This is a genomic window from Holdemania sp. (assembly GCF_986127675.1).
The window spans coordinates 1-45,306 of sequence record NZ_CFQZWI010000013.1; the positions used below are offsets into that span (position 1 = coordinate 1).

Below are 45,306 nucleotides of genomic sequence, written 5' to 3' on the forward strand. Positions count from 1 at the left end.
GCGATCGTCCGGGTCAGCTGTTCGTGCTGGTCGATCAGAATCGCCAGCGAGCTGTGCGTGGATATCTGCCGGCGGTTATGCGCGACAGAATATTCCATCAAACTGCCGACGCTGTCCAGCGCGATTTTCAGCAGGGTGTTGCCGCTGTTGTGCACCAGCGCCTTGTGGAATTGCAGATCCAGCTGCGCCGCCTGCGCTTCATCCTCGCACCTTCGCATCGCCGCCACCAGCTCCATCAGTCCTTCATCCGCCCCTTTTTCAGCCGCCAGCTGCGCCGCTTTGATCTCAACGGCTAAGCGAAACTGGGCGATGTCCTGTTCGCAGCCCATCTGTGCGAACAACAGCGGGGAAATCCGCTGGATGAACGGTTCGATTTGAAAGGCCTGGACGCGCGTCTTTTCCTTCGGGCGGATCCGCACGATGCCTAACAGCGCCAGCACCTGCATCGCTTCCCGCACGCAGCTGCGGCTGACGTGATAGAGCTGCGTCATCTCCCGCTCCGAGGGCAGAGCTTCGCCGATTTTCAGCCGTCCGCTGCCGATCTGACCGATCACATCGTCGACGATCATCTGCGAATTCTTTTCCTGATTTTCCATAGTTCACCCCTAACTGGTCAGACCAAGTTAATTCCATTATAGAAGAAGCGGAACAAAAATGAAAGCCCTTACAGTTAATTAATTCTTTCACGACTGATTTCCCTGCCGCATCCCCGATACGCTGTCAGTTTCCCGTAGCCTCTCAAACGCTATAAGAACATCCGTAATTGCAGTCCTGCCCCCTCATAAAAGAAAATCCAAGGATTTCTCCTGGCTGTCATCCGCCGGTCGGGATCACGCGTTGAAACATTGAAACATTATTTCATTCAATGTTTAACTTTTACGAATAAAATCTTCAAAAGCTCTTTTCACCCGATGAAAATCACGGTATGATAACTGACAGAGGAGAGTACAAAAACAATTATGGAAAATGTAAAAATGTTGATTCTGGACATCGACGGCACCCTGATCGCCCGCGGCTCGGAAACGATCCGGCCTGCGGTCGTTGAAGCGCTGCATCAGGCGCAGCGTCAGGGGATCAAGCTGTTGATCGCCACCGGCCGGGCTTATTACTTCATTCAGCAGGACGTCCACGACACGCTGAAACCGGATTATTACGTCACGATCAACGGCCAGTGTCTGATTGAAACCGGCAAGGGAACTATTGAAAAGCATGAAATTCAGGAGGACACAATGATCCGCCTGAACAAGCTGTGCGATGAGCTGGAATTGGGCGTCGGCTATAAGTTTGACGAATCGGTCGTCTGCCAGTCGCACTTCCATCAATTTCACTGGGGTTATCTGAAAGGAAAGGACGTCGGCAAGCTGTTGATCGATGATACCGCTGAACAGAATTATCAGAAGACGCACGGCCTGCCAATGGGTCTGTTCATCATCGGCGATGAAGCGAAGGTCGAATCGATTACCGATCAGTTCCCGGAGCTGACCTTCACCTGGAGTTATCCGCAGGGCTATGATATTTACAGCACCGGCAACGATAAGACGACCACAATCGAATCCGTTCTGAAGCGCCTGGGCATTTCCTGGGCGGAAACCATGGCCTTTGGCGATGGGGAAAACGATATCCCGATGTTGGTCAAGGCCGGCGTCGGCGTCGCGGTAGCCAACGCGAAGGATAACGTCAAAGCGGCGGCGGATTACATCGCGCCTTCCGTTGATGAAGACGGTGTGGCCAAAGCCTTGCGGCATTTCGGCGTCATCGCCTAGCGTGCGGCTATGCAGTGGGAATTTAAGATTCTGGTCTTTGATGATTTAGACAAAGCGGAAGAAGAATTGAACCAATGGGGACGAAAAGGCTGGCAGGTGGCTGCCGCCGGTTACAGCAGCGATCTGTTTCAGCGTGGCTATCTTGTCACGCGGCAGCGGCCGCTGGATCCGGATCGGTACCCGCTGCCGCGTTAATCTGAAAGACAAAGAATTCTGTATGCAAAGATTTTAAAAGCAGGGAAGCTCCCGGACGGATTGTCCTGCGGAGCTGCCGAACGCTCTAACGAAGAAAAGGATAAACGCATTGCGAAAGCAAGGTTTATCTTTTTTTTCATATTCGTCAGACTGCGTCTTCATCTTTTTCAAATAAACAGAAAAACTGGAAGAAGAACAATATACAGAATAAAAGAACAATATCGGCGAAGAAAGAACAATTCTTTATTCTTTGATAACGATCTTTTATTCTTTCAAGCTCCCATTTTATTCCGTGATTTTAGATTGAAGTCAGAAGATAAGCGGCAACAATCCACGATCGTCGATCAATTCTGCGCGTCAGGAAAACAAAGTCATAGAAGTCGGATCGACGGTGCTTAGTTATTCCGCGGCCTCTCCTTACCGCAACAGGATAATTGGATTTTGAATTTCGGAACATTTTTTCGCTGCTTGACGAAAACACTTGACAAGAAATTGAAATGATATCAAAACGATATCATCAAGAGGAGGTCGTGAAAGATGGAAGAAAAAATTTTAAACGCCAAAAAAGGGTTAATGCCGCTGATGCTTCTGGTCGCTGCGTTTGCCGTATCGGTCGTCGCCTTGATCGTTGGCATCAGCCTGGTTGAAAACAATACGCTGGGCGGCATACTGATCGCCATTTCCATGGTCTGGCTGACTTTAGGCTGGATTCCGTGCATGGGCGTTAAAGTGCTGAAGCCGCAGGAAGCGTTGGTGCTGACGCTGTTTGGCAAGTATGTCGGAACGTTGAAAGAAGAAGGAATTTACTATGTGAATCCGTTTGTATCCGCGGTGAACCCGGCCAGCCGGACAACACTGCGGCAGAGCGGCGACGTCAATTCCTCAGAACGGGCGATCACGACGAATAACGGCACGCAGAATCAGGTTGTGCCGACAAAGAAAATCTCGCTGAAAGTGATGACGTTAAATAACAACAAGCAGAAAATCAACGACTGCCTGGGCAATCCGGTGGAAATCGGAATCGCCGTCATCTGGCGCGTCAACGATACGGCCAAAGCGGTCTTCGCGGTAGATAACTATAAGGAATTCCTGTCGCTGCAGTGCGACGCCGCGCTGCGTGATATCGTGCGGCTGTATCCTTACGACGTCGCTCAGAATGTCGATACGACGGGCGATGGTGAACCGGATGAAGGCTCGCTGCGCGGTTCCAGTGAAATCGTAGCCAGCCGAATCCGCAAGGAAATTCAAAACCGGGTTCAGGACGCGGGCTTGGAAATTCTGGAAGCCCGGATCACCTATCTGGCCTACGCTCCGGAAATCGCCGCCGTTATGCTTCAGCGGCAGCAGGCTTCCGCGATTATCGACGCCCGCAAGATGATCGTCGACGGCGCCGTCGGCATGGTGGAAATGGCGCTGAACAAACTAAACGAAGGGGGCATGGTCGAGCTGGATGAAGAACGAAAAGCCGCCATGGTATCCAATCTGCTCGTCGTCCTGTGCGGCAATAAAGACGCTCAGCCGATCGTCAATTCAGGAAGCTTATATTAGTGGCAGATCAGGAAAAGAAGCAGGTTCCGCTGCGGATTTCCAGTAAGCTCTATGCACAGATCGCAGCCTGGGCCGAAGATGATTTTCGATCTTTAAACGGACAGATTGAATATCTGTTGACGGAATGCGTCAAACAGAGAAAGAAAAACGGCTCCCCCCGGCCGGAAAACCTGGATGAAGGGATCAAACTGGATCTCTGAGAAAAGACCGCAAAGCTGCGGTCTTTTCTTAATCCTTATATTATGCTAAAAGAAACAAGGTCTTTGCCCTAGCTTCAAAATTCAGCTTGTCTTAAAAATCGTTTCAACAAAAACGCACAGAAATAAGGAAAGCTGTAAATTTGATCGCTGACCCCGATGTTTCCAGCACTAAGCTTTAAACCATAGCGGATATCAGGATACCGGTCAGAGCTGATCAGCGTCCGTAATGATTTCGCTGTTCCGTGCTTTGCCTTGACTTCTAATGGAAGCAAACTATGCTGCGTGCGGACAAAGAAATCCTGTTCTAATGTAGAGTCTTCCCGACGATAATAATAAAGGGGAATCGAACATTTGGTCAGTGCTTCCGCAACAATATTCTCATAAAGTGCGCCTTTATATACACCTAAATTCTTATTCACCCGCAAATCTTCCTGGGATTCATCGTCCAGCATGCCGATTAACAGTCCAGTATCCGCAAAATAAAGCTTAAATTTACTATCGTCGCTATTCCCCTTTAATGGAAGTTCAGGAAATTGCAGACAGGTACAACAATTAACGATTCCTGAATCACAAAGCCATTCAATGCATCCACGGTAGTCTTTAAACCGGGCGCCTCGTTCAACTTTAGATAATTGAAATTTTTTATTTTCTTTTGCCAATTGGGAAGGAATATGGTTGAAAACATTTAATATTCGCGTCTGGTCCAGACCGACGGCATATTTCCGAATGTCTTCCTTATAGTCTTCAATGAGCTGCCGCTGAAGATCCAGTGTTCCTTCAAACGTTCCTCTTTCAACATAAGTCCGCACTACCGCAGGCATTCCGCCTAAAATGCAAAAGTCAAGGAACAAGCTGCTATACGTTTCCATTTCAATTAAATTAAATGGTTTTTGATTGATAAGGTGGTTCAGCAATTCCTCTGCGATGGATTCAGAATATCCTTTAGCCCATAAAAATTCTTCAAAATCCAATGAAAATAAGGTGTAATCCGTTTTATATCCTACACTGTTGCTTTCAATTTGCTTATAGTTAATTCCCAATAAAGAACCGCTGCAGATAACGTCGAAACGCCCGTCAATCTTAAAAAATTTTAATGCAGTAGCAATATCAGGATGCGCTTGCAGCTCATCAAAAAAAATCAAAGTTTTCCCAGGAATAAAACGTTTTGACGGATCCATTCTCGAAATATTCTTAATAATCTCTGATGGTTTATATCCATCCTCTGTGATTAAGCGATATTTAGGTTCCTCAACAAAATTAATGACTACAACACTTTCATACGCTGCCTTGGCAAACCGCAGAATGGACTCCGTCTTTCCCACTTGCCGCGGTCCTTTTACAATCAGTGGTTTATGATCAGCCTCTTCTTTCCATGCTATCAGATAGTCGTCGATTTTCCTCTTTAAATAAAGCATAGCGCACCTCCCTTATTAAGATTATACATAATTTCGAGGGATTTATCCATGGCTTGAAACACAAAATATAGCGATTTTCTCATTCATAATCACATAAAAATTAGCGAATTTTATATATAAATTAACACAAAAATGAGGGAATTGATGTTTTTTTCTTTTTCTTTCCCAGACAAGTGGTTGTTCCCCACTTTTTTTCTCAGCAAAAAAGAATCAGGTTCAGCTTGCAAAGCAGAAATCCTGATTCTTTTCCTTTTTCCGATTCAGCTTACAATTCTTCGCCGAGGATCGTCTTCACGGCAACCCGGCCCTGCGTCATCGTGCGGCCGACCGCAACGCCGACGAAGTATTCCGGATAATTGCCCGCAAAGAAGCTGCCTGAACAATCGCCGATTGAATACAAGCCTTCAATGATTTGATGGTTCGTATCATAAACCTGACACTTGCGGTTGATTCGCAGGCCATCGCAAGTGGTCAGCAGACTGCCGCCCAGGAAGCAGCCGTAATACGGCGCGGCCGCGATCGGCCGCATCCGGTACGCCTCTTTGCCAAAATCCTCATCGACGCCCTTCGCGCACAATTCATTGTACCGCTCGACTGTCGCTTTCAGATTATCCGCCGGAATTCCCAGCTTCTCCGCCAGTTCCTCAATCGTATCCGCTTTGAAGATCAAGCCTTGTTCGACATAGCTTTCGATCATCGGTACAATTCCGTCGTTCTTTGCGATATTGACGGAGATCTGAGCGCAGCCGTATTGATCATAGGCCAGGATTGCGTCGGTGATATTGGCGTCCATAATCGCCGCATATACACCGTCGGTTTGTAAAGACGCCGCGTAATTCAGAAAATCATACGGGCAGGATTCATTTGCGAATCGGAAGCCTTCTTTATTGACCTTTAAATGCGGCTGCGTGCCTGGATTAAACTGATAGACCGTGCCTGGGAAAGCGAGGTTGCCCTGCTCATCATCGACATAACCGGCCTTGACGCCCGGCGCGACCAAACCACGGTCAAAGATCATCGGCGCATCGGTCGTGTCCATCTTCGCGCCAGCCCAGATCCCGGCGCGGATGCCCATGCCGGTATCCGGACCATAGTAGCTGTTGGCGGTGACGCATTCGTTGACGATCGGCGCCAGCGCTTTCACCATTTTGGGATTGCCCGGATATCCGCCGGTCGCCAGAATGACGTTTTCAGCATTGATTTTTACATAGGCCCCCTTCGCGTCGGTGAAGATCGCACCGGTAACTTTGCCGCTTTCATTCTGATTCAGCCGTACCAGTGTCATCGAATAATTTACCTGATAGCCTAAATCCTGAATATGCTTCTCCAGGAAGCGATTGCGCTCACAGCCCATCGCTCCTGCGAATTCGCTGCCCTCCGGCGCGCTGACGGTATGCCAGATCGACGGTACATAGTATTCCATATGGTTGCCGCCGACATGATTCTCATGCGCGATGTTGACCGACGCACTTAACCCCAGGCTTTCCAGATAACGGATCATCTCTGCGCTGTTGTTCATCCACATTTTGATGACATCCATATCGCACTTATAGGAAGCGTAGCGGGCGATTTCATTCAACAGCCGATCTTTCTGCACCGTGACCCCGGCCTTTTTCATCGCTTCGGTGTCCAGCGCGCCGATCCAGTGCCGCGTATCGCCGAGCGTTTCATTCTGTTCGCACAGGATGAAATCCATCTTGGCGTCCGCCGCGGTCGCCGCGGCCATCATCCCGCCGTTGCCCGCGCCGATGATCAACAGACTGGTATCCAATGTGGAAGTAATCTGCGAATCCGCGATCTCCGGAGCTTCGCCCAGCCAGTCTTCGGAATCGGCATCTGTGTTTTCATTCAAAGCAGCTGCCAGCCCCTGAGCCTGGGCGATACAGTTGCCAACCGCTTTCTTAATCGCCGGAATAGTGATATCCGCCGTCGCGGCTGTTTCCACATCCACGGATTGTTTCTCGACGATCAGTTTTGCCAGCTCGTCCGCGGCCGCTTTTCCGATTGATTCCGTTTCTCCGTCAGCGGCGATAGTACAATCGGTAATCTTATCCGCTGTGAATGTCATCTCAACCTGAATATAGCTGGAATACCCTTTGACGACTGCGGAATACGTCCCCGGCGTATAGATTCCCTTGCTTGCGCCCGAGGCGTCGTTAACGGCACATCCGCTCAGGCTGACAGCCGCCAGTCCCAGCGCGCCGGCCGCGGCGCCTTTCAGGAAATCCCGGCGGGTTATGTTCTTAGAGCTCATGTTTTTTTCCTCCCTTTTCTCTCGTTGTGTTCATTATTTCACATAACAGGTTGCAAAAGAAGTCTGAATTCCTTATGATGGTTTGTAGGAAAACCTTATAACAAGATCAAAAGATTTCGATACTGAAACGGGAGGAATCAAGGATGCTTAATCATCAGCTGGCAACGTTTATTCAGGTTGCCGAAAACGGCAGTTTTTCCAAAGCAGCCGAGAAGCTCTACATCACGCCCAGCGCCGTGATTCAGCAGATCAACAATCTGGAACAGGAGCTTCAGGTGACTTTGTTCAAGCGGACACGCCACGGAACTCAGCTCACCCCGGCCGGCGACTATCTTTTTCAACAAGCCGGGCCGCTGATTCAGACCTGCCGGGAAATTGAGGAAAATCTGATCCTGATTCATCGCCAGGATCAGCAGAAAATTACGATCGGCACAAGTCTGTTGATGAAATGCCGTGTTTTTTATCCGCTGTGGACGCGGTTTCAAAAGGAAGTATCCGATCAGATCCCCGTTGAACTTCTTGACCTTGCGTTGAATACGGAAGCATACAAAGCCGATCTTATAGAAGGAATTGATGACGGCGAGCCCTGGCAGCACAGCCGCAGCTTCCTGAGTTTGTTCCGGGTCCCGATCGCCGTTGCGGTCGCGCGGGATCATCCGTTAGCGTCCAAAACGTGTTTAACACTTGCGGACATGCGGCCTTATACACTGGTCACGATCCGTTCCAACATGTCTGATGAACTGGATCGTCTGCAGCAGGAAGCCAAAGCGCTCGGCGTTCACGTCGTCGAGGTGCCGCGCTATGATCTCTCTGTTTTCAGCCGCTGCATTGTCCGGCAGGATTGCTTGCAGACGCCGTTGTGCTGGAAGGATATCCATCCTGATCTGGTGACGATTCCCTGCGACTGGGATTATTCATTAGCTTATGGTTTCCATTATGCCAAGAATCCCAGTCCGGCCGTCCAGGAATTTTTACGCTTTGTCCGGCAGGTTGCCGAAACAGAAGTGCTTCACCTTTAAACGTTTTTATAAAACTTCCTATCCAAAAGAAAACCGCGTTGATCAGACTTTTCAATCCGATCAGCGCGGCTGTTTTTATTATCCAAGACAGCACCGTTTTCAGCCTTTCAGCTTTTCACCCGTTTTATAAACAGTGCGGACCTTGCGGACACAGGAAATATCCTGCAGCGGATCGCCTTCTATCGCGATGATATCCGCGACTTTTCCTGCTTCAATCGTGCCGTAGTCCTTCAGCACGCCGATGCAGTCGGCCCCGTTGCGCGTAGAAGCCACGATCGCATCCATCGGCTTCATCCCGTTGGCCACCATCAGTTCCAGCTCAAACGCCGAATTGTTATGGAAGTTATAAGGCGTGCCGGCATCCGTGCCCATCGCGATCTTCACACCACGCTGATAGGCTTTCTTAAAGCTTTCAATATGCGCGTCGACAACCAGATTCGCTTTGCGCAAAACATAATCCTTCATGCCTTTTTCCACACCGGCGTCCAGAATGCAGCGCGGCGCGGCTAACGTTGGAACCAGGTATGTTCCATGTTCGACCATCCAGTCGATGCATTCATCATCCAGGAAAATGCCATGCTCGATGGAGTCGATGCCGGCGTGCAGGGCGTTCTTGATTCCCTGGGTGCCCTGGGCATGCGTCGCGGTTTTGCGGTCGGCCTTGTGCGCCTCGTCAATCGCCGCCTTCATTTCTTCCATCGTCAGCTGCGCACTGCCCGGTTCCACACCCGGGGTCATTACGCCGCCGGTCGCCATGATCTTGATCAGATCCACGCCGTGCTTCAACAGCTCGCGGGCATGCTTGCGGCATTCGTCTGCGCCGTCGGATTCCAGTCCGCTTTTCCAGCCATGGCCGCCGGTCATCGTAATCACCCGGCCGGCACAGAACATGTGCGGTCCAACGACTTTTCCTTCCTCAATGCATTTTTTCATTTCCAGATCATAATATTGCTCCGAGCCCAGCGAACGAACGAACGTCACGCCGCTGTCGATATAATCGTGCGCGTTCTTCATCCCCCACCAAGCTTTTTCCATCGTGGTCAGCGCGTTTTCTTCCTCATCGCTGATGCCCACTGGAGACAAAGAGTGAACATGACAGTTGATCATGCCCGGCATGACGGTCATTTCGCTTAAATCCACCCATTCTTCCTCGTTCTTCCCGTGGAAATCTTCGATCGCGGCAACCCGTCCGTTTTCAACGCAGATGGCCTGGTTCTTTTTTGGTTCAGCGCCAGTGCCGTCGATCAGCGTTCCGGCATGAATCCAGAATTTTTTCATTGATTACTCCCCCTCATTTGTTTTCTTATCTTTCATTATAGCGCATTTTTATTTTCAGACAACTTGAAAATAGTTTCATCAGATCAAACTTCTTTAAGCAATCCCATTTCCTGCTTCCTCGCTAAAGGCTTCAGTCTGAACCTTGAATAAAAAGCTCCCCGGAAGAATTCCAGAGAGCTTCATGGGAGAAAAAAGTTACTGAGCCTTGCCCGCGTTCTGACCGGCAATCATACCGAAGGTGAAGATATCGGCGATCGCGTTGCCGCCCAGACGGTTGCCCGCATGGATACCGCCAGTGACTTCGCCGGCTGCCCATAAGCCTTCGATCGGCTGGCCTTCCGCGTTCAAGACTTCCGCCGAGGTGTTGATGACCACGCCGCCCATCGTGTGGTGCAGCGAAGCCTTCCGCGGCGAGATGACGATACCAACGTTCGGATCGTTCTCGATCGCTTCCAGATCGATCGCGCCGGCCAGGACTTCCTTGCCGAAATCCGGATCGCTCTGATTTTCAACATAGCTGTTGTATTTTTCAATGACCGTGCGCAGCTGTTCTTCCGTAAATGCCGGAGTCGCGCCGCCCGCTGCGGTCTTGGACGCTTCCGCCAGTTCCGCTAAGGTCGAACCATACCAGACATGACCGTTGTCGACCATCGACTGAACAGTCGTGCCGAACAGCCCTTCTTCCAGTGAAGCACCCTTGCACAGACCGTCGGCTTCCTTCAGGCCGCTGCCGGCATAAATGATGTAGAAGATGCCGTTATCCAGCGTCAGCGAAGCCTTCGCCAGAACGTCACGTTCCGCGTATTCGTCGACAAAGCGTTCACCCTGACCGTTGATCCAGATCTGTTCTGAAGCGTCAGCCCAGATGCCGTCGGTCATTGTGCCCTTGATCGGGGAAGAGGAAGGCATCAGCTGGGAAACACCCAGACCCGTCGTATCCGCGCCGATTTCCATCGCCATGACGATGCCGTCGCCGGTGTTGGTGCCGACATTGGTCGTCAAAGTGCGGTCGGTCAGATCATCGCCCCAGTATTCGTCATACTGCTTGACCATCGCCGGATTTGCGCAGTAGCCGCCGCTGGCCAGCACAACGCCGTGTCCAGCTTCTAATGTGACTTCCGTACCGTCGGCTTTTTCAGCCTTAACACCGGTAACGCGGCCGTTGTCATCGACGATCAACGACTTCGCCGCAGTTTCCGTATAAATCGTTACGCCTTCTTTTTCCGCCGCGCTCTGCAGTACCTGAATTAACGGCAGACCTGCGGTGTAAGCATGCGTTCTTGGCCACATGGCGCCTAAAACGGTATACAGCGAATCCCCGGCGCCCGCATGAGAAGCTGTGCCAACGCCGATTGAACCCGCCCAGTCATAAGAATTCAGCGCGCTTTCAGCCAAGGTGCGGGCCAGATCAATGTTCGAAGCGATCCAGCGGCCGTCATTCATCTGGCGCAGTCCGCCCGTATAAATATGCCACATGTGCAAAGAAATCGAATCGAAGCCCGGCATGTCCTTGCCTGCCGTCTTGCCGGCATTCGCCTTATAGAAAGCCTGAATATCGCTCTGCAGCGTGGTCAGGACTTCCGCCCATTCCGGGAATTGATCCAGATGCAGATCTGCGTCGGTTGTCGACAGCGCCAGATAGGAATCCAGCGTATTTTTCTGTGCTTCCGATAAAACGCGTTCCGCCTGCGCTTCCGGGTCAACCGCGTTGAACGCGCCGCCGGCCATCATTGTATCGCCGCCCAGGAAAGAACTTTTTTCAATCAAGATGACCTTTGAGCCTTCCTGCGCTGCCGCGATCGAAGCACTCAGTCCCGCTCCGCCGCCGCCGACAACGACGACGTCCGCAGATAATGTTTCCGCCTCGCCCGCTGCCGCGTGATAAGCGTTTGCCTTCAACGCGCTGAGATCCATGCCGGCGTTGGTCGCCGCCTCTTCAGCCGCCCGCATCAATGCATTGCTGCAAAGCGTCGCACCGGTAACGGTGTCTAAATCAAAGGTCTGATGTTCGACGATCTGTGATGGAATGCGTTCCAGCGCCACATCGGACAGACCTGCGGTTTCATGACATTCAGTCACTTCGGCCTTGGTGATCTTTCCTTCTTCCACTGTCAGCTGGACGCTGACCGGTCCCTGCATGCCCGTTGATGTGCCTGTGAACACTCCGGACATCGTGTCCCCGGTTTTCGCCGGTTCCTGTTTTGGTGTCTGTGAACAGCCGGTCAGACTCATCGTCATCGCCAGAGCCAGAATCACAGAAAGACAAAATTTCTTCATGACTTTCCCTCCTGTTATGAATCGTAAACATTGTAAACCTGTTAGCCGCTTACAGGTCAACAAGTTTGTGAACGAACAAACAGAACAAATGAAAACGGATCCCTCGTAAGATCCGTTTACCGGCAAAATAATCTGGTTTTCAGGTTTATCCCGGCGACTTTTCGGCATATATACAGTCTTCTTCGTCAAGGTTCTCGAAGACGTTTGACGTTGGGAAAGATGACCTCATCTTTCTCCGCTTATATTTCACCCGCCAAACCGATTCCATGAACAAAAACGCCGTTTCTCATGTAACTTAAATAAATCCGGCCGATTATATCCGTACAGATCGGTTTCCCGCGCCGCCGACATTCGTCCAGCAGCGGTTTTAAATCCTGGCAGGTGAGCTGAAACGGATCGGAAACCTCCAACATGTACTGCAGAATCTCGCCGCCTTCTTTTCGTTCCACTTCGGCAGGCAGTTTCAGATTCAGCTTCTTTTTATTGCGTTCCAGAATACCCAGGCCGATACTGACGTCCAGCGGCCGACGCTCCTCGATCACGCTATGCACGCCGATTTTGATCGCAATGTAGGAGAAGGGCATATTCTCAGACAGAATCTCAACCGCCTTCTGCACATCCGGAGTCCTGACGGCCCCAGTTCCAAAATTCCAGACATTATAGCTGTTGTCACGAAACAGTGGAGCCACGCGTTCCCGTCCCTCTTTGATCATCTGAAAATAGGCCTGCATTTCCTTTAACCGCAGCAGTTTAATTTCCTGCCAGCGGATTTGTTCTTCCAGCGACTCAGCATGTGCGCCGACCCATTGATCAATCGCTTCCAACTCCTCATTTTTCGCGTTCAGCGATTCCTGAATGCTCATGTCAAAGCTGCGCAGCATCTGCGCATGATAAATATTCAGGGCGTCCTGCGGTGTAAAATTCCGGTAATTGTTATCCTGCCGTTCTCCCTGAATCAAGCCCATCCGGTCATAATAACGAACCTTACTGCTGACAATCCCCAGCTGATGGGCAAACTCATTGACCTTCATGTATGCCACCTGCAATCTTTCCTCTTTTTAATTTTGTTGATTTCATTATAAAGCATAAACGTAATAAAAATGCTGAAAATCGCATTGATTCCAGCATTTCTGAATTTTTTAAGATTGTAAAATAAGCAGGACAGAATTACCAAAATTCATTTTCAGGCTCATCTGTGATTTCCACCCGCCGGCCGCTGACAAGATCGCTCCAGCCACATTTCCACGCGTGCAGCTTCATCCGGCCCTGAACCGGCCGTGGATTATACAGCGGGTCATTGACGATCGGCCGCTGGATTGACGCCAGATGGACGCGGATTTGATGTGTGCGTCCAGTTTCCAGCTGACAGCGGACCAGCGTCTGTTTCTCCTTCTGCCGGCAGCGCAGCACTTCAACATGGGTCACCGCCGGCTTACCGGTCGGGGAAATTCGATAGGCTTTCGCGTTATGCCGGTCGCGGCCGATCGGTTTATCAAGCGTCAGTCTGTCCTTCGGCTTCATGACGCCGCTGACCACCGCCAGGTACGTTCGGCTGATCTGCTTCTGTGCCAAAGCCTGATCCAGCTTCGGCTGAAAAAACGGACACTTGCTGAAAAGCACGATCCCGCTGGTGCCTTCGTCCAGCCGGTGAATCGGTCGGACCGTGCAATGCTGGCCGGTTCGCAGATAATACGCCGCCACCGCGTTGGCCAGTGTACCGGTCTTCCCTTTCTCATCGGGATGGACGATCATGCCGGCCGGCTTGGACACCGCCAAGATCAGCTCGTCTTCATACAAAATCCTGATCGGGATTGTCCACGGAACAAAATCCGGCTCCTCCTGCTGAAACACCTTCAGCGCCAGCTCGTCGCCGACCTTTACCTTCGCACGCTGTCGAACCGGCTGACCATTCAGCGTAATTTTTCGTTCAATTTCCAGCTTGTAGCGCGCAGCCTTGGAACATCCCCACGGCGCAAGCAATTCCGCGATCGTCTGGCCTTCGGCTTGTGCCGGGATGGAAAACCGCAGCCAGGGGACATCAATCCGCAAGGGCATCATTCCCGGCCTTCCGGAAACAGATAGCCCGCCTGCTCAAACAGCGTATCCAGATCGAGCGGGTTCGGCTTCCATGCCTGCGGCCGCGCTTGCTTTAAGAACGCCTCGGCGCAGGCCGCATGCGCGGCTGCCCCTTTCCACAGCACGCTTTCGTCCAGATCATGCCGGCTGGTATGCACGTCGGCGATGATGCCTTTTTCCTCATTGCGCATGCCTAAGAAGGCGTAAACTCCCGGCATCCGCTGCAAATACAGCGGGAAGCTGTCCGTCCCCATCCACGGCTCAGCCTGAATTACCGCTTCTTTCCCCAACATTTCACGACAGACCTCGGCCGCGGTTTTCGCATAGTCCGCGTCATTGTTCAGCGGGAAACCGGGCGCGTTCAGCTTATCGAAACTTGCCGTGCAGTCGTAGGCTTCGGCGATGTGTTCGACAACATGGCGCAGCTTGGCCTGAAACGCCAGTCCCACTTCCCGGTTATAAAACCGCACCGTGCCCTTAAATACGCAGGTATCCGGCAGAATGTTGGATTTCGTTCCGGATTGAACCAGACCCGTGGAAATCGTCAGCGGCTCAAACGGACTGACCGTGCGCATCCGCAGCGCGTTCAGCGCCTGACCGATCGCCGCATAACAATCAATCGGATTGACGCACAAATCCGGGCGGGAGCCATGCCCGCCGCGTCCCTGCAGCCGCACATGGAAGGAAAACATCCCCGCCATCAGCGGCCCGGCCTGAATTTGCAGCGTCCCGGCCGGAGTATGCGGGGAAACATGCAGACCAAACACGCTGTCCGGTTCGATGCCCGCTTTTTCCAACGCCTTCATGAGATGATAAATATTCATCGTCGCTTCTTCGCCGCGTTCAAAACACAACAGTACCGTGCCTTCCAGAGCCTCCCGGTGGGTCTGAAGCAGCTTGGCCGCCGTCAATAACATCGCGGTATGACCGTCGTGGCCGCAGGCATGCTGGACGCCGGGAATCTCGCTGACGCACGCTTTCTGCGATCCGCCGCCGTTGGTCTTTTCTTCCTGAATCGGCAGCGCGTCGATATCCGCCCTTAACATGACGGTCCGGCCCGGCTTGCCACCCTCGATCCAACCCAGCACCCCACCGTGCTCGACAATCTGCGTGCGGATGCCCTGCGCTTGTAAGAACTGATCAATCAGTGCGACCGTCTGTTCCTCGTGCGAGCTTAATTCCGGATGGCGGTGCAGCTGACGGCGCAGATCGATGCAAAGCTCGCTTAAGCGCTGCGCTTCTTCATTCCATTGAATCGTCATGATCTTCTCCTCGCTTTTTACTATTGCTTTCACTCAGCGACTTCCTGACAGGCCGAAGCTTTATGCAATGATCAGGAAGTCTTTGCTTTTTCTTTGATCGCAAGCGTTCGCTTTAACTTAGCGGACGCAGTCGGCATAGAAATCAAACACTTGCTGCTCAGTCGGGAACCGGGCGATCAGAACTTCGTCGCCCATCGCTTCCGCCAGCGCCGGATCCATCGCGATCCGCTGGATGATTGCGCCTTGATACCGTTCGATGATCCATTCCATTGAATGCTGATACGATTGTTCCTTGCGCCGTCCGACAAACACGCTGGAATACGGGCGTTCCGGGTTGTAGCAAGGCTCGTGATCGATCAGGGTATCGGCCCAGATCTGATAGATGTCGATATCGTTGGCATAGTCGATCATGTCCGGCAGAAATCCTCCCGGCGGACGCATGTTAACCTCTAAGCCGATGATGTCGCCCTGCCGTCCCAGCCCTTCCTGATCGCAGTCCAGACGGAAGAATTCCAGATGGAAAAACCGGTCGCGCACGCCGAAAGCCTGCAATGTCCGCTCGCCTGCGCTGCGCAGATCGTCCGGCACCGTTTTCAGCGAATAACAGCCGATCGGCTGCTTCTCGTTGACCGAATCCATGACTGAACCGAGGTAGACATGACTGGTCGCAAAGACGACCTTGCCCTGGTTGTTGATAATCCCATCGAACGTGCAGACCGTGCCGTGGACAAATTCCTCGACGATCATTCCGGAGTGCATCGTTTTTAACATCTGCTCGAGCTCCTCCGCGTTGTGGATCCGCATCGTGTCGCTCGCCCCCACGCCGCGGTCCGGCTTGGCGACTAAGGAATAGTTCACCTTTTTGGCAAACTCGCGGATCTCGGCTTTATCTTCGCTGATCAGCCAGCGCGCGGCCGGCACGCCCGCTTCGGCGTATTTTGCCTTCATCAGCGATTTGTGCTGACAGACGTGAAGCTGCTTGGGAAACATGCCGGTCGTGACGTGAAACAGCTCGCGCAGCTCGGCGTCCAGATTCAGCCAGTATTCGTTATTCGATTCGATCCAGTCGATCTTGCCGTACTTCCATGTGAAATAACCGCAGGCCCGGATCATCGCATCCCGATCGGTCATCGAGTAGACGCAGACCACATCGTCCAGCACTGCCCGCAGTGTTTCCGGCAAGGATTCCACCGGCGTGTCGACAATCCCCAGCACGCGCACGCCGCGATTTTTCAAAGCCCGCGCAAACAGCCAGTAATTGGATGGGAAATGCGGTGAGATCAATACGAAATTTATCATTCTGTTTCCTCCCAACACCGCTGCAGGATGCCTAATTCTTCCATCCAGACCGGTGTTTCTTCTTCCCAGCACGCCTCGCAATGCGTCCCTTCCGGGTAGCAATGCAGATAAACCGACGCTTTGTCCTCCAGAATCCGCTGGATCGTCAGGTTGTCGGCCGTGACCTGCGCCAGTTCTTCCTGGGTGCCGGTTTCCATACCGCCCCAGCTGATATAAAACTGCGTGTCTTCCTCGATCCAGGCTTCGTCAAGATCCTCGCACAATGGCTCCATGACCAGTCCCAGATACGGCGACAGACAGGCAGCCCGGCTGTAAACCGAGCTGTAACGGCCGCCGGCGTACAAGGCCATCAGACCGCCCATCGAGCTGCCGCCGATAAACGTATGTTCCCGATCCGTCAGCACCGGCAGGTTCTCGTCCACCCATTCTTTTAACTCGCCGCTCATCCAGTCCAGCAGCAGCTCGCCCTGTCCCTGTACCTCGCCCCAGACGGGATCGGCGAAATCGTAAGGGGAAAACTCCCACAGACGGCGGTTGCCCTCATGGTTGCATTCGAGGCCGACGACGATCAACGGCAGTCCGGTTTGATCAAGGTAGTCCTTCAATCCCCAGCTTTTGCCATAGGTCGCATCCTCGTCGACAAACAGATTGTGGCCGTCAAACATATACAGCACCGGCACCTTTTGGCCCGGCGTCAGTCCGTCGGGAATATACAGATGGAGCGTCCGCGCTTCGTCCAGCGGCGTAATCCATGTTTCCTGTTGAATAAGCATCTCTGTGATCCTCTTTTCTAGCCGGGAAGTCCCGGCCTGACGTTTTCATTGTAGTGAATTTTTAATCGGAGCGCAAGCCTGAAAACCGCGGGAAAGAATCAGAAACCGCCGGAACACAGCCCGGCGGTCAGATTCAGAATATTAACAAAGACGGCTGATGAAATACGGGAATTGTCTGCGCCACCATGGCCAGTCGTGAACCGCGTCGCTGCCCCAGTAATCGATCCAGGCCGGGATATTTTTATAGCCTAACAGTTCCTGCATCCGGCGGGTGTCCTGCTGGGCTTCCTGTTCCCAATCGCCCTGACCGCAGCACAGCACGATGTCGCAATGCCGGTATTTTTCCACATACGGATGATCAGCCGGCATCTGATCGAGATAGTCGATCGTGGAGTTGTTGTAAACCAGATCGTCCATGTAGCCGCCGAAGTACCACTTACTGGAATAAATGCCGCTTAAGCCGATCGTGCCGTTGAACAGATCCGGCCAGCGGAACATGAAATTCACAGCGTGAAGCGCCCCCAGACTGCAGCCGGTCGTCAGAATCCCGCCGGCCCGCCGGCCGTCGTTGGACCACTGATTGATCTCAAGGATCCGCGGCGCCAGCTCTTCCACGATGTAGCGGGCATAAGCCTCGTGGCGCTCGATCCGGCCGCGGCATTCGCGGTCGAAGGCCGCCCAGGTCTCCCAGTCGATGCTGTCGCAGGTAAACAGCTGCAGCCGGCCCTGTTCAAGCAGATCCTGCACAGCCCCGACCATCCCGAAATTTTCAAAATCATAGAACCGGCCGCTCTGCGCCGGAAATACCAGACAGGGCCGCCCGGCATGACCGTAAACCTTGAATTCCATCATCCGGTCAAGATGATAGCTGTATTCGTTATAATACGCTGTATGCATGTTTTCTACTCCTTGGTCATGGTAAAGCTGACGAATTCCATCATGTCGTCAACATCCGCGAAACGGGCGGTGATCATGTCGTTGCCCATCGCCGGGGCTAAGACCTCCGGCATCGTTTCCGCCATCACGATCGCGTCGTGGTAACGTTCATGCACCTCGGCGAGAGTATGCCGGTAAGCCAGACGGTGACGGCGGCCTGTATAAACGCAATAATACGGCCGGTGCGAAGGATCGAAATACCCATGATCATACGCAACCATGTTCGCCCAGATTTTATAGACGTCGATATCGTTGGCATAGTTCATCATGTCCGGGGTATAGCCTCCCGGCGGACGCATGTTGACTTCCAGGCCGATCAGATCGCCCCGCTTGCCCAGTCCTTCCTTATCTTCAGTCAGGCGGAAAAACTCGCAGTGGAAAAAACGGCTCTGGGTCGGGAAGGCGGCGATCACGCGCCGTCCGGCATCCTTGAGATCTTCCGGGATTTGACGCACGGAATAATAATAGATGTCCTCCTCATGATTGACGATTTCCATGATCGGCCGCGGGAACACATGCGACGTCTCAAAGATCGGCTCGCGCTCGCGGTTGGCGATGCCGTCGTAGGATTCAATCGAGCCCGGCACGTATTCTTCCATGATGTACTGCGTTTCCGGCAGATGATCGTAGAATTCATGCAGCTGCGCTTGGTTTTCCAGCTTGTAGGTCGCGTTGGCGCCCACGCCGTTGTCCGGTTTGACGACAACCGGATAGCCCGTCTGCGCGACAAATGCCAGTCCGGCTTCCCGCTCGGACACCAGATGCCAGCGTGCCGTGCGGACTCCGGCTTTTTCATACAGCGCCTTCATCTGGCTCTTGTATTTAATGAAGGAAATCGCCTCGTTGCGCACGCCGCTGGTCACGTTGAAATCCGTGCGCAGCCGGGCGTCCTGCATCAGCCAGTATTCGTTGTTGGATTCGATCCAGTCGATCTTGCCATAGCGGAACGCAAAAAAAGCGCAGGCTTTATACACCTCTTCATAGTTTTCCAGACTTGAAACTTTGTAGTATTCCTGTAAGTTCTGCTTGAGGTTGTCTTCAAGCTGCTCGTATGGAGCATCCCCGATTCCCAGCACACGGACGCCGTTCTGTTTCAGACAACGGCAAAAGTTCCAATACGTCTTGGGAAAGTTCGGCGATATAAAAATAAAATTCATGGATATTCCCCACCTTTGTTCAAGTTTCATTGTAGCAGAATCGAACGTTTTTTTAAATTGATTAAGCGGCAAAAATACCAGAATTCTGAAATAACTTGCTGAAAGAAATGAAAGAAGATGAAATCATCAAGGATACTGAAAACCCATCGTACTGTTCAAAGCGGGAAATGAAGCCATCGTCACAGGATAAAACAAGAAACGATCCGCGTTTTTTTAGCGGATCGCCCGTTCTCCAGGGAATCGTCTGATTCTCATGTCTCTGATTTTTGTTGATTTCAGCAAGTTTCTTCCTTTTATTTTCCCTTCAACCAGCTTACCCCAGATTGGCCGCCGTCAGGCGTTTGCGCATTAAATCCGGATCCGTACAGGCCAATAGCGCGGTCTCCTTTGTGATCCGGCCGGCCTTCAGCAAATTCAACAGACTGGCGTCCATCGTGATCATGCCCTCCCGGGCGTTAGCCTGAATCGTGTTGTCGATCTGATGGATCTTATTCTCGCGAATCTGCGTCTGGACGGCATTGTTGACCTTCATGATCTCAAAGGCCGGTATCAAGCCGCCCCCAACCGCCGGAATCAGCTGCTGGGAGACGATCGCCTGCAGCACCATCGACAGCTGCACGCGGATCTGTTGCTGCTTCTCGGCCGGGAACACGTCAATAATCCGGTTGATCGTATTCGCCGCGCCGGTTGTGTGCAGCGAGGAAAAGACCAGATGCCCTGTTTCCGCCGCTGACAACACTGTCTGCATCGTTTCCAGTTCGCGCATTTCCCCGACCAGAATCACATCCGGCGCTTCCCGCAGCGCCGCGGTCAGAGCGTGGATATAATCGGGCGTATCCTGACCAATTTCACGCTGGCTGACAATGCTTTTCTGATGCCGGTGGAGCACTTCAATCGGATCCTCAATCGTGATGATATGCCCGCTGCGGCTATGGTTGATCGCGTCGATCAGACAGGCCAGCGTCGTGGACTTGCCGCTGCCGGCCGCCCCGGTGATCAGCACCAGCCCCTTTTTCAATTCGGAAAACGCCAGGATTTCCGGTCCGATATGCAGCTCATTCGCATCCGGCAAAACGAACCGCACGACCCGTAGCACCGCCGCTAACGATCCGCGCTGACGATAAACATTGACGCGGAAGCGCCCCATCTGAGAAAGCGAAAAGGAAAAATCATCCTCGCCCGTCTGATGTAGCCGGTCCATCGTCCGATTCTGGCTCAATTTAAAAATTTCCTGAATCAACGCTTCGGTCATCGCCGGCGTCAGCCGCTGATCATCCAGCTGAATCATTTCACCGTTAATTTTTATCGTCAGCGGTGTCCCGGCGACAATAAAAATATCCGAAGCCCGGCGGTCGACCGCCTGCCGCAATATCGTTGGACAGTCCATCAGCGTTCCTCCTTTTCCATTTCCGTTTCACTGTAATGCGCCTGCACCCGGCTGATCGCTTTATCGCTCAGCTGCAGCTGCGCGTTAGCCTGAACATAGGACAATACCGCGAAGGTTGTCATGCACAACAGACAAAATAACATCAATAACGGTGCGATCCCCGTGCCGATATGCACCGCGGTTTGGGTTTCCTGACGATGACTCATGACTTCCCGCCTCCTGTGATCGGACCGATTTCCACCAGAATCCGGCCATCCTTCACCCGCACGACACGCAGGACGGCGGCTTTTTCTTCATTGTGGACCGATCGTTCAATTTCAATCTGATAAACGCCGTTTTCCTGCAGTTTTCCACTCTCGTCACTCTGCCACAGACAGGCCTCGGGTTCACATTGCTGCGGCCACAGCGTGGTCAGCGATACATCGGAATGAGTCCGCAGCTGTTCGGCCAGCGGCTGGGCCAACCGCAGCGCCTGATTCTGATCCAGCGCTAAATGATGCCTGGCGCTGGCCAGCGCGAACAAGCGTACGCACAGCACGGAACCCAGGGCAAAGCAGAGAATCACAAACAACAGCTCGCTGAGGAAATAAAACGAGCTGGAACGCTGCCGTATTTTCATTCCGCATCCTCCTTCAGCTCAAGGCTCAGCGTGGCGATTCCCGATTCGCCCTGCCATTGCACCTGCAGCGACGATCCCTGCAGCTCAAAGCGAATCGGCGCCGAAGCCGCCAATTTCTCCCCGGCGCTCAAATCCAGCGGCCTGTTGGCGCCCATCAGCAGTTCCATCAGCTGACCCTCCTGAACATAGAACACCGTTTCATACGTCCGTCCGTCAATTTCTTCCCGGATCATGAGACACTCCTGATCTCCGATCCGCTGCACGCGCACCTGATCGCCGCGGACGCCCTGCAGCCGATTGAACAACACCAGATAGGGCAGCTGCACCTGGTCATCCTGCCGCTGTTCCCGCAGCATCCGCTGATAAAAGGAAGCGCACCGCTCGATCGTCACAAACGAACAGCCGACAAACAACGTCAATAACAGAAGCATAAAGACCATTTCCGTCACAGACCGCTTCATCGCGCCGCCCCCTTCCGGTAAACCGCGACGTCCGGCTTCATATTGGAGCCGAGCGATTGATAAAACACATTGTATTTCCCATGGTCGATGACGACTCCATAGTTTTGTTCCAGATAACTCACGTCCTCAGGATAACTTCCCTCCAACGCATAGCACAGCACCGCCGCCTGTTCGATCCGCTGCTCGATCAGCTGCGCTTCTTCATTCCGGATCTGTCCCGAGGTCTGGTTCAGAGAACGAACGATCCCCCAGAAAAGCGCCGCGAAGATCAGAATAATGGCTGTGATTTTTCCCAGCTTCTTCATCGGGTTACCCAATGCTGGACATGATGTTCATCAGCGGCAGCATCACGGAAAGCAGAATCGCCCCGACGATCACCGAAAGCAGCACGATCATCAGCGGTTCGATCGTATTTAAGAACTGGTTCACGGCGGTTTCAGTATCGTCGTCATAGCGCTCGGCTACCTGCGCGATCATCTCATCGCCCCGCCCAGCCCGCAGGCCGATGCCGATCATCCGGGCATAAGCTTCTTTAAACAATCCACAATCCAGCAAGGCCCGGTCGAAGTTTTCGCCCTCGTCCATTTTCTGCATGCAGGCGCGAATCTGTTTTTGCACTCCCGGATGCTCGATCAGCGTTTCCAATCCCTGCAGCGCTTCGCTGATCTCTACACCGCTGCGGGTAAACAAGGACAACGCGAACGCCGCCTGCGCCAGCGACAGCTCACGGCACACGCCGCTGATCAGCGGGACACGGGCAAACAGCGCCGTCAACGACAGCTGCGGATTGCGGAAATGGCGTATGGCAATCACCGCCGCACCGATCAAGGCCAGCCCGGAAATCACCGCTGCCGCGATGATTAAGCCTGACCCTGCCCGCATCAGCACCTGTGCCGATACCGGCAGCGAAATACCGAGATTGTGCAGCACTTCATCAAAGACCGGCAGCACCTTAAATAAGATCACGCCGACGACGACCATCACCATGATCAGAAGGATCAGCGGGTAAGTCAGCGCGTTCTTCAAATTAATCCGGATCTTTTCCATGCGCTGATAATACTGCGCCAGCGCTTCCAGCACCTGATCCAGATAGCCGGTCTGTTCCCCGATCCGCACCATCCGGACCATGTAGGAGTCAAACGCTTCCGTCCGTTTTAGACTGTCCGCCAACGTTTCGCCCAGCTCTATTTCATTTTTGATTTTTAACAGCGCGTCATGCAGACCGACGTCTGGCTGATCGTTCGCCACCACACCTAATCCGTCTTCTGCCGATAAGCCCGAGCTGATCATCATCGCCAGTTGCTGGCACAACAGCGCGCATTCATTCCCGGAGATTTTTTTCATGTTTTTTCCCCCTTTAATAGCGATATTTATCCTGATACTGTCCAGTGTATTTCATCTGCGTCGACGCGTAGGTCGGATCCATTCGCGTCCAGGTTTCTTTTTCAAAATAGATTTCCGGATTGATCCAGCCGGCCCCGCGGACATACACCTCGACCCAGGCATGGTAACCCTCGTCGACATAGCCGGTGATCAGGCGGGTCGGAATCTGCTGGACACGCAGCATCGTGCTCATCAGGGCGGCGTAGTCGAAACAGATGCCTTTGCCCTGGGACAGCGTGTCGTCGACAACCGGCAGGACATACTGATCTTTGACTTCCTCGGCCTTGTCCCAATCATAGCTGACATGCTTGACCACAAAGTTGTAAATTGTCAGCACCCGTTCCAGCTCAGTCCGGCAATCCTGCGTCAAATCGAACGATTTCAGAACGCTCGCCGACTGCGGCGAGTAGTTTACAATCTGGTTGGGATAAAGAAACGGCAGGGTCTCCTCACTCAGTCTGACGTCGAACGTCTGCTTGAACAAGACGGCATATCTTGAGCCTTCGATATTCTCATACCCCCGGATTTCGTATTGTCCGCTGCCCAGTGTCAGAGGGTAGGTGATGTAATTTCCGTCCTGATCAATATCATAGGGATATTCCTCGCCGTCTTTGATGATTTTTAACTTTAAGCGGCGATGATCAAAACGCAGGGTTTTCACCATAATGTAGCCCTGATCGGTGTGACTGGCGTCAATCTGGATCAAATCGTCGCCCAAAATCACGTTTCCGGAAGCTTCCGGAAGATGAATTCCCGCGAGGGTGGGAGCGGGGGTTTCCTCGATCGGCGTCGGGTATTCCTGCGTTGAAGAAGGCTTGCCAGAGGAGCTGCAGGCCGACAGCAGTAACGCCAAAACGAGCCATCTGCGTATTTTCAAAATCGGCACTCCTCCTTTTTCCTGTTTCATTATAGCACAATCCAACCCCTTCCCAAACGGCGGAGTTTGCGCGTGGAATGGAAGAAAAACAAAATCCGCATATCGACGGCGTATGCGGTTGAAAAGTTCGGATATTCTAACGATTTGCACGCAATCGGTTCTGACTGACGGTAAGCCGGGCTTCGCCCACTTCGACGGTTAATTCCGCCAGAGGATCCAGGACGATCGTCAGCTGAACATCGTCAAGATCGCTGGTCAGCGACTGCCGGAATATCAAAGCGGAGCCTTTGTGAATACGGACATGGGATAAGTCCAGCGGCAGCGGCTTCTTGTTTTGATAGCCGGTGCAGACAACCGTCATCGTGCCGTCCTGGTTTTCTTCCACGCTTCCCAATTTCAGCACAACCTTATCTTTCTTCACCATCACCCGCAGGACGGCGGCCAGTCCGACCGCTAGAATGCCCCAGCCTAACAGCCATCCCCAGCCGATGTTCCATGTCGGATTGGAATGAGAAACAGACGTAAAAAGGATTCCGCGCATGCCTGAACCGTTTGATGGCAGCACCAGGCAACTGCTTTCGAATCCGGCAAAACTCATCATAGTCAACAATCTGTGCATCATCACGGCAGGCCACCCTTTCTTTTTTCTTTATTATGCGGGAAGTGGGTTAGAAATCCGTTAGATAACGCGGTTTTCAGAGAATTATTTTACTTTGTGTCAATTTGCGGGTGTTTTCTCGTTCAATAGCTCAAAGTCATAATGGAGACGGCAGCGGGAAGACGCGATTTTTTTATAAAACCGCCGGGTCAGCCGATCCATCACCAATGCAATATCGCTCTTTTCTTTTACAGTCATCAGAATTCCGAACTGCGTCTTGCTGAAGCGGGTATAAACGTCGTTAGCCCGCAACCCGGAGCGGATGATGCGGTTGAGCAGATCGCCGCAGTCCTGCGCGGACAACTCAGCGTCCGTGACTTTCAGATGCGTAATTACCAGCACGATCGGCGCCGTGCTGCGCCGGGCTTCCAGACGTTTGTTTTGGACCAGCTTGGCAAAAACCGGCCGCTCGCAATAGAACGCCGCAGGCTCGCTGGTTCCTTCCAGTTCCGACAGATAATCCAGCGGCGTCAGTTCCTTATCCTCGTTATCCGCTTTAATGAAGTAAACCAGCGACTGACTCTTCCCCTGAAACTCCATTCCGAATTCCTTGTAGAAAGAATCGGAAATCTTTTCATAATGTTGAATGGCGCGGGCATATTTCTTTTGATCAAGAAGAATTTTCAATTGAGTTGATCCTGATATAAATCCTGCTGGAGGGCTTTCAGCAGCAGGGTTTCCGCCTGAGCTTCATGGTGAAGGTCGGCCAGCGACTGGGCTGCGGCCTGGACCCGCTGCAGATACAGCTGCCAGTATTGCTCACGATAGGTATAGATCCAGCTCTGGTCCAAGCCGGGCAGAAACTCGCCCGGATATAATTCTGCCAGCGCTTGCGCGTAATCGGAGTCAATCGTCAAAGGATCCAGCGGTTTATTCAGCTCATCAATATCCAGCGTCAGCTCGGAACAGGCAAAGCTGTAACCGCCCCGCTGCGTCACAATCCAATCGGCCGCTCCCGCCACCGGCAGCTCCTCCAGACATTTCCGCAGCCTGTGGACTGTAAATTTCATGGCATTGAGGGGATTTTTGGAGTCTTCCCAAAACAATTCGATCAGTCGTTCTTTGGTTACCAGAGTTCCGTGATTGAGGCAAAGGCAGGCGAGAAACGCCGCTGTCTGCTTGCCCAGCAACGCAACAAGATCGATCGTCTGGTCGTTTGTTTTTAAGATAAAACCGCCAAGCATCTGAATTTTAATTCTATTCATTCGTCTGCCTCCCAGAATTTTTAATCTCTCATTAATTATATTATAATTCCAGGATTTTTACTAATAACATTGTCTTACTTTTATGAAATTTTTCAGGTGTTCTTTGGTCTCAGCGCTTTCTTGATCCGGCGAAAAAAGCAAATAAAAACAGCGGAACTTTGGAATGCGGGCATTATGGTATGAGACCTCACCGGCAGAGTTGGTTATTTGCCTTCTCTACCTGAGAGGGGACATGCCTATCCCGCTCCAAAGCGACGCTGTTTTATTATCCCAGGATAAAGTGGTTCAGTGCCCCAAACAGTCCTGCGCTGGCTAAGCCCATAATGACGCCGGCCAGTAAGACGCCGCCCATCACGGCTAAGACGCTGGACTTAAAATTCATGTCCAGAAAGCTTGCCGCCAACGTTCCCGTCCAGGCGCCGGTGCCCGGCAGCGGGATGCCGACGAACAGCAGCAGTGCAACAAACAGACCGCGACCGGCTTTTTCCTGAAGCTTTTTGCCGCCTTTTTCACCTTTGTCCAGACAATAAGTAAAGAACTTGCCGATAACCGGCTTATCCGCGCCCCAGATCAGAACCTTCCGGGCAAATAGATAGATAAACGGTACAGGAATCATATTGCCGACAATCGCAACAATATAAGAGGACCACAGCGGCATGCCAAACGCCTGAGAATATGGGATGGCGCCGCGCAGCTCAATCAGGGGTACCATGGATATCAGAAAGACAAGAAAATATTTTTTTACCACATTCAGCACTCCAATTCTTTTCGTTATTTACAGCATTGCCATTGTACACGAATTCAAACTAAGTTACAAGGCAAAATGGCTTTTCTTAAGGGATTCTTAGAAATTTCCAGGCTGGTTTCTAACAAAAGGAATGGCATAAAAATAAGAAATAACGATCATCCTGATTAGGGATCGTTATTGTTTCTCACTTCCAAACTTCCGGTATTTGTAAAACATTATAATCCTGATCAATTCCAGTTTGGAGTTTAAATTCACTCTTCATTGATGCAGCCTGCGTTGTTAACACCATCCCAAAACGATTAATCCTGCTTATTTCTCCAATCTTGAATTACTCCGTTAGAATTCGGATTATGCCCATCTTCCCAAGCTTGCAAAAATCTCAATCTTCTGCAATTTTTGTCCGTAAAAATAAATTCGTCTTTAAAATTTATTACGTAAATGTCTATATCCATTCTTTTGCCGTGTCTTGTTTCTTTTATTGGCTTTTTCGATGTGAGTACACGATCCTTCGTTTTATCTTAGAACATCGATTCATCATTGTATGTTTTTAACCGTTGATATGTTTTCTAACAGACTTATACCGCATCTCTTCAGCAAAAAAAAATTCATGCTTCCACTCTTGAAAAGTGCTTATTAAGCCTTTTTCCGTATTTCCACTTCTGTATTTTTAACATAAGACAACGCACATAACGTGGCTTGAGAGTGTGATTGGGATTTCAAAAGGCTTATTTCATTTTAATCTTCGCTATAAATTCTTACTCAATTACTTTCCACTAACCAGTCTTGCCACAGCATCTTATGGCCTAACCTCTCAATTTCTTCTTACTGCCACAATATGTCATCTTAATCACCGTCTCCACATGCGGTGTATTGGGAAACATGTCAAACGGAATCACGGTTTTCACTTCATACAAATCCATCAATTCCTTCAAGTTTTTCCCCAGCGTCGCCGGGTTGCAGGAAATATACACAATCTGCTTCGGCTGACACTGCCGCAAACTTTCGATCATCGCGCCGTCCAGTCCCGTCCGCGGCGGATCGACGACAACTGCGTCAATTTTCGTCCGGCGGATCAGCTTCTTCATTTCCTTCGCCGCATCGCCGCATACAAACCGCACGTTCTCCGCCTGATTCAGCCGGGCGTTTTCCTTCGCGTTTTCCACTGCTTCGGGAACGAACTCGATTCCGATGATCGTTTTCGCCTTCTCTTTCAACATCAGCGAAATGCCGCCGACGCCGCTGTAAGCTTCGACTAACGTATCGCACGGTTCGATCAGCGACGCGGCCATCCGCATCATCTGCAATGCCTGCGGCCGGTTCAGCTGAAAGAAAGAAGCGCAGGAAAGCGACAGCCGCACATCGCCGAACTGCACCGGCAGCCGGTCTTCCCCAGCCAGCAGCGACCACCGATTGGAAAATAACTGGCGTGTCCGTTTATCCGGATTGATATTCTGCATGATGCAGGTCATCCCCGGAATCGCCTTGAGCTTTTCTATGAACTCCTTAGGCAGGGAATCCTCCCCACTCACCAGCACGCACTGGTACTGCCCGTCAAATCCCCGCAATACCAACGTGCGCAATCCTGTTCCCCTTTTTGGATCATAGGCCTTGAGCCGGAACTGATTGGCCAGCGCCAGAACCTGCTTGCGCAACGCTTCCAGATCCGGGTCATGAATGAGACAATGAGCGATCGGCATCACGCGGTTGCTTCCTTCTTCAAACAGACCGTTCACCAGTCTGCCCCGTTCTTCCCGGATCGGCAGCTTGCACTGATTGCGGTAGCCCAATCCTGACGGACTGGCGATGACCGGCTGCACCTTACCGCGGGGAAGGCCCGCATACTTGATCAGCGCTTCCTGCACCAGCTCCCGCTTTACCTGCAGCTGGGCTTCCGGTTTCAGAATCATGAATGGACATCCCGAACAGCGCCCCTGCACCGGACACTGCGGTTTTACCCGCTGCGGACTATCATTCAGTCTTTTGACAACCTGTCCTTTCGCATACCGCGGCTGCGAGTCGAGGAGAACAATCTCGGCCGCCTCCCCCGGCAGCAGCTGATCGACGAACACCGGCTTTCCTTCCAGATAAGCGATTCCCTCGCCGTTGATCCCGATCTTTTTCGCCGTCACCGTCACGGTGCGGTCTCGATGCTTCTCCATAATGATAGCCTCCCTCTATTTTAATAATGAAAACGGAAATATCTTTTCCAGAATTTTAACCGCTGTCACATAATGCTTCAGCGGCTGAACCATATCTTTTTCCACAAACACCTGATTAACGCAGAACCCCAGATAGATGATCGAGGCGATGATATAGACGCTCAGAAACAAAATCACCATCGACGACAACGGGCCGTAAATTGATTCGTAATGGGTGAAATGATTGATGACAAAAAAGAAAAACGTACCGAGCAGCGACATGCAGACCGTCGTAAACAAAGCTCCCGGGGCCACCGCGCGCCATTGGTAATTACGAAACGACAACAGCCGGTAAAAGATACAGAACCCCACGAACAACACGGCAATCTGCGTCAGCAATCCGGTAAATGGAAATTGCTGGAGAACGAAGACCATCAGCCCCAGACTGGCCAGCAGCACGACGAAGTCGATCAGCGATACGCCGCGCATGAACCACTGCGGCAGCGCCACTTCATCCAGATGAGCGGAAATCATCAGGAAGGAATAAATCGCCCGCGACGCCACCCACAAAGAAACGACGATAAAGAAGATCAGCGGAATCAGTTCCACCGGCGAATTGCCTAAGAAAAAATCAATGAACGGACTCAGCAGATCCTGCGGGATATACTGCTCCGCAAAATCAAGAATACTTGCCAGACCCTCGGGCGAACGACGGAAAAACACGACCAGCAGCGCTGTCAGCGGCGCAAGCGCCAATAACAGCGAATACGCCAGCGCGTAAACGAATGTCGTACCGTCATACGAAGTAAACATTTCATAAACCTGCAGGATCTTTTTCATCGCGTTCTCCTTTATCCGATCTTCCCTCTATTTTACCATCGCCGCCGTCAAACGAACAGCCATTTCCCTGAAAAGAAAGCCAGACTCCAAATGGGCCTGACTCCCTTTCGTATGCTTCTTGATTCCCCATGTCTCACAGGGCAAGTTTGCCTATTTCAACAGACTTAAATTGGTATCCGTACAGAAGTTATCCACACTGTAAAGAATCAGGATCCGGTCAGCCCCCATCTGCTGGGCCAGCTGCGACATCGGCATCCGGTAGTAACGCAGATCGGCCATCGTGATCTGACTGAAATGCGGCGCCAGATATGGCGTCAGCACATGCGCGTAGGAATCCTTGATCACGAGCAATTTCTCTGCGGATGCGCTCGAGGTTGTGATTTCAACTAAAGCGTGGTTGCCGTCAAGATAGGTCATGTACTTGTCTTTTTCATCCAACCGTTGATCGCTGAACAGCGAAGTCTGCGCTTCGCCGCTTTGATCATAAACGACCTGCACGTCGAAGGGAAAAGTATAGGTCCACGTCCAGATTGGATCGCCTGGATGCCAGAATGCACCGGAGCGGGAATACTGCGTCCCCTTGAACCCCTCGGCCGCTCGCTGATAGATGAAGTCTTCGCCGGGCTTCAGCGGTTCTTCATTCCAGGCCGTCATCAATGCTTCATAGCCCGCCCAGGCCCCCTGCGCCGTCCAGTGATGGTCGGTTTTAAAATACAAGGTTTCATCCGCATTCAGCTGTGTTTTCCTGGCTTGCAGCGCGGCGCGGACGTCGACAATTTGAACGCCCGTCAGCTGACTTTCCAGAACGTCGATCAACACGTCCTGATCGGTATTGTACGCTCCCGGCGGCAGATTCTCCTTTTCCATCAGGGCCGCGGTCGGCACCAGCATGACGCTGATTGGAATCTCCGACTGCGCGGCAAAGGCGTTGATCTTGGCGATGTTCTTCGCACTTTGCGTCCTGTCCACAACATCCACCTGACCGATCAGCCAGTCCTCGCGTCCGAAATAAACATTCTGATTTTCAATTTTGCCCAGTGCGCGCTCCCCTGCCGCTTTCACGCCGATCCACAGATCCCGGGCGATAAACTGATCTGTAAACCACTCCTCCAGATCCGTCGTGTAATCATCAAAGAAAAACCGTTTCCAGCTGAACTCGGGAAACTGCGCCAGCACCCGGTTTTCCGCGTCCGAGAAGGTCCGCTGGGGAGAAAACAGATTTAAAATTGTGAAACAGCCCAGAAAACCGCAGAAAATAACGATCATCGCTGTCCGTGTTCCTTTTTTCATTACTGCTTTCTCCTTTCTAAAACCGGAAATATAAGAACGGATTGTACGAAGCGTCGACCAGATACGCCGTGCAGAGAATTAATCCCGCCCCGATCAATAACGGCATCACGCCTTCCCAGCAACGCCCGCGGATCTTCGTTTCGTAAAGCTGATGACCCAGCGGCGTGCTGGCCAGAATCATGATGACCAAAAGCAAGCCGTAGTCCCGCAGATAGAACAACGTCCGGGCGTTGATCAGACTCACCGCCCCCCAGCCGAACATCATCTTCAGATAGGCTAACCCGGCATCCAGATCGGTAAAGGCAAACAGCACCCAGCCAAGCAGAATCAGCACCAGCGCGTAGCCATGCTGAAGCACTCCCGGCAGCCGTTCCAGAACCGGCTTGAGAAGAAATTTCTCCAGAATCAGGATCACGCCGAAGTAGATTCCCCAAAGCATGAAATTCCAGCTTGCGCCATGCCAGAAACCCGTCAGCAGCCAGACGATCATCAGGTTGCGGATCTGCTTTCCCAGGCCGTGCCGGCTGCCGCCTAAAGGGATATAAACATAATCGCGGAACCACGTGCTTAACGATATATGCCAGCGCCGCCAGAATTCTGTGATCGAACGGGAGATATATGGATAGTTGAAGTTTTCCAGAAATTCAAAGCCCAGCATTTTGCCCAGGCCGATCGCCATGTCGCTGTAACCGCTGAAATCAAAATAGATTTGAAAGGCGAACGCGATGATGCCCAACCAGGCCCCGGCCACACTCATCTCACTGGCCGGCAGTGCGGAGATCGTATCCCACAGCGCGCCGATGGAATTGGCGAGCAGCACTTTTTTGGCCAGACCAGCGACAAACCGCTGTACGCCCAAAGCAAATTGATCCGCCGTTTCCTGACGGTGATCCAGCTGTTCAGCGATATCCTTGTAGCGCACGATCGGCCCGGCGATTAACTGCGGAAACAGCGTCACGTAAGCGCCGAAGGAAACGACGCTCTTTTGGACCGGCGCCTGCCTGCGGTACACGTCGATCGGATAGGACATCGTCTGGAAGGTATAGAAGGAAATGCCCACCGGCAGGGATAAGTGCAGCGGACTGAGCGGCAAGCCCAACGCCTGCAGATTGAGAATGAAAAAATCAGCATATTTGAAAAAGCCTAACAGACTTAAATTAAAGATGACCGAGAACCAGACAAACCGCTTCGCTTTTTTCCGGTCGTCACGATACTTATCCACCATCCGGCCGTTGTAATAGTCGACAAAGGTGGAGATCAGCATGATCACGATATAGACCGGTTCCGACCAACCGTAAAAAATCAATGAAACGAGAAAAAGACAAAAATTCCTGGCATGCAGCGGCGCCAATTTAAGCACCGCCAGCACGACAGGAAGATAACCAAATAGAAATGGCAGACTGCTGAAAACCATGTTACTGCGCGGCCGCGTTCAGGCTGTCGGAAATCTCCTGCAGAATCGCGTCGGCCTGATCGGCGATGACGATCGCGATCACGTTGCCTTCCTCCAGCGTCTTGCGGTTTTTAACCAGCTCATACTGTTCCGGAAGATAGGTCGACCAGGTTTGTTCCACAGTTTCCATCCGTTTGTCCAGCGCTTTCTTGACTTCATCCAGCTTACCGTCCTGGGCTTCGACCAGAATGATTTCCGTCGCGTGGACGTTCATCGCCGGCATGAAGATCGCGTAATCCTTGACCAGATCGCTCGACAAGCCATACATATCCACTAAGACCGTATCGTCGACATCCATCGACATCGGCAGCTGATATTCGTCGTTGCGGCGAATCGCTTCCAAAATTCCTTTTAAGCCTTCCGCAGTTTCCGGCGAAGCACTTGGCGTCATCGTCGGTTCAGCCGACGGCGTCGCGCTCGGCGTTGGCGATGGCTGCGGATTCTTTTTCGAACATCCCGTCAGCATCAAACAGCCGACGGCTACACAAGCTATGATTAATTTTTTCATTTTCAAATCCCTCCGTGGCATTAGCATGCCCCTTGTTGATCGCAGGTATACCCCGGATCGTATGAGAATTATATCAAAAGCCCGTTTAAAAAACTATCCCCTGTTTCTTTCGATTTCTTGACTTTTTCCTTACCCCTTTCGTTTCATTGCTTTTTCATTTCTTCCCCTTCCCTTTTTTCACCAGCCCTCTTGCGATCAGACCAAAAAGCATCCCCATCCTGGCCTTCCCTTTTCAACAGCGATGAAATCTGACGCCGCAGGCTATTTTAGCGTGCTGAAAAATGATAAACTGAATACAGGGTGGGATGAAGATGAAAAAACGAATACAAAAAGCTGTCGGGAAAACGCTGCCGTTCCTTGCGTTTTCCCTGTTTCTGGTCTTTCTGTTATCCTGGACCTTTGTGCCTTATACTCGCGAAAATGTTGCCAGGCATGATTTCACCGGCTATACCGCAGGAATCAAAAACAACGCTCTGCAGCAGGAATATCCCGACGATTTTTTACATCTTGTCTGGCAGCCCACGGATGAGGAAACCGCTGAGATTCTGGCTTTCCTGCGCCAGCTCCGACCGGTGCAGACGGATGATTTCAATCAAAGCGCGGGCCTTTATGTCCCAACGAGTCTGGATCCGGAAGGCGTCATTCTCTTCAATGGTCAACAGCTCTACCGACTATGTGAAGCCGGGAAAACATACAAGCATCAGCCGCTTTTGATCATCTACAAATTCTCGATCAAAGATCAGACGTTAAACTTCAAAGAATCTGTTTATTATGCCAGCAGTCAGGACGTCAGCGTTTTCATGGACAAGCTGGCTGACATCCGCGGTTCATCGGCAGATTATCCTTATTCACCCGCAACCCGGTTTCCTGTCGGCGGTTAGTTCCTTTAGCCAATCCGCCGGCATTTTGCTTCACTTTGTTTCTTTTGCGTCCGCTTCGCTTCCGGGCGTTTTTTGATTTCCTTTTCGGGCAAAAAGAAAAACAGCGACCGCTGTCCTCTTTTCATTCATTAATCAGTTAAGCCCCATTCCGGGATTTCGTTGCCGCGGCGAATCAGAATCGTTTTCTGGAAATCCGTCTGATTCAGAAACCGCAGGATCAGATCTTCTTCCGCTTTTGTGCAGCCGACCAACAGCTTTACCTCAATTTCCTTCTGCAGGATATCCGCAGCCACGACCGCGGTTTTAACCATGGAGGATTTTTCGCTGCCGCGGTACACTGCAATTCCCCCTTCGTTCGATTCGGCCGCCAGATCGACGTAATGACCGTAGTCCACCGGATAGATCAAATTCTTATATTCCGGATGCTGTTCTCCTTTTTTCCGACTTAAAACGAATTTACTGGAAAATACGAGAGTATCTATCTTCTGCCAAAAGAACGCATTGTTTTCATAATTGTCCATTGATAAATCTCCTATCTCTTTAGTATTATATCGAAAATGAAAAGACTTGTAAATCATTAATCATTCTTTACAAGTCAGTTTGAGGCTTTTTTACAGCCTTTTATGAAAATTATTTAATGGGTTTTCTTAATCAACATGGACATGACTGCGGGTAATCTCGGCAATCGTGCTGCATCCCGACATGATCATCGTTTCGCGCAGCTCGCTGCGGATCTTCTCCAACGTTAAGCGTACGCCTTCTTTACCGCCGCCAACGGCGGCCAAGGCCAGCGGCCGACCGATCAGCACGCCGTCTGCCCCCAGGGCCAGCGCTTTAAACACATCCAATCCCGTCCGGAAACCACCGTCGACCAGAATCGTGATCTGACCCTTAACCGCAGCCGCAATTTCCGGCAGGACTTCAATCGTCGCTAACGCGTCGTCCAGCACCCGTCCGCCATGATTGCTGACAACGATCGCATCCGCGCCGGCTTCGACACACTTGCGCGCCCCTTCCACAGTCAGCACGCCCTTGACGATCAGCGGAATGCCGCCCGCCATTTCCTTCATTTTCTTCAAGTCCGCCACGCTCTTGTTGACAACCGGCGTCGTTCCTTTGCGCAGCAGCACCAAACCGGCCGCGTCGACATCGGTCGCTAACGCGAAGACCTGATGTCCCTTGAACCGCTCGATCCGCGCCTGCACGCCTTCCTCGCACCACGGCTTGATTGTCGGGATGCCCATGCCGTCGTGATCCAGCACCGCCTGCAGCGGCTTGGCGAACAGATTGTCGATGTCGATGCCATCGCCCGTAAAGGCCAGCGTTCCCGCTTCCAGACACCCTTCGATCGTCGCTTTGTTGTATTCTTCCTCCGTCATCTCAGCGCCATAGTTATTCTTAATTCCGGCCACCGGCGCGCAATACACCGGCAGCGCCACGGTATGACCGAACAACGTTGACGTCGTGTCAATTTCTTTGTTTTCCACTAACACGTCCATCTGAATCCGTACGGATTTTAACTTTTCCACATTGCGGATAAACGTGCTTCCGCTGCCTTTCCCGCCCAGGCCCGGGATTTCCCCCTTGCAGGCCAGGCCGTTGCACACCGGACAAACCCGGCACTTCGGCGATTTTTTCTTTGCTTCCTGAATGATTTCTTCTAAGGTCATTTCTGCCAACCCCTTTCCCTGTTCTTCATTATAAGAGTCCGGCGGGATGAAGACAAGCGATATTTGACAGAATTCGCCCGGGGATCCGGCAATCAATGAAATCTCAGTAAAGATCTGACGCGCTGCCGGCTCAGTAGAAAAAAGTCTGTCCCCAGGCTCAGACAGACTAATCGAGAATTTTAGCAACTGGAATCTGACATGCCTCGGCCAGCTTTAGCGGCTCATAGATCTGCATCAGATTCATCGTATTCGCAACGATCAGCGCACAGCCGCGGGCGTCGCTGCCGGCGTCGTGGTGATCAAGCTGAATTCCCATATAATCGCAGACGTCGTTGAGCCGGTGATGTTTCAGATAGGGATAAACCTTACGGCTTAACTTCACCGTACAGAAATACGGTGCATCCGGCAGCTCCAGCCGGTACAGCGAACAGCAGCTGGCCAGCACCTTCATATCAAAACCGGCATTATGCGCGCACAACACGCCGCCGTCCAGCCACGGTTTCAGCTGCTCATAAACCTTAGGAAAAAAGGGAGCGTCCGCCACCTGATCAGGTGTGATGCCATGAATCTCAATAAATGAAGGATAGAACTCGTCGTAGTAAGGATGCGGCCGGATCAGCCAGCTCCCGCTGAACACCATCTCCCCCTCATCGAACACCGTCAGTCCCACAGCGCAGGCGCTCATCGACGAGGGATTCGCGGTTTCGAAGTCAATCGCTGCCCACTTCATTATTCGCGAACGTGATCCAGAGCTTTCTGGAATATTTCTTCTATGTGATCGTCATCCAGCGAGTAGTACACCACTTTGCCATCCTTGCGGCTGCGGACCAACCGCGTTTTCTTCAGCGAAGCCAGCTGATGCGATACAGCGGAATGCGTCATTTTAAGCAGCACCGCCAGATCGCCCACGCACATTTCCCGTTCAAACAAGGCTTTCAGCACTTTTAAACGGGTCGGATCGGCAAACATTTTGAACAATAAAGCCAGATCCTCAAATTCACTTTCGCTGAGCATTTTTTTCTCCACTTCCGCGACAATTTCGGGATGGACGATTTTTTCCTGCAGTTCTTCCTTCTCCATGCGCTTCACCACCATTGGAATTATTATATCACATTCCGCTTGCTTACGGGTAACTCAGGCGGTTTCCGCTTCCGGATCAGCCTGAAAAGAAAAGTTCAGCGCCGTCCCGCTCTTCTGTTTCCCCCTCTTTAATCCTTTGCAATTTCAAAAATCTTTTAGCATTTCGTGCTGTTTTAAACGTTCTGCATTGTCTGGACAAAAAAAGACCGCATTCTTCGATCATCCGCTTAACGGCGCTGATGACTTTCGAAAAAACGGTCTTTCTCTCTGTGGTTTACGGCGAAGTCCAATCTTTATTCCAGAGGTTCAATCGTCCCGTGAAACAGAGTTTTCCCCACGCTGCTAAAAAAGAGACGTTTATCTTTTAGCCGGTACAATTTCGATCCAGTAGCCATCCGGATCTTCAATAAAATAAATTCCCATGCCTGGATTTTCAAAGCAGATCACGCCCATTTCCTGATGTTCACGATGGGCTTCTTCAAAGTGATCCGTTGTGAAGGCGAGGTGGAACTCCCCTTCTCCCAGATCATATTTTTCTTTTCTGTCTTTCAATTCCGTCAATTCCAACTGAAAATGCCCCAGATCATCCTCCAGATAGATCAGCTGGAAGCTGCCGTCCGCCGCCGTATGCCGCCGCGCGATGTGCAGGCCGAGCGCCTTTTCGTAAAATTCCAGCGAGCGCTGCATGTTCAGCACGTTGAAGTTAAAATGATTAAACGTAAATTTCATATTTTCTGCCGGGAACTGACAGCAGAGCGCCGGCGCCGCGCCGGCTTCAGCTGCCGTTCTTTTCCTTTCGCATAGATTTTAAAATACGGTACGATCTTATTGCGGTTAAAGCATTCGATCGTTTCCGTCTGGCCGTCGGTCAGCTGCAGCCACAGCTGATCTTCGTTGTTATGTTTCTGATATTGCCAAAGCAGAATTTCTTCCCAATAAATCAACATACATTCATCACGATTTTTCCGATTGTAAAGAACCAGAAACTCATCGGTAAACTGCATTAAAATCCGATCCGGCATCACGATCAGGGCATACGAAGAAATCGCAAGCAGGACGACACCCACAATCGCGATGGAAGATCCGGAAATGATGAAAACTCCGGAAACCAGCATCAACGCCAACAGGGATCCGATCGGTTTGACCTTGACTTCGTTGAGCACCTGCATCTCTTGCGGCAGATTGCGAATTTTCAGCACTTTTGATTTCACAGAAGAGCTTCCTTTCTTTTTCCAACATCCTTATTATACCGTGAATTTTTAACTCTGCGCGATTTTCACATCACATCACAAAATGTCGTCGGTCGCCTGCAGCGCCAGATTATGAATATTGTTCCGGGCAGTCAGGATTTTAGTGTTGGAACGGGACGGATGAACGCGGTTGGTCAGCGTCACGACGCCGATGCCCAATTTGAAATCGACGATGATCGAGGGCCCGGAGAATCCGGTGTGATACAGACAGGCATCGCTGGCGTAATCGCCCAACGCATAATTCGGATCGGAGAGCACCCAGCCGATTGAGCGTTTTTCGTTCAATCCCACGGTCTGGCATTTCTGAAGCAATTCTATCGTGCGTTTGCTGAAAAACTGCTTTCCCTTGTAAACGCCGTCGTTGAGCAGCATGGTGATATAATGCGAAATATCTTCCAGCGTCGAGAACACGCCCGCATGGCCGCTGACGCCGCCCAGCTTGAACGCCTTGCCGTCATGCACGACGCCCCGCACTACGCCGCCGCGGCTTTCCATCACTTCTTCCGCACAGCAGCGCAAACGCAGAGAAGCGTCCGGCCGGTAACCCGTTTCGCTCATTTCCAGCGGATCAAACATGACCTGCTTCGCATAGCCGTCCAGACTGCCCTTCAGCTTGGCGATGACTAAGCCCAGCAGAATGAAGTTGACGTCGGAATATTTCACCTGCGTTCCGGTTGGGTATTCCAGTTCCATCTTCCACACCGCTTCGATCATTTCCGCATCGTCCTTCATCTGCTTATAGCCGTTGATATCCGCCGGCAAGCCTGAACTGTGGGTAATGCAGTCCTTGATCGTCAGCTCTTTCTGGCCGAACTGCGGCAGGATGTCCGCAATCTTGGTTTTCAAGGTAATCGTGCCTTCCTCAATCAGCTTGAGAATGCAGGTCGTCGTGACGAGCACCTTGGATATCGACGCCAGATCGTAGATCGTGTCCAGACCATTCGCTTCTTTTTCCGGGACTAATTGTTTATAACCGACGCTGCATGTCCACTTGTCATCCTTCGTGATCACGGAGCAGTTGCAGCCCGGGAAGATGCCCTCTTCCACGCACTGTTGTAAATATTGTTTTAACGCTTCCAGTTTTTTTTCATTCACCATGGTTTACTCTCCTCTTTCGTCCTCATTATAGCCTACTTGCGCTGAAAATTCATCCCCTATTTCCGGGCTGAGCGACGCGCTCAGATTCAGCCGGACAAGCAGTTCGCCGATCAAGGCATCCATACCCTGACCGGTAAGACAGCTCAACAGAATGCCGTCTTGCCGTTCCCATTGCGGGATTTGATCCGCCTTGTTGTAAACTGTAAGCCGTTCGATAGACAGGGCATGCAGACGGCGCAGTGTCTGCATGACAATTTCATGCTGAATCTCCCATTGCGGATCGGAAGCGTCGATCACTTCGATTAAGAGATCCGCTTCCTGAATTTCCTGCAGCGTGGATTCAAAAGCATCAAGCAGAAAATCCGGCAGATCGCGGACAAAACCGACGGTATCACTGAGCAAAATCTCTGCCCGGCCTGCCAGCTTAATCCTTCGGGTCGCAGAATCCAGCGTCGCAAACAGCTGATCGACGGCTGCGACCTGCTTTGCCGGCGCCACAGACCGCACGGACAACAGCGCATTCATCAGCGAAGATTTCCCGGCGTTGGAATAACCGATCAAACACACCCGCGGCAAGCCGCTCAAACGGCGCCGGCGGCTCTGGACAGCTTGCTGAAGCTTCAGCTGCTCCAGTTCCACGCGGATATCCCGGATTTGTTTTTCAATCGTCCGGCGTGAGCGTTCCAGCCGGGTTTCGCCAGCCCCGCGGTTGCGGACGCCCCCGCCCTGCTGCTGATCGGCATGGATCTGACCTTCGATCAGGCGCGGCAGCTGATAGGCCAGCCGCGCTGCCTCCACCTGCAGATGAGCCTGGCGCGTGCGGGCACGCCGTGCAAAGATTTCCAGGATCAGCGCGCTGCGATCCATGACCGGCAAGCCGATTTCCTGTTCCAGATTCCGCGTCTGAATCCCTGTCAGTTCGTTGACAAACACTGCGCCCTCCGCGCTCTGCGCTTCGCAGCTTTGCTTCAGTTCCGCCGCTTTTCCCGAACCGATCAAGGTCCGCGGATGTCCTTTCTGCGCTTTCTGCGTCAGCCGCGCTTTGACCTCAATCCCGCAAGCCTCACAAAGCAGCGCGGCTTCATCCAGTTTCTGCGCCCAGCTTTGATCCGTTTCCCGGGTTCTCAATCCTGCCAATACTGCTGATTTCATGTCCTCCCGCCCTTCGTTTTGAGTTGATAAGTCATGCTTTGACAGCCCTGCCCTTCCTGTTAAAATATCAAAGCCGATGCCGTTAAAATAAGAAATATGGGCCAGTAGCTCCCATATTTTCTTTTTGCAGCTGACTTTTTCTTGTCTGAATTCACCGCGCTGCGGCTTCGTTGATCAGCCCAGGATCGGCGTAATCGTCGAACTGATAATTTCTTTTAACGTTTCGCAGCTGGCGTCGAATTTGCCCTGATCAACTTCGTTCAGTTTCAGCTTGATGATCGTTTCCACGCCGGCACGCGTGATGATCGCCGGCACGCCGATATACAGTCCTTCCTGGCCATATTCCTGATTCTGATAACAGGAAACGGTCAGAATGACGTGCTCGTCATCCAGAATTGCCCGGACTAACCGGTTCAAAGACAGGCCGATGCCGTAATAGGTGGATTTCTTACGATTGATGATCTCGTAGGCAGCCTGCTGAACCTGATGATAGATCTCGTTGAGATCCTGCAGGTCGCGATGATTTTCATCGAGCATTTCCAGCAGATTTTTGCATCCGATGTAAGCGTGCGTCCATGGCACAAAACTGGAATCCCCATGCTCGCCCATGATATAGGCGTGGATGTTGCTTGTCGATATGCCCAGATATTCGCTCATTAAATAGCGCAGCCGGGCCGTGTCCAGAATGGTTCCGGAGCCGATGACGCGGTTTTTCGGCAGGCCGGAAACCTGCTGAGCGACATAGGTCATCAGATCGACCGGGTTGGACGCGATCAACAGAATTCCGTTGAAGCCGGAAGCCATGATGTTTTCCGTAATGCTTTTCATGATTTTCGTGTTGACCGCCGTCATATCCAGACGGGTCTGGCCAGGCCTCTGGGCTGTTCCGGCCGTGATGACGACCATTTCCGCATCCGCGCACTCTTCATAGCCGCCGGCTTTGATGACCAGCTTGTTGCGGGCATAAGGTAAGCCGTGCTGCAAATCCATGGTTTCTCCAATCGCTTTTTCCTCATCGACATCCACCAGGACAAGTTCATCAATTCCGCCTGTTGTTAGAAATGAATAAGCCATGCTCATTCCGACGAAGCCTGTGCCGACCAAGACGATTTTTCTGTCCTTCATAAGAATTCCGCTCCTTTTCCAGGGTCTTCTGCCCTTCTCTATCTTTATTGTAACAGGATTGCCGAAAATAGGGAGGACTATGCGCTGAAAATACAAAAGAATGGTTAGAAACCCGATTTTCTTCACGATTTCCAACAGCTCACGGCAATCAGAAGCGCCGGCTGTCGGAAAATCCAGATCTTTGGCATGGGACATCTCAGTTCGCGAACACCCCTGATCAAGGCCATGACGTCAAAGCAGGATCGAGAAAAGAAAGACCGCGGCGATGATCAGAAGCGGTCTTGGTTTGGCGTAAAATGAAAAAGGCAGAAGCAGTTTGATTCTTGCCTTTGCCTTAAACCTGTTAAACCGATTGTGAAACCCCTGCGATTGCTTTTACTTTCGGCGTCCCGCTCCGCCTCCGCGGCTGGCTCCGCCGCCTCCGCGATTCATGCCCCCGCCGAAAGAGCGGCCAGCGCCGGAAGACCGGGAAGCAGATCCCCCGCCGAAGGAACTGCGGGTTGAGGAATGGGAACGATACGTCGGACGCGGTTCGCGCGGACGGCGTTCCGGTCCCCAAGGATCCATCGGGCGCGGGCGCGGACCATAGTAACGCCGCGGACGCGGACGGAACACCGGACCGCCATAGTAATGACGGCGGCGCGGCGTAAATACGGACAAAACCACAATGACGATAACAAAAACGAAAATCATAAAAAAGATCGACGGAATCATGGCAAACAAGCTGAACGCGGATTGCGCAGAATGCGGCGCGCTCCCGCCTCCGCCCTGGGATTGTGAAGGATCCAATACCGGTGTTCCCGCTGTTTTTTCCAACCGCTGCGCCAGCGCCTGCACGGTTTTCAAAGCACCGCTGCTGTAATTGCCGGCCGCAAATTCCGGCTCCAGCGTGGAATCCAGAATTGTCTGAATGTCTGAAGTCGGCAATGTTTTCTCAAGCCCCTTGCCTTGCAGGCAGTAATAATCTTCTTCCCCAATCGCCAAAACCAGCAGCACACCGTTGTTATCGTCAGCACTGCCGATTTTCCAGCCATTAAACAGGTCATACGCTACATCGTCGATCGCCTCGCCATCCAGAAAATCAAACGTTGCGACAACGATCTGCGATCCATTTCGGGCTTCGAGGTTTTTATTCATGGTGCGGATTGCCTCCGCATCCTGACTGTTGATCACATTGGCATAGTCAGCAACATAGAAGTTTTCCAACGGCTGCGGTACAGTAAAGGCGCTGACGGTCCAGACGCTCACCGCGATCATTGCCAGAAAGGCGATCAGTCCCTGTGCGAGCTTTTTCATACACTATCCTCCAATTTGATAAATATCCAGAGAGCTGGCCGTCAATTTCTGTAAGAGCGACGGAAACCAGCCGGATGTATTCTGTTGCATGGCCGCCGCTTTTTCATGATAAGGATCTCGTTCAATCCGATCCTGACTGGCCAGATAATCCGCCATAAATCCAATGACGTACTGCTCATCCTTCTCCGTAAGCGGCGCTTGTAAAAGCGCGCGGGTCAGCGCCGTAAACGCCGTGTCGAGTTTTTTCTCCCACCGCTGACACTCGCTCATCGACCCGGTCTGATCCAACCCGTCGGCAGCGCTTTCCACGGCGCTGATCAGGGAAGCCTTGATTGCGGAATCATATCGGCGGGCTACCGTGACGCAATTTTGCGCGGTCTTCTGTTTTTCCTTAACGTCCTGGGCAATAGATTGTCCGTCACGATCAATCCCTTCCGTATAGATGACGTCCAGCTGCTTCTGCATGGAGCAAAACGTCAGCCGTGCTTTCCCCCAGGCGCTGCCGATCACCAGCAGAATTGCCAGAAGCAGCGCGGTTTTCTGATTCATTTTCATCGTCTGCCCTCCTTCGCGCCCGGAGATACAAGCCCCTGTTTAACCAACAGCGTTTCCAGAACGTCGCTGTCAGCCTGAATTTCCATCGACTGATGTTCATGCAGATCATCCCATTGTTTAACAAAGGCTTCCGCACAGAGCTTTACCGTTTTTTTAATATTCTCGCGGGAATGCTGGATGTTCTGCGTCTGCAGCGGATCTGCTTCCAGTTCGTCATAGTTCAGAAGCAGTTTCGTCAGCATGGGCAGATAATAATCGACAAGCCGCCGGGCCTGATCATTAAATCGCTGCTGCTGTTCCATTTCGTCTACAATCTGACGGCAGACAGAATCAATTTTATGCAAATCCTGCGTCATTGCCGGATCGTCGATCTTCGCGGATGCCTGCTGCAGACCGGTTAACGCTGCCCGCGCGGCTTCCAGCTGCTGAAGCTGCTGCTGTTCTAACGGCGTCAACGGAATTGCCACCTCAATTTCCTGATCCGGAATTCGTTTTCGGGCGATAAAATAGGCGCCGCCGCCAGCTGCCAGCGCGATCAGATAATGCCATAGCTGGATCATCGGCAAAATCAGACAGACGATCACCCACCCCAAAGCTCCGATCAAGATCGGCCAGGGCGATGGTTTCCGGATTATTTTTGTTCTTCCAGTCATCTTATACCTCCCATAGGATTTCCCTTATTTGCTTTATGCTTACTGAATGAAACGGGCATGCGGCAGACTGAAAATACAGCCCGTTTGTTTATTCTATTCCTGAACCGAAGCCTCCATCCATTTCAAGTCCGGTTTAAAAAGAGAAGGAATCCCTTCTGGCTCACATCTGGCTTCTATTGTATCGTATTCCGACCTGTTTTTCCACAGAAAGCAGAAGGACATCTGAAAACAAAGCTTTTTTGTACGTCCGCCAAACAAAAAATCCCTGTTGCCAGGGATGAATACAGCTTTATTTCTGATCGGCAGCGAAACGGACGCCGGCTTCTAAGCGAGCTTTGTGAACCAGTTCCATAACCTGACAGGAATATTCCAGCATTCGATAACAGCCGTCATAATCCTCGTTTTCCATCATCTGTTTGAAATTCTTCACTTCAAAGTAATGGCCGCCGTGACCTTCGTTCAAGTCAATAATTTCCGGTTCCTTCGCCCCTTTCAGCCAGACTTCCGCTTTGGCGCAAATGGAAGAGGCGCTGTGAACGACGATATATCCATTGTCGCCCTGCAGCTGGCAGATATTTTCGCTGGCAGAATCCTTGCAGCCAATGCCGCAGGCCAGGAAGCCGTCATAGTCAAAGACGAGAATGCCTGAGGTATCAATACCGTTGGCCGCAATATTCGGAACATAGCGCAGCGCTTTCGGAGCGCCGAACAAGCCGATAATGAAGTGGGCGTTGTAAATATTGATATCCATCAGCGCCCCGCCGGAGAACTGCGGATTGAAAACATTCGGATTTTCATTATTCTTGAATTTGTCATATTTGCTTGAATATTGCGAAAAATTGCATTGAACCATCTTGAGCGATCCTAAATCGCCGATGCGTTCCTTAATCTTCTGATAATTCGGATTATAGGGAACGGTAATGGCCTCAAATAAGAAGCGATGATGTTTCTTCGCCGTGTCGATCAAGGTCCGGCATTCTTCAATCGTAGAAACAAACGGTTTCTCCAAAATTACGTTTTTCCCTGCCTCCAGAGCACGCATTGCCTGCGGATAATGCAGACTGTTGGGTGAAGCAATATAGATACAGTCAAGTTCTTCATCATGAAGCATCGCATCCAGATCCGTATAGACCTTCGGCATGTTGTATTTGTCAGCTAAACGTCTTCCTGTTTCTTCTTTGCGGGAGTAAACCGCCGTGCATTCCAAACCATTGTCCTGAAATGCGGTATTTAACCACTCCGTTATCATTCCTGTGCCAATCGTTCCCATTTTCATACGTTATCACCTCTGTTCCTATTGTAACAGAACAGGCTGGCTTTGTCTTGTTCAAGCAGAATAAAAGAACACAGAATTTTTTTATTTTATGAATCCTTGATTCAACATGCATGGAAATCCATTCCAGCGCTTCCGGATTTCCTCAACGAAACAAACTGCTTCCTTCCCCCTTTTCGGATCAATCCAGCGAGAAACAAAAAAAGGCTCCCTGAGAAAGGGAACCGGAGAACCTGGCAACGAGCTACGTTCAC

At 51.7% G+C, this 45,306-nt stretch carries 47 protein-coding genes; 6 read left to right on the plus strand and 41 right to left on the minus strand.

Annotation, left to right across the window (positions count from 1 at the left end; translation table 11 throughout):
* A partial coding sequence (locus AC5OW4_RS03835) for a FadR/GntR family transcriptional regulator (RefSeq protein ID WP_493676685.1) occupies positions 1-596 on the minus strand: 596 nt, incomplete at its 3' end.
* Between the two features lie 363 nt (positions 597-959).
* Here AC5OW4_RS03835 and AC5OW4_RS03840 point away from each other — a divergent pair.
* From AC5OW4_RS03840 to AC5OW4_RS03855, 4 genes are all read left to right on the plus strand, one after another.
* Positions 960-1,763, plus strand: a complete 804-nt coding sequence (locus tag AC5OW4_RS03840) for a Cof-type HAD-IIB family hydrolase (RefSeq protein WP_493676686.1) — start codon at positions 960-962, stop codon at positions 1,761-1,763.
* 9 nt (positions 1,764-1,772) lie between these two features.
* Positions 1,773-1,958 carry a hypothetical protein gene (locus AC5OW4_RS03845; protein WP_493676687.1) on the plus strand — a complete coding sequence of 62 codons (186 nt, stop codon included), beginning with the start codon at positions 1,773-1,775 and terminating at the stop codon, positions 1,956-1,958.
* A gap of 537 nt (positions 1,959-2,495) precedes the next feature.
* Complete coding sequence (locus AC5OW4_RS03850; RefSeq protein ID WP_493676688.1) at positions 2,496-3,506, plus strand: SPFH domain-containing protein; 1,011 nt, start codon at positions 2,496-2,498, stop codon at positions 3,504-3,506.
* Positions 3,506-3,706 carry a type II toxin-antitoxin system antitoxin gene (locus AC5OW4_RS03855; RefSeq protein WP_072684612.1) on the plus strand — a complete coding sequence of 67 codons (201 nt, stop codon included), beginning with the start codon at positions 3,506-3,508 and terminating at the stop codon, positions 3,704-3,706. The genes AC5OW4_RS03850 and AC5OW4_RS03855 overlap by 1 nt, the downstream gene beginning before the upstream one ends.
* A 74-nt stretch (positions 3,707-3,780) precedes the next feature.
* Here AC5OW4_RS03855 and AC5OW4_RS03860 read toward each other — a convergent pair whose 3' ends face one another.
* Both AC5OW4_RS03860 and AC5OW4_RS03865 read right to left on the minus strand, forming a co-directional pair.
* Positions 3,781-5,121, minus strand: coding sequence for an ATP-binding protein (locus AC5OW4_RS03860; RefSeq protein WP_270192074.1), 1,341 nt, complete (start codon positions 5,119-5,121; stop codon positions 3,781-3,783).
* Between the two features lie 265 nt (positions 5,122-5,386).
* Positions 5,387-7,375 carry an FAD-binding protein gene (locus AC5OW4_RS03865; RefSeq protein WP_493676689.1) on the minus strand — a complete coding sequence of 663 codons (1,989 nt, stop codon included), beginning with the start codon at positions 7,373-7,375 and terminating at the stop codon, positions 5,387-5,389.
* A gap of 143 nt (positions 7,376-7,518) precedes the next feature.
* Between AC5OW4_RS03865 and AC5OW4_RS03870 the strand changes: the two genes are divergently transcribed.
* The gene (locus AC5OW4_RS03870) at positions 7,519-8,394 is read left to right on the plus strand and encodes a LysR family transcriptional regulator (RefSeq protein WP_195548277.1); all 876 of its coding nucleotides are present in this window, start codon (positions 7,519-7,521) and stop codon (positions 8,392-8,394) included.
* A 99-nt stretch (positions 8,395-8,493) separates the two neighbouring features.
* On the opposite strand, the gene AC5OW4_RS03875 is transcribed toward AC5OW4_RS03870, so the two are convergent.
* From AC5OW4_RS03875 to AC5OW4_RS03995, 25 genes are all read right to left on the minus strand, one after another.
* The gene (locus AC5OW4_RS03875) at positions 8,494-9,672 is read right to left on the minus strand and encodes a metal-dependent hydrolase family protein (protein WP_493676690.1); all 1,179 of its coding nucleotides are present in this window, start codon (positions 9,670-9,672) and stop codon (positions 8,494-8,496) included.
* A 195-nt stretch (positions 9,673-9,867) separates the two neighbouring features.
* On the minus strand, positions 9,868-11,949 hold the full coding sequence (locus tag AC5OW4_RS03880) for an FAD-dependent oxidoreductase (protein WP_072684607.1): 2,082 nt from the start codon (positions 11,947-11,949) through the stop codon (positions 9,868-9,870).
* Positions 11,950-12,188: 239 nt separating this feature from the next.
* The gene (locus AC5OW4_RS03885; RefSeq protein WP_493676700.1) at positions 12,189-12,980 is read right to left on the minus strand and encodes a MerR family transcriptional regulator; all 792 of its coding nucleotides are present in this window, start codon (positions 12,978-12,980) and stop codon (positions 12,189-12,191) included.
* Positions 12,981-13,116: 136 nt separating this feature from the next.
* Positions 13,117-14,007 carry an RluA family pseudouridine synthase gene (locus AC5OW4_RS03890; protein WP_493676691.1) on the minus strand — a complete coding sequence of 297 codons (891 nt, stop codon included), beginning with the start codon at positions 14,005-14,007 and terminating at the stop codon, positions 13,117-13,119.
* A complete protein-coding gene (locus AC5OW4_RS03895) occupies positions 14,004-15,320 on the minus strand; it encodes a M20 metallopeptidase family protein (protein ID WP_493676692.1) in 1,317 nt (438 codons plus the stop codon). Before AC5OW4_RS03895 ends, AC5OW4_RS03890 begins: the two co-directional genes overlap by 4 nt.
* An 84-nt stretch (positions 15,321-15,404) precedes the next feature.
* A complete protein-coding gene (locus AC5OW4_RS03900) occupies positions 15,405-16,586 on the minus strand; it encodes an ATP-grasp domain-containing protein (protein ID WP_229056892.1) in 1,182 nt (393 codons plus the stop codon).
* Positions 16,583-17,359, minus strand: a complete 777-nt coding sequence (locus AC5OW4_RS03905) for an alpha/beta hydrolase (protein WP_195397377.1) — start codon at positions 17,357-17,359, stop codon at positions 16,583-16,585. Before AC5OW4_RS03905 ends, AC5OW4_RS03900 begins: the two co-directional genes overlap by 4 nt.
* A 141-nt stretch (positions 17,360-17,500) precedes the next feature.
* Positions 17,501-18,256, minus strand: coding sequence for an esterase family protein (locus tag AC5OW4_RS03910; RefSeq protein ID WP_308560164.1), 756 nt, complete (start codon positions 18,254-18,256; stop codon positions 17,501-17,503).
* 5 nt (positions 18,257-18,261) lie between these two features.
* On the minus strand, positions 18,262-19,452 hold the full coding sequence (locus AC5OW4_RS03915) for an ATP-grasp domain-containing protein (protein WP_195397375.1): 1,191 nt from the start codon (positions 19,450-19,452) through the stop codon (positions 18,262-18,264).
* Positions 19,453-19,765: 313 nt separating this feature from the next.
* Complete coding sequence (locus tag AC5OW4_RS03920; protein WP_308560163.1) at positions 19,766-20,839, minus strand: type IV pilus twitching motility protein PilT; 1,074 nt, start codon at positions 20,837-20,839, stop codon at positions 19,766-19,768.
* Positions 20,839-21,045 (minus strand): hypothetical protein, encoded by a 207-nt coding sequence (locus AC5OW4_RS03925; RefSeq protein ID WP_195397372.1) that lies wholly within the window; start codon positions 21,043-21,045, stop codon positions 20,839-20,841. The genes AC5OW4_RS03920 and AC5OW4_RS03925 overlap by 1 nt, the downstream gene beginning before the upstream one ends.
* The gene (locus AC5OW4_RS03930) at positions 21,042-21,458 is read right to left on the minus strand and encodes a hypothetical protein (RefSeq protein WP_072684598.1); all 417 of its coding nucleotides are present in this window, start codon (positions 21,456-21,458) and stop codon (positions 21,042-21,044) included. The genes AC5OW4_RS03925 and AC5OW4_RS03930 overlap by 4 nt, the downstream gene beginning before the upstream one ends.
* Positions 21,455-21,919 (minus strand): DUF4860 domain-containing protein, encoded by a 465-nt coding sequence (locus AC5OW4_RS03935; protein ID WP_072684597.1) that lies wholly within the window; start codon positions 21,917-21,919, stop codon positions 21,455-21,457. Before AC5OW4_RS03935 ends, AC5OW4_RS03930 begins: the two co-directional genes overlap by 4 nt.
* Positions 21,916-22,224 (minus strand): hypothetical protein, encoded by a 309-nt coding sequence (locus tag AC5OW4_RS03940; RefSeq protein ID WP_072684596.1) that lies wholly within the window; start codon positions 22,222-22,224, stop codon positions 21,916-21,918. Before AC5OW4_RS03940 ends, AC5OW4_RS03935 begins: the two co-directional genes overlap by 4 nt.
* Positions 22,225-22,228: 4 nt before the next feature.
* Entirely contained in the window at positions 22,229-23,263 is a 1,035-nt protein-coding gene (locus AC5OW4_RS03945; RefSeq protein ID WP_493676693.1) for a type II secretion system F family protein, read from the minus strand.
* 13 nt (positions 23,264-23,276) lie between these two features.
* Positions 23,277-24,179, minus strand: coding sequence for a transglutaminase-like domain-containing protein (locus AC5OW4_RS03950; RefSeq protein ID WP_159432792.1), 903 nt, complete (start codon positions 24,177-24,179; stop codon positions 23,277-23,279).
* 136 nt (positions 24,180-24,315) lie between these two features.
* Entirely contained in the window at positions 24,316-24,720 is a 405-nt protein-coding gene (locus tag AC5OW4_RS03955) for a hypothetical protein (protein ID WP_139248610.1), read from the minus strand.
* A 177-nt stretch (positions 24,721-24,897) separates the two neighbouring features.
* Positions 24,898-25,464, minus strand: coding sequence for a hypothetical protein (locus AC5OW4_RS03960; RefSeq protein WP_493676694.1), 567 nt, complete (start codon positions 25,462-25,464; stop codon positions 24,898-24,900).
* On the minus strand, positions 25,461-26,042 hold the full coding sequence (locus AC5OW4_RS03965; protein ID WP_493676695.1) for an AfsR/SARP family transcriptional regulator: 582 nt from the start codon (positions 26,040-26,042) through the stop codon (positions 25,461-25,463). Before AC5OW4_RS03965 ends, AC5OW4_RS03960 begins: the two co-directional genes overlap by 4 nt.
* 265 nt (positions 26,043-26,307) lie before the next feature.
* Positions 26,308-26,790 (minus strand): COG2426 family protein, encoded by a 483-nt coding sequence (locus AC5OW4_RS03970; RefSeq protein ID WP_493676696.1) that lies wholly within the window; start codon positions 26,788-26,790, stop codon positions 26,308-26,310.
* A gap of 803 nt (positions 26,791-27,593) precedes the next feature.
* A complete protein-coding gene (gene rlmD, locus AC5OW4_RS03975) occupies positions 27,594-28,949 on the minus strand; it encodes a 23S rRNA (uracil(1939)-C(5))-methyltransferase RlmD (protein ID WP_195548275.1) in 1,356 nt (451 codons plus the stop codon).
* A 15-nt stretch (positions 28,950-28,964) separates the two neighbouring features.
* On the minus strand, positions 28,965-29,768 hold the full coding sequence (locus tag AC5OW4_RS03980; protein WP_195548274.1) for a YihY/virulence factor BrkB family protein: 804 nt from the start codon (positions 29,766-29,768) through the stop codon (positions 28,965-28,967).
* A gap of 150 nt (positions 29,769-29,918) precedes the next feature.
* A complete protein-coding gene (locus AC5OW4_RS03985) occupies positions 29,919-31,058 on the minus strand; it encodes a DHHW family protein (protein ID WP_195548273.1) in 1,140 nt (379 codons plus the stop codon).
* Between the two features lie 16 nt (positions 31,059-31,074).
* Positions 31,075-32,472: an MBOAT family O-acyltransferase gene (locus tag AC5OW4_RS03990; protein ID WP_493676697.1), complete on the minus strand. Its 1,398-nt coding sequence runs from the start codon at positions 32,470-32,472 to the stop codon at positions 31,075-31,077.
* Between the two features lies 1 nt (position 32,473).
* On the minus strand, positions 32,474-33,019 hold the full coding sequence (locus tag AC5OW4_RS03995; RefSeq protein WP_050767017.1) for a DUF4358 domain-containing protein: 546 nt from the start codon (positions 33,017-33,019) through the stop codon (positions 32,474-32,476).
* A gap of 311 nt (positions 33,020-33,330) precedes the next feature.
* Here AC5OW4_RS03995 and AC5OW4_RS04000 point away from each other — a divergent pair, with 311 nt between their 5' ends.
* A complete protein-coding gene (locus AC5OW4_RS04000) occupies positions 33,331-33,900 on the plus strand; it encodes a hypothetical protein (protein ID WP_493676698.1) in 570 nt (189 codons plus the stop codon).
* 128 nt (positions 33,901-34,028) lie between these two features.
* Here AC5OW4_RS04000 and AC5OW4_RS04005 read toward each other — a convergent pair whose 3' ends face one another.
* The 13 genes from AC5OW4_RS04005 to AC5OW4_RS04065 all read right to left on the minus strand — a co-directional run bounded on the left by AC5OW4_RS04005 (position 34,029) and on the right by AC5OW4_RS04065 (position 45,055).
* Positions 34,029-34,421 (minus strand): Inorganic pyrophosphatase, encoded by a 393-nt coding sequence (locus AC5OW4_RS04005; protein WP_072684586.1) that lies wholly within the window; start codon positions 34,419-34,421, stop codon positions 34,029-34,031.
* 126 nt (positions 34,422-34,547) lie between these two features.
* On the minus strand, positions 34,548-35,570 hold the full coding sequence (locus AC5OW4_RS04010; RefSeq protein WP_493676699.1) for an alpha-hydroxy-acid oxidizing protein: 1,023 nt from the start codon (positions 35,568-35,570) through the stop codon (positions 34,548-34,550).
* 166 nt (positions 35,571-35,736) lie between these two features.
* Entirely contained in the window at positions 35,737-36,300 is a 564-nt protein-coding gene (locus AC5OW4_RS04015; protein WP_072684582.1) for a 3'-5' exonuclease, read from the minus strand.
* Positions 36,300-36,650, minus strand: coding sequence for an ArsR/SmtB family transcription factor (locus tag AC5OW4_RS04020; RefSeq protein WP_039865401.1), 351 nt, complete (start codon positions 36,648-36,650; stop codon positions 36,300-36,302). Before AC5OW4_RS04020 ends, AC5OW4_RS04015 begins: the two co-directional genes overlap by 1 nt.
* Before the next feature lie 357 nt (positions 36,651-37,007).
* On the minus strand, positions 37,008-37,379 hold the full coding sequence (locus AC5OW4_RS04025; protein WP_072684580.1) for a VOC family protein: 372 nt from the start codon (positions 37,377-37,379) through the stop codon (positions 37,008-37,010).
* Positions 37,376-37,861: a hypothetical protein gene (locus tag AC5OW4_RS04030; protein WP_072684579.1), complete on the minus strand. Its 486-nt coding sequence runs from the start codon at positions 37,859-37,861 to the stop codon at positions 37,376-37,378. Before AC5OW4_RS04030 ends, AC5OW4_RS04025 begins: the two co-directional genes overlap by 4 nt.
* A gap of 75 nt (positions 37,862-37,936) precedes the next feature.
* Entirely contained in the window at positions 37,937-38,998 is a 1,062-nt protein-coding gene (locus AC5OW4_RS04035; protein ID WP_295770408.1) for a serine hydrolase domain-containing protein, read from the minus strand.
* A 3-nt stretch (positions 38,999-39,001) separates the two neighbouring features.
* The gene (gene hflX, locus AC5OW4_RS04040) at positions 39,002-40,150 is read right to left on the minus strand and encodes a GTPase HflX (RefSeq protein WP_295770412.1); all 1,149 of its coding nucleotides are present in this window, start codon (positions 40,148-40,150) and stop codon (positions 39,002-39,004) included.
* Between the two features lie 174 nt (positions 40,151-40,324).
* Positions 40,325-41,275, minus strand: coding sequence for an L-lactate dehydrogenase (locus AC5OW4_RS04045; RefSeq protein WP_195397355.1), 951 nt, complete (start codon positions 41,273-41,275; stop codon positions 40,325-40,327).
* Between the two features lie 375 nt (positions 41,276-41,650).
* Entirely contained in the window at positions 41,651-42,571 is a 921-nt protein-coding gene (locus AC5OW4_RS04050) for a TPM domain-containing protein (protein WP_195397354.1), read from the minus strand.
* 3 nt (positions 42,572-42,574) lie between these two features.
* Positions 42,575-43,126, minus strand: coding sequence for a hypothetical protein (locus tag AC5OW4_RS04055; protein WP_195397353.1), 552 nt, complete (start codon positions 43,124-43,126; stop codon positions 42,575-42,577).
* Positions 43,123-43,779 (minus strand): 5-bromo-4-chloroindolyl phosphate hydrolysis family protein, encoded by a 657-nt coding sequence (locus AC5OW4_RS04060; RefSeq protein ID WP_072682790.1) that lies wholly within the window; start codon positions 43,777-43,779, stop codon positions 43,123-43,125. Before AC5OW4_RS04060 ends, AC5OW4_RS04055 begins: the two co-directional genes overlap by 4 nt.
* Positions 43,780-44,068: 289 nt before the next feature.
* Positions 44,069-45,055 carry a Gfo/Idh/MocA family protein gene (locus tag AC5OW4_RS04065; RefSeq protein ID WP_072682789.1) on the minus strand — a complete coding sequence of 329 codons (987 nt, stop codon included), beginning with the start codon at positions 45,053-45,055 and terminating at the stop codon, positions 44,069-44,071.
* Between the last annotated feature and the right edge of the window lie 251 nt (positions 45,056-45,306).

What these genes read in the sequence shown, in the direction of transcription:
- AC5OW4_RS03840 (WP_493676686.1), top strand. Translation starts at nt 960, where the DNA reads ATGGAAAATGTAAAAATGTTGATTCTGGACATCGACGGCACCCTGATC.
- AC5OW4_RS03845 (WP_493676687.1), top strand. Translation starts at nt 1,773, where the DNA reads ATGCAGTGGGAATTTAAGATTCTGGTCTTTGATGATTTAGACAAAGCG.
- AC5OW4_RS03850 (WP_493676688.1), top strand. Translation starts at nt 2,496, where the DNA reads ATGGAAGAAAAAATTTTAAACGCCAAAAAAGGGTTAATGCCGCTGATG.
- AC5OW4_RS03860 (WP_270192074.1), bottom strand. Translation starts at nt 5,121, where the DNA reads ATGCTTTATTTAAAGAGGAAAATCGACGACTATCTGATAGCATGGAAA.
- AC5OW4_RS03865 (WP_493676689.1), bottom strand. Translation starts at nt 7,375, where the DNA reads ATGAGCTCTAAGAACATAACCCGCCGGGATTTCCTGAAAGGCGCCGCG.
- AC5OW4_RS03870 (WP_195548277.1), top strand. Translation starts at nt 7,519, where the DNA reads ATGCTTAATCATCAGCTGGCAACGTTTATTCAGGTTGCCGAAAACGGC.
- AC5OW4_RS03875 (WP_493676690.1), bottom strand. Translation starts at nt 9,672, where the DNA reads ATGAAAAAATTCTGGATTCATGCCGGAACGCTGATCGACGGCACTGGC.
- AC5OW4_RS03880 (WP_072684607.1), bottom strand. Translation starts at nt 11,949, where the DNA reads ATGAAGAAATTTTGTCTTTCTGTGATTCTGGCTCTGGCGATGACGATG.
- AC5OW4_RS03885 (WP_493676700.1), bottom strand. Translation starts at nt 12,980, where the DNA reads ATGAAGGTCAATGAGTTTGCCCATCAGCTGGGGATTGTCAGCAGTAAG.
- AC5OW4_RS03890 (WP_493676691.1), bottom strand. Translation starts at nt 14,007, where the DNA reads ATGATGCCCTTGCGGATTGATGTCCCCTGGCTGCGGTTTTCCATCCCG.
- AC5OW4_RS03900 (WP_229056892.1), bottom strand. Translation starts at nt 16,586, where the DNA reads ATGATAAATTTCGTATTGATCTCACCGCATTTCCCATCCAATTACTGG.
- AC5OW4_RS03905 (WP_195397377.1), bottom strand. Translation starts at nt 17,359, where the DNA reads ATGCTTATTCAACAGGAAACATGGATTACGCCGCTGGACGAAGCGCGG.
- AC5OW4_RS03910 (WP_308560164.1), bottom strand. Translation starts at nt 18,256, where the DNA reads ATGCATACAGCGTATTATAACGAATACAGCTATCATCTTGACCGGATG.
- AC5OW4_RS03915 (WP_195397375.1), bottom strand. Translation starts at nt 19,452, where the DNA reads ATGAATTTTATTTTTATATCGCCGAACTTTCCCAAGACGTATTGGAAC.
- AC5OW4_RS03920 (WP_308560163.1), bottom strand. Translation starts at nt 20,839, where the DNA reads ATGGACTGTCCAACGATATTGCGGCAGGCGGTCGACCGCCGGGCTTCG.
- AC5OW4_RS03925 (WP_195397372.1), bottom strand. Translation starts at nt 21,045, where the DNA reads ATGAGTCATCGTCAGGAAACCCAAACCGCGGTGCATATCGGCACGGGG.
- AC5OW4_RS03930 (WP_072684598.1), bottom strand. Translation starts at nt 21,458, where the DNA reads ATGAAAATACGGCAGCGTTCCAGCTCGTTTTATTTCCTCAGCGAGCTG.
- AC5OW4_RS03935 (WP_072684597.1), bottom strand. Translation starts at nt 21,919, where the DNA reads ATGAAGCGGTCTGTGACGGAAATGGTCTTTATGCTTCTGTTATTGACG.
- AC5OW4_RS03940 (WP_072684596.1), bottom strand. Translation starts at nt 22,224, where the DNA reads ATGAAGAAGCTGGGAAAAATCACAGCCATTATTCTGATCTTCGCGGCG.
- AC5OW4_RS03945 (WP_493676693.1), bottom strand. Translation starts at nt 23,263, where the DNA reads ATGAAAAAAATCTCCGGGAATGAATGCGCGCTGTTGTGCCAGCAACTG.
- AC5OW4_RS03955 (WP_139248610.1), bottom strand. Translation starts at nt 24,720, where the DNA reads ATGCGCGGAATCCTTTTTACGTCTGTTTCTCATTCCAATCCGACATGG.
- AC5OW4_RS03965 (WP_493676695.1), bottom strand. Translation starts at nt 26,042, where the DNA reads ATGAATAGAATTAAAATTCAGATGCTTGGCGGTTTTATCTTAAAAACA.
- rlmD (WP_195548275.1), bottom strand. Translation starts at nt 28,949, where the DNA reads ATGGAGAAGCATCGAGACCGCACCGTGACGGTGACGGCGAAAAAGATC.
- AC5OW4_RS03980 (WP_195548274.1), bottom strand. Translation starts at nt 29,768, where the DNA reads ATGAAAAAGATCCTGCAGGTTTATGAAATGTTTACTTCGTATGACGGT.
- AC5OW4_RS03985 (WP_195548273.1), bottom strand. Translation starts at nt 31,058, where the DNA reads ATGAAAAAAGGAACACGGACAGCGATGATCGTTATTTTCTGCGGTTTT.
- AC5OW4_RS03990 (WP_493676697.1), bottom strand. Translation starts at nt 32,472, where the DNA reads ATGGTTTTCAGCAGTCTGCCATTTCTATTTGGTTATCTTCCTGTCGTG.
- AC5OW4_RS03995 (WP_050767017.1), bottom strand. Translation starts at nt 33,019, where the DNA reads ATGAAAAAATTAATCATAGCTTGTGTAGCCGTCGGCTGTTTGATGCTG.
- AC5OW4_RS04000 (WP_493676698.1), top strand. Translation starts at nt 33,331, where the DNA reads ATGAAAAAACGAATACAAAAAGCTGTCGGGAAAACGCTGCCGTTCCTT.
- AC5OW4_RS04005 (WP_072684586.1), bottom strand. Translation starts at nt 34,421, where the DNA reads ATGGACAATTATGAAAACAATGCGTTCTTTTGGCAGAAGATAGATACT.
- AC5OW4_RS04010 (WP_493676699.1), bottom strand. Translation starts at nt 35,570, where the DNA reads ATGACCTTAGAAGAAATCATTCAGGAAGCAAAGAAAAAATCGCCGAAG.
- AC5OW4_RS04015 (WP_072684582.1), bottom strand. Translation starts at nt 36,300, where the DNA reads ATGAAGTGGGCAGCGATTGACTTCGAAACCGCGAATCCCTCGTCGATG.
- AC5OW4_RS04020 (WP_039865401.1), bottom strand. Translation starts at nt 36,650, where the DNA reads ATGGAGAAGGAAGAACTGCAGGAAAAAATCGTCCATCCCGAAATTGTC.
- AC5OW4_RS04025 (WP_072684580.1), bottom strand. Translation starts at nt 37,379, where the DNA reads ATGAAATTTACGTTTAATCATTTTAACTTCAACGTGCTGAACATGCAG.
- AC5OW4_RS04035 (WP_295770408.1), bottom strand. Translation starts at nt 38,998, where the DNA reads ATGGTGAATGAAAAAAAACTGGAAGCGTTAAAACAATATTTACAACAG.
- hflX (WP_295770412.1), bottom strand. Translation starts at nt 40,150, where the DNA reads ATGAAATCAGCAGTATTGGCAGGATTGAGAACCCGGGAAACGGATCAA.
- AC5OW4_RS04045 (WP_195397355.1), bottom strand. Translation starts at nt 41,275, where the DNA reads ATGAAGGACAGAAAAATCGTCTTGGTCGGCACAGGCTTCGTCGGAATG.
- AC5OW4_RS04050 (WP_195397354.1), bottom strand. Translation starts at nt 42,571, where the DNA reads ATGAAAAAGCTCGCACAGGGACTGATCGCCTTTCTGGCAATGATCGCG.
- AC5OW4_RS04055 (WP_195397353.1), bottom strand. Translation starts at nt 43,126, where the DNA reads ATGAAAATGAATCAGAAAACCGCGCTGCTTCTGGCAATTCTGCTGGTG.
- AC5OW4_RS04060 (WP_072682790.1), bottom strand. Translation starts at nt 43,779, where the DNA reads ATGACTGGAAGAACAAAAATAATCCGGAAACCATCGCCCTGGCCGATC.
- AC5OW4_RS04065 (WP_072682789.1), bottom strand. Translation starts at nt 45,055, where the DNA reads ATGAAAATGGGAACGATTGGCACAGGAATGATAACGGAGTGGTTAAAT.